This is a genomic window from Palleniella muris, from assembly GCF_004792655.1.
Classification (GTDB): Bacteria; Bacteroidota; Bacteroidia; order Bacteroidales; family Bacteroidaceae; genus Prevotella; species Prevotella muris_A.
In genome coordinates, this window is record NZ_SRZC01000028.1 from 1 (window position 1) to 42,891 (window position 42,891).

Here is a 42,891-nt window from a genome sequence, read left to right on the forward strand (position 1 = left end):
GCCTGCGCCGATGGTACTGCACTGCAATGCGGGAGAGTAGGAGGCCGCCTTCTTTAACAGAAAGGTTCCCCCGCTGACTGAAAGGTCGGCGGGGGAATTCTTTTATGCGTTACCAAACAAATAGAATCCGTGACTATAAAGGAATACATAAGCAGAGTTGGCAAGTCCCGTGGCTTCGGAATACAATCGCCTTGGGCTTACAGGTTCGTGACCGAAGTTATCGGGGAGTGCTGTCCTTATTATGCTTATGAAGAGATAGACAGGAGATGCCATACAAAGCGCGAGAGGAAGTTCCAGAAGCTCCTTTTGCGTATAAGCAACTTTGTATATCCCGCTTCCATGGAACTTATAGATGTGTATAATGTCGAGAAAGAGCTCTCATCTGCGGTAGAGAAAGCCACATGTAAGGGTGTAATCATCATTGAGGGGATAAACAAAGACAAATGTACAAAAGAGTTTTGGACAAAGGTCAAGGAGGATGACCGTATAGGTGTTACATTCGATTGTTATTACTTCGGAATATGCTTTCTGGACAAGGAAATGTATAAACAACATTACAAACTGAACTTTTTTTGATAAAAAGTGTAACAATGTTTGCAGGATTCGAATAATAATAGTATTTTTGCGCGCGAATACGGCGAACCGTATAAAACAACATTATCAAACCTAACAAAGATATAGGATATGTATTGGACACTTGAACTCGCGTCAAAACTTGAAGACGCACCATGGCCGGCAACAAAGGATGAGCTCCTTGACTATGCCACACGTACAGGATTGCCTTTAGAGGTCATCGAGAACCTTGAAGAAATAGAAGACGAAGGTGATGTCTATGACACCATCGAAGACCTTTGGCCTGACTATCCACAGAAGGATGACTTCCTTTGGGACGAAGAGGAGTATTAAATGGATTTTCTTTGTGAATATTATTGCATATAGTTATTTGATGATTCACATTGTATGAATATGGATTGTCACAATGCTATATGCAATAATCCTTTTAAATAAACTCATTATTACACATGAAAAGAATCAAGTATGCATTATTTCTATGCTTGACATTATTGGCAGTCTCATGTTCGGATAGTGATGACGACACGTCTGTTGAGTTAAATCCCGGCACAGACGGAGCCTATACCGGCTTCTTCGATGATAGCTATAGGTTGTCGCCATACGAGGAAAAAGATAATCTTAGAGCTGTGAGAGAGCATTTCAAGTTTACGTGTTCAATGTCTTCAGAGGAAGATAATGAAACATTTGAAGTTACTGATGTCTTATCTCGTGCTCGGTACGACCTTGTATTGAATGGGTCATCAGCAACCCTGACAATAACGAAGGCACGAATTGTGGAACACAAATATTGTTATGTTGTAGGAATAACCTACACTTACGAGCCAGGAACTTATGAGTTTGATTTTAATGGACAGCATTTTGTCGCAAATGTCTTGAGTGATGTAATAATGCTCAATGGCAGAAGGTGTGTAGACTTGAAAAATTACCAACAGACTACCAGTATTGTAAAAGAAACAGGTGTTGGTTGGGTAAATGGAAATGAAAGCACATACTCAATAAATGACTACACGTTGAATGTCAGCGACACCCAAGACGGAGGCAAAATACTATCTAACGGTACAACCATATTCCAACTTACAAAACTGTCCGGCGGCTACGAGTTTCGCCAGATAGAGCCGGAAAGCAAACCCCTTGTTACGTTAGCCAGACAATAATGTTATTATGACAGAGAAATTATACAGATAATAAAAACAACATCATTAATGAAGAAAACAGCAGTATTTCTTATGCTTGCGACAGCGGCGGTTCTGCCGGGATGCAAGTCACAGGAGACAGCCGAGGACATCAAAACCTCAGAGGAGATGACCGCAAACGTGCAGAACAATCCGCTGATGAAGAAGAGCGGAAACAAACACGGCATAGAATCGTTTGACAAAATCACAGTCAACGACTACCGTGATGCCGCAAACGTCGGTATGCGCAAGGAGAAAGAGCGCATCAATGCCATAGTTGCCAACACAGCAGCACCGACTTTCGAGAACACAATCAATGCCATGGATAAGGCAGGTGCGGAGCTTGACCGCGCCCTTATGACGTTCAGTCCGCTCTCCAGCAGCAACTCCACAGCCGAATTGCGTGACCTCCAAAAGGAACTTTCACCGTTGCTCTCCGCACACAGCGATGACATCTACATGAACCGCCAACTCTTCGATAAGGTGAAGAAAGTCTATGACGAGATGGACTCCACCGTCTTGACCCACGAGCAGATGAAGGCAACAGAGAAAATCTACAAGGCGTTCCTCCGCAGCGGTGCCAACCTTTCAGATGCCGACCAGCAGAAACTGCGCGAGCTGAACCAGAAAATCTCCGCCCTGCAGATACAGTTCTCACAGAACCTTCTTGCAGAGACCAACAACACATACGTCACCGTTGACCGCCTTTCCGACCTCGAAGGGCTGCCGGAATCCAACATCCAGCGTGCCGCACAGATGGCGGAGGAACAGGGCGCAAAGGGCAAATGGATGTTCAACATGCAGCGTGCCTCCTGCAATCCGGTTCTGCAGTACTGCAAGAACCGTGAACTGCGCCGTAAGGTCTATGAGGCATATTGCAATCGTGGCAACCAAGCTAACGACCGCAACAACAAGGAAATCTCCGCCGAACTTGTGCGTCTCCGCCTTGAACGCGCCCATCTCATGGGCTTCAAGACCAGCGCAGCGCAGATTCTCGACACACGTATGGCAAAGACTCCCGAGGCAGTCTACAATCTTCTTGACCAGATTTGGACTCCTGCCGTGAAGAAAGCCAATGAGGAAATCGAGGACATCCGCACCGAGATGAAGAAGGATGGACTCACTTGTGAGCCTGAAGGTTGGGATTACATGTACTACAGCGAGCGTGCGAGAAAGGCGAAATTCAATTTCGATGAGGAAAAACTCTCCGAATATCTTGAGATAAACAACGTGCTGAAAGGCGTGTTCTACACAGCCAACAAGCTCTATGGTGTGACCTTCAAGGACGTTACGGCAGAGCTGCCCGTCTACGAGAAGACCGCCAACGCATGGGAAGTCTACGACCGCGACTCAACTCTCCTTGCCGTTTTCTACAGCGACTACTATCCACGCGACGGCAAAGGAGCAGGCGCATGGTGCACATCGTTCCGCGGACAGCAGTATGACGGCGACAAGCGCGTGGAGCCTATCGTGGTCAATGTGTGCAGCATGACACCTCCATCGGCAGACCGCCCTGCGCTCCAGTCCATAGACAACGTGGAGACAATGTTCCATGAGTTCGGCCATGCCCTCCATTCCTTCATGCGCGATGTCCACTATAACGCCGTGAGCGGTGTGGAGCGCGATTTCGTCGAGCTTCCTTCCCAGATCAACGAGCACTGGGCGTTCGCACCGGAAGTGCTTGCCGTCTATGCCAAGCACTACAAAACAGGCGAGCCGATGCCTAAGGAACTCCTTGACAAGTACAGCTCCTGCAGCAAGTACGGTCAGGGCTTCGCCACAGTGGAGTATCTCGCTGCATCCTATGTTGACATGGATCTCCACGTTCTTGAGGATGTCCCTGCCGACCTCGATGTTATGGCGTTCGAGGCACAGAAGCTCTCCGAGCGCGGCATACCTCGTCAGATTCGCCCACGCTACAGTGTGACAAACTTCAAGCACACCATGGGTGGCGGCTACACAGCCGGCTACTACAGCTACATTTGGGCGGAAGTCCTTGACTGTGACGCCTTCGACGCTTTCGTTGAGACCGGCGACATCTTCAATCAGGATGTGGCAGCCCGTTTCCGCAAGTACATCCTCACTCCGGGCGGCATTGACGACGGCATGACCATGTACCGCAACTTCCGCGGTGCCGACCCGAAGATTGACGGTCTGCTGCGCAAGCGCGGATTGAAATAAAAGCCATGAAAAAGTGGCTGTTGCAAATTAATCTATGGATAACAGTTGGAGAATGTTTCTGTGTAAAGATACAGTTATTCCATACAACTCCCACATATTTTAATATGCAGCAGCTGCTTTTTCTTGTATGAAAATTAATCTCAGACGAATGAAATGAAAATATCTGTCTGCATGGCAACCTATAATGGTGCCAAGTACCTAAGGGAGCAGGTTGACTCCATACTGAATCAGGATTTGACAAAGTATCCTGATGCGGAACTGGAGCTGTTAGTTTCCGATGACCTTTCCACTGACGATACGGTTAAAATCCTTGAGTCATACAATGACAGCAGGATAAAAATCTATCATCACACGGATAAGGACAAGCACAGGCATAAGTATGCGCGACCGTTTTTCCTCAGTACGGCGAACTTCGGGCATGCCATGTCAAAAGCCACAGGAGACTATATCTTTCTGTCCGACCAGGATGATGTCTGGCTGCCGTTGAAGGTCTCCAAAACGCTTGACTTGCTTCAAGAAAATAAGGGGGGGGGGTAGCGGCGACCGCCTTCGATGTAGTCACTGACAGTATGAAGATATTCGGCTCTATGGAATATCAGAAAGAACCGCGGTGGCGGCTTAAGCGTAAGTATCAGCTCTATGGCTTTTGTTGCGGTTTCACACGACGGGAACTTGAACTTTTCCTGCCTATGCCGGACATTCCGCATCATGACAATTTCATAATGTTAGTGGCATCCTTCCGTCAGAATTTTTCCTTTACTTCCGAGCATCTTGCATTGCATCGTTATACAGGCGTGCATAATGTCTCTTCTAAGGAGGATGACTCTCCGTTTCTCGTCCGCAACTACTATCGGGCGAAAATGGTAATCATAGCTTACATGCGCTATTTGAAAGGACTTATAAAAGACACATTGCGATGAAGGAAACAGAGAAGAGAACACGACCGGCAGTATCGGTACTCGTTCCGGTCTATGGAGTAGAAAAGTATATAGAGCGATGCGCTCGCTCGTTGTTCTGCCAGACAATGGCAGATGTGGAGTTTGTTTTTGTCAACGATTGCACTCCGGACAAGAGCGTCGAAGTGCTGAGAGAGGTCATGCGTGAGTACCCTGATGTCAATGCGCGCATTGTCGAACACGCGACGAACAAAGGACTGTCTTGTGCACGCCGGACAGCAATGGACAATGCCACCGGTGAATATTGGATACACTGTGACAGTGATGACTGGGTGGAACCTGATTACTGCGAGAAGCTCTATAATACCGCTGTGACAGAAAATGCCGACATTGCCTGCTGCAATGTCATAATGGAATGGGGGGGGTACGGTGGCAAAGCCACGTATGACTATGAATATGAGACAATTAAAGATACGCTTTCGCCGAAACATGTCGGTGGCATAAATGGTGCAGTATGGAACAAATTGGTGCGTGCTTCCATATACAAAGACAATGGAATAGTGCCATGGCAGGGAATATCAGCCTGGGAAGATGTGTTTCTCACGACACGGCTCCGTGTGATGGCGCATAAGATAGTTATTGTCAAGGATGCACTCTACCACTACAACAACATCAATAACACTTCCATGACGAAGACATTCTCCTTGTCAGCGTACAAAGAAAGAATTGCCGGAACAAGAATGCTGGAGGCATTCTTCAAGGAGAAAGGTATAGAGAGAACGGAGGAACTGATAAAGTACATGAAAGTGAAGTCCAGATTAGGGCTTATGTTCAGTGCTACGGAAGATGCCGTGCGGACATGGAAGACTGCTTTCCCCGAAAGCACAAACTACATCTGGAGCACTCCTAATGTCCGCTTTCCCGAGAAAGTCCTTGGCTGGCTTCTGTCCGTGTTGCCTGTGCCGTTAGGTGTGTGCCTGTTAAGAATTGCGCATAAAGTCTCCGGTCGCCATTTTTGTGACGGGAAATGAGTATGTCAACAAGGTTATTCGTATTTGTTTTTTCCCAATTTGCATATAGCTGAGAGATAACTGCTTTTTGGCAGATTTGTTTCACAATGCTTTTGCAACATTTATCAAAAGGGATAGAAATGTAATCCATTATTATACGAAAAAGTCCGCAAATATACAAACTTTGCGGACTTTTTACTATATTTGCAGCATTATTTATTAAGGCAGATTAAAATTTAAGGTTATGAGAAAGGTATGTATAATAAGACGAGGAATGGCGAAATCCATGATTTCGGGGTTCTCTTCGTTAGGCAATATAAGTGGAACGAGAGTATCGTTCCATGGCTATATGCGTGGCAACAATCTCAATGACCTGCGGAAAGATTGGGAGATTGTTGGTGCTGATATGCGTAAATCCATGCGTAACCTCCTAATTGTAAAATAATATGGCAGAGGAATTTACAGACAACAATGCTGCTGACAATAAGCCTGCTTCCGTACTTCAGCTTGAGGAGGTGCTGGAATCAATTCCTGAGTAGCAACGTACTCAGATAAAGGCGGCTTTCTATGCCTTGGAACAAAAGGTCTATAGCGGTCCGCTTCCTGCTCCGGAAGATTTCGCACAATATGAAAAGACTCTGCCGGGTGCAACAGATTGTATATTAAGGATGACTGAACGCCAGATAGAGTACAGGATAAAGCAAGAGGACAAGATTATTGACGGAAAGTTGAAAATGGCTGCTCGCGGGCAATATTTATGAGCTGCATTGGTAGTGTTTTTCGGTCTTATAGCGTTGTTCTTAGGTTACAAAGGGCATGATTGGTTGGCTGGAATTGTTTTTGCCACAACGGTAATAAGTGTTGGGGGTGTGTTCGTATTGAACAAGAAGCCTAATGGTGATGCACCAAAGCAGGATAGTCAGGATATAGTATAATAATGATTTTCAAGACAATATGATTGTGAAAGTCCGCTATCTACAAAAGGTAGTGGACTTTTTGTTTGCCATTATGTGAGTGCGGGATATGCCTTTTGCCGGTGCTGTTAAAGCCGTTCCTTGCCTCTTTGTGATGTATGGGTAATCAATAATGGGGAAACTGTTTTGCATAAGGTAACCTTTCACACCATAAAAGGTAACCTTTTACCATGTCAATCGTTACCTTTCGTATGGCAAAAGGTAACGATTTGCAGGACGCCTTTTTATCTTTTCTGTTGTTTGTGGTTATTGTGTTGATAGTCAATGAATTGTGCAGGTTTGTTTGCCTTTGTGCTGGAGATAACCCTGCCGTGACACTTTCCTGAGTCGTTTTTCTGTTCTCTCAAGGTAAGGAAAATGCGGTCAAGATGCGATTATACGAACAAAAATGTGGGCAAGAAGACAATAATCAATATAATACTTCGTTATAATGTTGTGGTGTATCGTCTGAAAATAGCAATGATTCTTGTGGCAATGGCTTTCCCGGTGGGAGCCAGAGCGCAGTATGACGTGCTTTTCAGCCACTATTTCGACATGGAGACGAGTTTCAACCCTGCCGCAGCTGGCAAGGAGACGAAACTGAACATCACGGGAGCCTACGCCATGGACATGGCAGGCTTCGAGCATAATCCGCAGACAGCCTATGTCGCTGCCGACATGCCGTTCCTCATCGGGAGGAGCAAGCACGGTGTCGGGGTGCAATTTCTGAACGACAAGCTTGGCTTGTTCAACCACATGCGCATCTCAGCCCAGTATGCCTACAAGCACAAACTCTTTGGCGGCGAACTGAGCATCGGCGTGCAGGGAGGGCTGCTTTCCGAGAAATTCTCGCGTGACGGGCTTGACCTCGAGGAGAGTGCCGACCCCGCTTTCCCGACAAGTGATGTCAATGGCTCAGGTGTGGATGTGTCCGCCGGATTGTACTACACGCTGAAGAGTTTCTACGTCGGTGTCTCGGCGCTGCATCTGACAGCACCCACGGTGCATCTTGGGGAGGCCAACGAACTGAAGATAGACCGCTCCTACTATGCCACGGCAGGCTATACGTTCCAATTGCGCAACCCGCTGCTGTGCCTGAAAACCTCCGCCATAGGCAGGACTGACGGCGTCATGTACCGCGCGGATGTCACGGCGCGCCTGGTCTACACCAGTGAGAAGCGCAGCTTCTATGGCGGTCTGTCCTACAGTCCGACAAACTCCGTGACGGCACTCCTCGGCATGCAGCTGCGCGGCGTGAATGTCGGCTACAGCTATGAGTATTACACGAATGGCATAAACCCCGGCAACGGCTCCCACGAACTGTTCGTCGGCTACCGTATGAACCTCAATCTCGGCAAGAAAGGCAAGAACCTGCACAAGGCTGTCCGCATACTTTGATGCGGCAAATGAACAAGGAACAAAAACAATCGATTATGAAAAGACTATATATATTAATGTGTTGTGCCATGGCGGTGATGCTCTCCGCCTGTATGGGCAGCAAGAAGATGTCATCCGCAGGGCAAGGCGGAGAAGTCATTGGTGTCGGCGGAGGGCGTCCGTTCTCTGAGCCGGTGCCTTACGGCATGACGCTCGTTAAGCGGGGATTCCTTAAGATGGGTCTTGAGAAGCAGGACAGTCTGTGGGGAAAGAAGATGCCGGTGAAGGAAATCAGTGTTGACGGTTTCTGGATGGATGAGACGGAGGTGAGCAATTCCAAGTACAAGCAGTTTGTGCAGTGGGTGCGCGACTCCATTCTGCGCACACGCCTTGCCGACCCTGCATACGGAGGTGACGAGAGCTATATGATTACCGAGGACAAGGAGGGCAATGCCGTTACGCCGCATCTTAACTGGAAGAAGCAGCTGCCGAGGAAGCCTAACGAGGATGAGCAGCGTGCCATAGAGTCCCTGTACACATACAACCCGGTGACAGGGGAGAAGATGCTTGACGCAAGCCAGATGAACTACCGCTATGAGATTTACGACTATACGGCTGCCGCATTGCGCCGTAACCGTCTTAATCCGGCAGAGCGCAATCTGAACACCGACATCACTGTCAATCCGGACGAGGTTGTCATGATTTCCAAGGATACGGCCTACATCGATGATGAAGGACGCATTGTCCGCGAGACCATCAACCGTCAGCTGACTGGACCGTGGGATTTCCTCAACACATATATTGTGAATATCTACCCGGACACCACCTGTTGGGTCAACGATTTCAAGAATGCGGACAACGAAATCTATCTCCGCAACTATTTCTCCAACCCTACTTACAACGATTATCCTGTCGTCGGAGTGACATGGGAGCAGGCAAACGCCTTCTGTGCATGGCGCACGGAGTACCTGCTGAAGGGGCTCGGCCCTCAGGCACGCTATGTCCAGCGCTACCGTCTGCCGACAGAGGCGGAGTGGGAGTATGCCGCACGTGGCAAGGACGGTACAGAGTTCCCTTGGAACGAAGTGGACACAAAGAGCGAAAGCGGATGCTTCTATGCCAATTTCAAGCCTGAAAAGGGCAATTATGTTGAGGACGGAAACCTCATAACCTCACGTGTCGGCAGCTATGGCGCCAACAGTCACGGACTGTTCGACATGGCGGGCAATGTTGCGGAATGGACTTCTACGGTCTATACCGAGGCGGGTGTGACGGCCATGAACGACCTTAACCCGCAGCTTGAGTACAATGCGGCGAAGGAAGACCCATACCGCCTGAAGAAAAAGTCCGTCCGCGGCGGCTCATGGAAAGACCCGGAGTCGTTCATACGCTCGGCATGGCGCTCTTGGGAGTACCAGAACCAGCCGCGCTCGTATGTCGGTTTCCGTTGCGTACGCTCACTTGCAAGCAGCAGCAATGCCACGAAAAAGCAGCAGAAGAGATATAAGAGATAATGTGCGGAGGTATCCGTAATCAGAGAACAGACATATCATAACAGAAACCTGCGCCACGGTTTGCATGGCATTCCGTGACGGATAGAATAGAAAAAGGACAATGGCAAAATACAGTAAATTCAATTTCGTATATCTGCTGCAGAAGTGGATGGACAGCGTAGCCGGACAGACATTCATGAACTATGCTTACTCTTGGGGCGCCTCTATCGTCATCCTTGGAACCCTGTTCAAGCTCACCCACCTGCCTGGAGCCAACCTCATGCTGTTCATCGGTATGGGTACGGAGGTGTTTGTGTTCTTCATCGCAGCCTTCGACCGTCCGTTTGACAAGACAGCGGAAGGTCGTGACCTTGCCACAGACTCACAGCTTGCGGCGGAACGTGCCGAGGAGGAGAATGCCGGCGAAGAAGAAAGCTCAGTTGAAGCAGCACCTTCCGTGGCAGGCGGCACTATCATCTTCGGCGGTGGAACTGTCGGCGGAACAGTGGCGGGACAGCCATTGGCAGCCGAAACTCCTGCAAATGCACAGCCTGCGGGCACAGCCCCGGTCATTGTGGGTGGCGGAGTGGTCGGTGCACCTGCACCTGCTGTAACCCGGGAGACAGCCGAGGCTATGGAGGAAGCTACGACAACTTATGTCGATCGCCTGAACGAACTCAATGGACTGCTGCTGAAAGTGGGTGCGCAGAGTGAGCGTCTCACCACCGACTCTGAGGAGATGGAGAACCTTAACCGCACACTGACAGGCATCGCGCGTGTCTATGAGATGCAGTTGAAGTCGGCTTCACAGCAGATTACCACACAGGATGAAATCAACGACCAGACACGCCGACTCGCTCAGCAGATAGCCGATCTTAACGCTATCTATGCGAGAATGATTGAGGCAATGTCTGTGAATATGAATGTACAAGCTAAGTAACGACAATGGCTATAAAGAAGAATTACACCTCTCCTCGCCAGAAGATGATTAACCTCATGTACGTCGTCCTCATGGCAATGTTGGCGATGAACATCTCCAATGAGGTGCTTGAGGGGTTCAGCCTTGTCGATGAGAGCCTTAACCGTACCACAGAGAATGCGCAGAAGCAGAACCTCGCCATCTATAAGGACTTTGAGGAGCAGATGAAGGCTAACCCTCAGAAGGTCAGGGAGTGGTTTGCCAAGGCGCATTGGGTAAAGCAGATGAGTGACTCTTTGTACAATATGGCGCAGGAACTTAAGGTGGCTATTGTCAAAGAGGCGGACGGTGACGACGGCGATGTGGACAACATTGAGCGCGTGGATGACCTTGAGGCTGCCAACCAGGTGATGCTTTCGCCGGGAAGCGGCAAGGGACCGGCGTTGCGGAAAGCAATCGACGCTTACCGTGAGCGCATCCTCACACTCATAGCCGATGATAACCAGCGCAGGATTATCAGTGGGAACTTTGCCACAAAGATTACCGGAAAGTCCAATCCTTATAACAAGTCATGGGAGGAATACACCTTCGAGGGCATGCCTGTCGCTGCTGCCGTAACCATGCTCAGCAAGCTGCAGAACGACATCCGCTATGCGGAGGGTGAAGTGCTCCATACGCTTGTCAGCAATATCGATGTCAAGGACATCCGCGTCAACAAGCTCTCGGCATTCGTAATCCCTAACGCTCAGACCGTTGTCCGTGGCGACAAGTTCTCTGCAAAGATAGTCATGGCGGCGGTGGACACCACGCAGCAGCCGCGCATCTTTATCGGTGGGCGCGAGATGAACCTGCCGAACAACACCTATGAGTTCATTGCCGGAAAGACCGGCGATTTCACTCTCTCAGGCTATCTCACAATGCTCAATGGCAACGGTGAGACCGTACGCCGTGATTTTGAGCAGAAATACACTGTCGTAGACCCATCGGCGACAGTCAGTGCCGACCTCATGAACGTGCTCTATGCCGGCTATTCCAACCCTATAAGCATATCAGTTCCGGGCGTACCCCTCAACAAAGTCACTGCAACCATGACAGGCGGCACGCTCCAGCCTACAGGACCAGGCAAGTACATCGCACGCCCGGCAAGTGTGGGCAAGGATGTCACAATCACGGTGTCTTCCATGCAGACAGGCAAACCGCAGCAGATGGGGCAGTACACGTTCCATGTCCGCAAGCTGCCTGACCCTACTGCTTACATTCCTCTTGGCACAGACCGCTTCCGCGGAGGAGGATTGCCAAAGGCTACGCTCATGAATGCCGGCGGAATCCGTGCCGCGATAGACGACGGACTGCTTGACATTGAGTTCAAGGTCACAAGTTTTGAGGCTGTCTTCTTCGACAATATGGGCAACGCAGTGCCTATGGTAAGTTCCGGTGCGTCATTCTCCGCACGGCAGATTGACACGTTCCGCAAGCTCTCACGCAACAAGCGGTTCTACATCTCACGCATAACAGCGGTAGGACCTGACGGCATCTCGCGCAAGCTCCCTGCCTCTATGGAGGTGATTATCAAGTAAAGGAATGGAGAGTGTGACACGTTTCCTGCAATGGGAAAGCAATGCAGACCTCTTTGAATAATACAAACAGAACCTTCCCCGAAAGCGAATGATGACGGGGCTATCAATATTCTGAATATGAATAAGTCACTTATATTTATGGCAATGCTGCTGTTTGCCGTTACGGCAGGCGCACAGCCGCAGGCACGACGCAACCAGCAGAAGCAACAGGCGGCGTCAAACGCCAACAATCTCACCACTCGTGCGCAGATTTCTTTCCCGACATCAGTGGCGATGGACGAGGATGTTGTCTGGCGCAGGGACATCTATCGGGAACTGAACCTGATGGAGAGTGCCAATGCAGGACTGTACTATCCTGTAGAGCCGGTGGGCAGTCAGATGAACCTGTTCACATACATCTTTAAACTTGTGCTCTCCGGTCGTGTCCCTGCCTATGAGTATCGCATTGACGGCAATGAGGTGTTCAATGACGCTGCAAGGGTGAAGCCATTGTCTATCCTTGACAATTACCATATATATTATACGCGCGATGACAACGGACGCCTGCACATAGAGAACGCCGACATTCCTTCACGTGAGGTGAAATCCTACTATATCAAGGAAGCAGCGTATTACGACCAGGCGAACTCTTCGTTCCGAAAGAAAGTGCTTGCACTCTGCCCTATAATGTCACGCGAGGATGATTTCGGCGATGGAACCGCCAAATATCCGCTGTTCTGGGTGAAGTATGACGACCTCGCTCCTCACCTTTCCAAGCAGGTTGTCATGACAAGCGACCTCAACAATGCGGCGACAATGTCTGCCGACGACTACTTTACGCAGAACATGTATCAAGGACAGATTTACAAGACCAACAACATGCTTGGCAGAACCTTGGCACAATACTGCCCCAATGACTCTGCAATGAAGAAGGAACAGATGAAGATTGAGGCGGAACTGAAGGCTTTTGAGACAAATGTCTATGGCGATCCGGCACGGAAAGACTCTCTTGACAGTATCGCAAAGGCTAACCTTGACAAGAAGGCTTCCAAGAAATTGCGTCGCTCCAATAACCGCCGTGGTGGCAAAAAAACATCGGTTTCATCGGCAAAACCTTCAACAAAGCGCAGCTCTGCATCATCTTCCGGCTCGGCAAGAGTGTCGGTAAGGCGTGAGCGTCATTAAAGATAAGGAATGGATGTCATTAAACAATTGAAAACATAATAACATTTAGTGGAAATGAAAAAGTTTATAGCTATAGCCATTGTGATGCTTGCTTTCGTGGCAAACTCACAGGCAAAGGTTAAGTTCGGTCTTCGTGGTGGTATGAACATCACCCACATGTCCCTGGACAATAGTGTGCTTGACGCATCCAACCGTAACGGCTTCTATGTCGGACCGACAGTGAAAATCGGTCTTCCTCTCGGCTTTGACATCGATGCTTCCGCTGTTTATGACCAGCGCAAAGGCAAGCTCACTGATGTGGATGACAATGAATCTTTCAGCATTACATCAAAGAGTATTGCCATACCCCTGAACGTCCGCAAAGGGTTCGGTTTCGGTGACAAGGCAAGTGTGTTCGTCTTTGCAGGTCCACAGTTTGCCTTCCGTGTCGGCGATGAGAAGATTCAGGACTGGACAATGAAATCAAGCCAATTCAGTGTGAACGTCGGTCTCGGTGCAATGCTCCTCAACCACCTTGAGGTAAAGGCAAACTACAATATCCCATGCGGCAAGACAGCCGAAGCCGGTATAGGCGATGCCGTAAGCAACATAAAGACTGGCGCATGGCAGATAGGCTTGGCTGTGTATTTCTAAAAATATCATAACACAATATAAAAAGCAGACTTCGGCATAAGAAGTCTGCTTTTTTTTATTTACTTTTGTACGCGTTACATCCCCGGACTGCATTGCCATAAGCTCTGCCGGACATAACTTTTAAGAAGATTACATAAAGAATCAGATTGTGAAATACGTCGACTGCATATTGCCATTGGGAGTGGAAGGGCTCCTGACCTATTCCGTTCCGGAGGGAATGGAGCAGCGTGTCTGCCCCTTTGTGCGACTCCTTGTCCCACTGGGCAAGTCAAAAACGTACACAGCCCTTGCCGTACGGATTCATGATGAAGAGCCAAAAGGCGTGGAAGTGAAGGCGGTCATCGATGCATTGGACGAAAAACCGGTGCTGCTTCCTTCACAGTACGATATATGGAAATGGATGGCAGAGTACTACATCTGTCCTGTTGGCGACATCTATCGTGCAGCAATGCCTGCCGGACTGAAGCAGGAGGACGGCTACAGGGCTAAGACAGAAACGTGGATTCGCTTCACAAAAAGCTACCAAGGAGCCAAGGAACAAGCCATAGCAAGGGAGATGGTGCGGCGTGCTGCCAAACAGTCGCAGGTGCTTTCTGTTTTTGCCGATTTAATCGGGGAAAACGAAGGCGTCACCAAGGAAGAACTCATGAACACGGCACATGCCACATCTGCCGTCGTAAAGGCTCTCATCGACCGTGGCATACTCGAGACTTACGAAGTGCCGGTGGGCAGGCTTGGCACAGGTGGCGGCTGCCACATGGAGCGCATCAAGCCACTGTCGGAAGCTCAGACGAAGGCTTATGACGAAGTAAATGCCGCAGGGGCGACTCCTGTACTGCTGCAAGGCGTCACAGGCTCGGGCAAGACAGAGATATACATCCACCTTATCAGGGACGCTGTAAAGGCAGGAAAACAGGTGCTTTACATACTTCCTGAGATAGCCCTTACTGTCCAGATAATGCAGAGACTGCAATGCGTTTTTGGCGATGAAATGGGCATTTATCACTCAAAATACAGTGATGCGGAGCGCGTGGAGATATGGCAGAAGCAACTCTCCGATAATCCATACAAGATTATCCTTGGTGCACGCAGTGCCGTGCTGTTGCCTTTCACTGACCTTGGGCTGATAATCATCGATGAGGAGCATGACCCTTCGTTCAAGCAGCAAGACCCTGCACCGCGCTATCATGCACGCAGTGTGGCGATGATGCTGGCGAAAAAGCATGGCGCGAAAGTCGTGCTTGGCACTGCAACACCCTCGATGGAGTCGTTCAATAATGCACTTTCCGGCAAATTCCGCCTTGTTCAGCTGACGGAAAGGTATCGTGGGCTGCAGCTGCCGAAGATAGAGATTGTCAACACGGCTGACATGCAACGCCGGAAAATGATGTACGGACCATTCTCGCCAAGGCTTGTCAATGCGATGAAATCGGCGATTTCCGACGGAAAACAGGTCATCCTGTTTCTTAACCGCCGAGGTTTCGCGCCCATTGTCGAATGCCGTGACTGTGGTTGGGTGCCTAAATGCGAGAACTGTGATGTCTCGCTGACGATGCACAAGACGACAGGGCAGCTGACATGCCATTACTGCGGATATACATATACGATACCCAAGAAATGTCCGTCGTGCTTCTGCACCGATGTCCGCGACCACGGTTACGGAACGGAGAAGGTCGAGGAGAAACTCATGGAACTGTTTCCTGAGGTCAAAGTGGCAAGGATGGACCTTGACACAACGCGCACAAAGAACGCCCATGCACGCATAATCGCCGATTTCTCCGCAGGAAAGACGAATGTGCTGATAGGCACCCAAATGGTCAGCAAAGGGCTTGACTTCGGCAATGTGAGCGTTGTCGGCATAGTGAATGCCGACTCTATCCTCAACACTCCCGACTTCCGCGCCTATGAACGCGGCTTCCAGATGCTCTCGCAGGTGTCGGGCAGGGCAGGCAGGAAAGAAGGGCAGGGGCTTGTCATACTGCAAACGAAGCAGCCCGATGTGCCGGTAATCGGACAGGTCGTAAGAAACGACTATCGGACATTCTACAAAACGCAGTGCGAAGAGCGTCAGATGTTCAAATATCCCCCATTTCATCGGCTCATCTATGTCTATCTCCGCCATGCCAAAGACCCCGTAGTCGAAACGGCAGGCATAGAGATGGCAGGCAGGATGAGACAGGTTTTCGGCTCGCGTGTGTTAGGACCCGACCGCCCGTCCGTAGCCCGTGTGAAATCGATGAACATACGGAAGATAGTCCTGAAACTGGAACCGGGGATAGATTTGCCAAGGGTGCGCCTGTGCCTGCGTCAGATACGCCAAATCATCATGCAGGACAAACGCTATGCAAGTCTGCAAGTCTATTATGATGTAGACCCTCAATAACGGTGCTTTTCCGATGAAATCGGGAAAAATTGCAGCATCATTGAGACCTGCATCCGTGGATATAGAACAATAAAGTACTAACAAATAAAAATGAAATCAAAATGAGAAAGACAATCCTTACTTTTGCTTGTGCAGCAATGTTCTGCGCATGCAACGCGAATTCAAACTCGGATAAAGGCGCAAAGCCTGCTTCTGTGGAGACTCAGGCGAACCAAAAGGCCAAGGCACAGGCTGACGATGCCACCCTCGCTCCTGACTTTACGCTGACCGACATTGACGGGAAACCATTGGCGTTGAGCTCTCTCAGAGGAAAGTATGTTGTCCTTGACTTCTGGGGAACATGGTGCGGATGGTGCATAAAGGGCATGCCGGAGATGAAGAACTATTACAAGAAGTATGCCGGCAAGTTTGAAATCCTTGGCGTAGACTGCGGTGACACCGAGGAAAAATGGAAGGCTGCTGTCAAAGAGCTTGACCTCCCATGGAAGCATGTCTATAATCCTAAGGGCACGGACATCATGAAGAACTATGGCATCCAGGGCTTCCCGACAAAGATTGTCATTGACCCACAGGGCAAGATAGTGAAGACTGTCGTCGGCGAAGATCCTGCTTTCTACACCTATCTTGACGAGCTGTTCAAGTAACGCCATTCCCCTGCATCCTGAAAGGCTACCTTTTGCACTGCGAAAGGTAGCCTTTTCCTTGGTAAAAGGTTACGATTTGCACTGTAAAAGGCAACCTTTTGTTATGTCTGCTGTAATGTGTTGGAAAACAAGGCGATAACATTTTTTTACATAAATATAAAGTTGTCTTATGCTGATTAATGCCGATGTTGCCATTAATGGTTTCTTATGTGGGTTCTTAGACCTCGTCAAACAAATTCTTCAGATTGAAACTCCATTTGTTTGGGAAAATGCCCGGCATCCAAATGAAGGATGCCGGGCATGATTGTCTCTAACTGATAGGATCAAGTATAGTCATTAGTTTAACCAGCGTGGGTCACCAATTTTCATATTCTTGATTTTCTCGTCCTTGATTGTGAAATCGTTGTTGTCAGGGTCTGCGAATATGTCTGTATCAGCCTTTCCAAGGTTATCGAATCCCGGGATGGCGTTAGCTGTCTTAGGGAACTCTGTGCCATTGATGGTTTCCGCCTGCTCATGCCAGAAGCAACCGTCCTGCTCGTATGTCACATAAGAATTAATGACCTCGAAGCCAGTCTTGTTGCGTCCGCCTCGAGTGTCCTTTGTATTCATGTGCCCAAACAGACAGTTCTCTATGACCACAGGAGTGGATGTGCCCTTGCTTGTGCCGTTAGAGTCAAAGAAGTAACGTCCACCACCCAAGATGTTGCGGAAAGTACAGTTGACAAACTTGCATGACTCCATGTCAGTGTCCTTCACCTGAACGATGCAACGTGCGTTAGCAGCTTTCACATTATAGATTGTGGAATTCCGAATCAGGATATTGTTGACATATCCCTTTCCTCCTCCGGCATCAATATGGATCAAGCTGTAGCCACCGGCATGTGAAATGTCGTGTATCAGGCAGTTGTCTATTGTCAGGTTGCCAATAGTCTTGATGTCTGAACCTTGCAGACGGAACGGTGTGTTTCCGAATCCGAAGAGTTCACATCCCTTGAACGTGATGTCATTGATGTTGCATGCCTTTCCCTGATTAATGAGATAATTAGCACCACTCAGTTCGGTAATCTTCAGGTTCTCGAAATTAATGAAGTTGTGTGAGCCGTCGATATTCATGCTCTTTGGCACTACCAAAGTAGGAGTCTCGCCCGGCATGCCGAAGAATGTCACTGACATTCCTTCCGGAATCTTCACTCCTGCAACTTCATTTGTTTCGCTGAGAGTTGACAGCTCGACAGTGGAACCGCCTTGCAAGCCGATAGTTACAGAAGCGTTGTCAGAACCTGCCAATTCCTTGGCCTGCTCAAAGAGTTCCTCAAGCAGAGCATTGTCAATCTTTGTAACCATTGCCGGCAACTCATACTTCAGGTTTCCTGCCGGCATAGGTGCTGCGGTGCTGATGTTCAGTGTGCCGCGCTTCACATCTCCGTTCGTGATAGTGAAAATGTAAGAAGTTGAGCCCGTCAGCCCCGTAACAGTATATTCGCGTGCAGCCTTTATCTCGTCAGTGAGCGTTATGTTCCGGATAGTGTTCAAGATGGTTTCGCCCTCATCGTCAACTTGGTCTGTAGGAACCTGCACAAGAATATTCGTCACGTTGTCAGTGTTCCATGAGAGGCGTACCCATTCGTCGCTGATGTCTGTTGAAGTCGGGATATTGAACACCTGTTCTGCAAGAGTCTTGAAAGTCTGCCCCTCTTTGTAATACACCCATCTTGACTCTGTCTTATGGTCAGAGCGCGCCTTCACTCGGAGATAGTACTCGGTAGCACCCTGCAGTCCATGGACAGTGAGTTCTACTCCTGTATAGCCTGACTGTGGCTTTATGGATTCGTCCTCTCCGTACACCAAAGCATTAGCTCCTCCCATCGGCACATCGTCAGACAGTGGGTCTGTAGACAATTCAACTATATAGTGAGTAGCCTCAGGCACGTAGTTGAACGTAATCTCAGCATAAGTGTCGCCTGACGTTACAGAGATGTTGTCTTTCACACCAAAAAGGCGGGATAGGGAAGAGTCTGTAGTCCAGTCGTTGTCGTCGGTGCAACTGACTGCTGTGAGGGCAGCCAGTAGCATGAACGCTGCTTTTTTGAAAAATATGTTATTAATCTTCATATTCGTTGTTGTTTATTAATCGGAATAACCGTATGAATTATGTAACTTGCCGTTGGATGCAGATATGGTTGAAGCACCGATAGGCATGATGTATCTGTTCTTGACTGTGACACCGTCACCCATGTTGTCACCCATATATGGGTTGCCTTTGCCTACGAGACCTGAGCTGATAGATGGCAGGTTGGTGTACACCTGACTGTCATCGGTCTTATCAACAGAAGACTTTCCGAACCCGTCAACCTTATTGACAGTCTTTGTCTGTTCACCTGTAGTCTCGTTTGTCTTCACAGTGCAGTAGCCGAGAGCCAAGGCATCATTATCAGTGAGTCCTGTCTCGTAGAAAGTTACAGAGCTCATGTCAATCTGTGTCTGTGCAGCATCAGCCCATTTCCAATAGAGAGTTGCAGGATAGTCGCCGGCAACGAGTGCGTTGATGTATTTCTCCTTCATCTCCCAAATCTTCTCTGCGAGAATGCCCCAGCGTATGAGGTCGAACTTACGGTAGCCTTCTCCGGCAAATTCCCATGCGTTCTCGTCAACGATAGCGTTGAAGAAAGCCTCCTTGTTGGCAGGAATATTGTCAATGTATGCCTGTGCGTCAGCCTTGTTGGCATCTGCAAAAGCACGGGTGTGCACCCTTGCCAATGCCTGACGCGCTGTGAGGGTGCATCCTTCTATGATACCGTCAGGACCTGCAAGCTCGTTCATTGCCTCTGCATAGTAGAGCAGCACCTGAGAGTAGCGCATGATGACAGGGTTGATGCCGGTCATGTGCTTTGATGTTGTCTTGAGGTTCTGCTGCAGCCATTCGTCACTTTCTTTGCGTGGATCCCATTTCCCGACATATATACCAAACGGTGCGTTCTTGAGCATCATCTCCTTTGTGACACCTGCATCCTCTTTGATTTCAAAGTTTGCACATGTTATGTCGCGTCGTGTGTCATTCTTGTCATAAGAATAAAGCAATGGAGCTGTCACCTTCATCTTGCCGGATGAGTTGTTGAAGCCATATTTGGAGGTGATGCCATTCAGACGCACTCCAACGGTGTATCCAAGTTCTGATGCGAAGTTCAGTCCCATAGGAATCTCATACAGATTCTCATGGTAGTTCTTGTCAAGGACAAGCTGGTTGATGAGAAACCACTCATTCTCGAATGACGGGTTCAGGCTATGGTGGTTGTCTGAAATCACTGCATAGCAATGTTCTGCTGCCTTCTTATAGAGCGCATTGCGTGTAGCTGCGTCAGGACGCTGTGTCGGATAAGTCGGGTCTGAGTAGCCCTGTTTTGTCTCATATCCTTCCTTTGCCTGCTCGCGGATAGCATATCCGGCGCGTGTCAAAGCAAGCTGTGCCAAGAGGGCGTGAGCGAATCCCTTTGTAGGGCGTTCAGTGGTGTAGCCGGCCACTTCGTCAGCCCATGGCAGATACTCTATAGCCTCCTCAAGGTCTTCCATCATCTGGTCAAGGATGACATCACGATCCGTTTTCTCAAGATAAGCGTTGCTGAGGTCCGGACTGGATGGTTCAAGCTTCATCGGCACATCGCCCCAGAACTTTGTAAGGTCGCGATATGTCAATGCACGCAATGTCAATGCCTCACCAAGATAGCGTCTCATGGCCAATCGGTCACTGTTCTTCTCACTGTTTAACAGTTCACTGCTTCTGATTCCTGCTATTGCATCATTACAGTCCTCCACCGTGGCGTAGAGCTGCTTCCACGTATCGTTCAGTCGTGTCCAGTTTGGGCTGAGGTTATAGTTCATGTTTCCGCGCTCGCTGCCGGTGTTGAATGCGTTGTCTCCAAGGCCGTCCACAAGCTCCACGTCACTGTTCATGTTCCATACAATCGCCAAATCCTGTGAATAACTGCGGTCCTGCATAAGGTCGCCTACGATTCTGTTGATGCGCAGTTCTGTGAAGTATGTGGAGTTATACACATTATTTTGTCCCATCGATGACGGTGACTCCTGGTCAAGGAAGTCTGAACATGAAGCCATGGCAAACATGCCCGCCATTAGTGCGATGGATGATATTGTCTTCTTCATATTTTTTTCAGTGTTTTTAATGTTTTAGAAAGTTACGTTTATTCCGGCAACGAATGAGCGGCTCTTTGGATAGGCGGCATAGTCGATGCCCGGGCACATAGGATTCTTTTTTGAAGATGTGTCCACCTCCGGGTCATAACCATCGTAGCCTGTGAAGCACAACAAGTTATATCCTGTGAAGTAGATGCGGACATTGGACAGGAACACATGCTTAAGCCATTTCTTTGGCAGAGTGTATCCGATTGTTACGTTCTGCAGTCTAAGGAATGAAGCGTCCTCCACGGCATAATCGATAAGCTGCATGGCTGTCACTCCGGCAGGGTTGTACATGCTCTTGCCCTGGTTGAGTTCATTAAGGCGTGCCATGATGTTCTCCACACCTTCGTATGCTTCAATAGTACCTGTGGACGGTCTGCCAAGGTTCATGCCTGTGGATGGGTCAATCCATGTGTAACGGTTGTCAAGATTGAAATCGTCGACAAGGTTGTAGTTGCGTGCTGAGCCATGATAGAATGCGTTAGCCAGTTTTGTACCATTGACAATCTTGTTGCCGAGTGAGTAATTGAAGAACACATTGAAATCGAAGTTGCCGACACGCCCGTCAAATCCGAAGCCACCTGTTGTAGGAGCGATGGTGTTGCCGAGACGCTGCTTGATAGGGTCGCCGTTCTCATCAACCTCAACCTTTGGCACGCCAGGATAGAGATTGCCACCGAACAGAGTCTGGCTCTTGTCCTGAGCATGCCCGTCGACCAGCTGCCACTGTCCTTTTGCATTCAGCACAAGGTCGCCGCTCCCTGTTGCAGGGTCATAGACTGTAAAGTAACCGGTCTGCTTGAATCCCCATATTTCTCCAAGTCTTCCTCCCTTTTCGATGCGGAAATCCTCATACTTGGAGATTGTGCTTCCTGACCAGTTTGAGCTCTGCCATGGGTTGTCGAGATTAAGGTCCTCAATCTTATTCTTGTTGTAAGAGATGTTGAATGTGAAATTCAGGCCAAACTTCTTTTTGTCAATGGCAACAGCATTGAACGCAAGTTCGACACCCTTGTTGGATGTCTTGCCGAAATTCTGATACTGTGCGCTATATCCTGTGTTTGTAGGAATGCCTGACTGCATGAGCAGGTCTTTTGTTGTGTTCCAATAGAAGTCCAAAGTACCGTTGATACGCCCTTTGAAGAAGCCATAGTCGATACCAATGTTTCGTGTTATAGTCGTTTCCCATTTCAAGTCCGGGTTGTAGAGTGTTGACAGGTGCTCAAGCATAGGTGCACGGTTTTCGTCATAGAACGGTCCCTTGCCTGTAGAGCTTGACATCTTGTATGTAGGCTCGAGAAGATTGGCTGGAATACGGTTGTTGCCGGCTGTACCGAAACTTAGTCTCAGTTTGAGATTTGAGAGCCAGTTCTCTGCTCCGCGCATGAATTTCTCGTCTGTGATGCGCCATGCCAACGCCAATGAAGGGAAGACACCCCAGCGGTTGTCTTTGCTGAACTTTGAAGAACCGTCGGCACGCATTGTGAATGTGAGCAGATACTTGTCTGCCATTGTATAGTTGATACGTCCGAAATATGACAGCATGTTTTCCTTTGCCGGTATTGTTCCTGCGTTAGGAAGTGCTGTGCCATTGGAAGGGAAATTAAGCACTTCGTCAATGGTGAAGTTGAGTGGGAAGCCTATGGAAGTGCTTTCGCGCTGTGTCTGCTTTGAAGAGCTCCACTCTTGGCCAATCATCACATTGATATGGTCACGTCCGCCGAAGAGTTTTCTGTTGTCATAAGTAACAGTGTTGGCATTGCGCCAGTTCTGGTATTTCAAAGTTATGAAGCTTGCCTGTGGATAACCGTTCATACCAAGGTTTGAGTTCTGTGTAGCATCACTGCCCCATGCCTGGTCTGTGTTGTTGTACCTCCACTGGTATCCGAATTCTGTACGGAAAGTGATGTTCTTGAATGGTTTCCAGTTCAGTCCGGCATTATAGTTCTGCTGGAAACGCTCCTGATATTTGTATGTGGACTGTATGCGTTGCCATGGTGTGCGACGTGTCGCACCGGAGTTCTCCTCATCATCATCAAGGTTTGCTGACAACTGTTGTACAGGTTGCCATGCCACAGTGTTTGCCACCAATGAGTTTGCTGCATTGCTTTCGTTAGTGTCGGCACCACCGCTCAGACCGTCAAGTTTTGTGAATGCAAGACGGGCATTGAAGTCCATTGTCAGCCATTTGTTAAGATTGGCATTGATTTTAGCATTGATGTTATTCTTTGAGTATCCAGAGCCTGCCATGATGCTTTCCTCGTCATTGTGGTTGAAGCCTACGTTGAATTTTAGGTCTTTGCTGCCACCACTGACATTAACGTTATACTGTTTCTGGACACCTGTTCTGCCGAAAATCTGGTCTTGGAAATTATCGCCTTCAATGGATTTCCATATTTCAAGGTCATTATAGTTTCCATAGTCCTCACTGCCCAGTTCATGCTGATAAGCCACATAGTTGAACGGATCCATGACCTTCACTTCCTTGGTGATCTTCTTCCAGCCTACAGAGGCGTTGAAGTTCACCTGCATCTTGCCTTCAGAGCCACTCTTTGTTGTCACGATGATGACACCGTTTGCACCACGTGCACCATAGATAGCGGTGGAAGAGGCATCCTTCAGTACGTCAATAGTCTGAATCTCACTTGGGGCAATGTCGCTGATGCTCTCAACAGGAAAACCGTCCACAATATAAAGAGGTGAATTATCCTGAGAGAGTGAACCGCCACCGCGGACACGGATTTTCACATCCGCATCCGGAGAACCTTCAGTGGTGGTGATGTTCACACCGGCCATCTTGCCGGTAAGGGCCTCACTGACATTGGCAACAGGCACATTTTCAATCTGCTTGGCATTTACTGAAGCGACAGCACCGGTAAGGTCTTTCTTCCTTACTGTACCGTAACCGATGACAACGACATCCTCAAGGCCGGTAGCGTCATCCTCAAGGACTACATTGATGTTGTTCTTGCCGGCAACGTTGACAGTCTTTGTCTTCATACCGATGTATGAAATGACAAGCTGTTTTCCACCGGAAAGATTAATGGAGAAGTTGCCGTCAATGTCAGTGACGGTTCCTCCTTTACCCCCTTTTTCTTGGACTGTGGCACCGATAATAGGTTCGCCACCCGAGTCCTTCACATTACCTGTAACGGTCTGCGCCGATAGTGTTGTCACGATGCATGTGAACAAACTCATGAGCGCAATGCGAAATAGTTTTACAGTCATAGTTTTGTGAAATATTTTTTAGTTAAACATTGAAAAATCTTTAAGGACAATATTGAAGCTGTGGTTTGGTGCTCTGTTTCGCAACATGCGCTTCTTTGCCCAGTCAAATCGGATGTGACCCGCCATAATTAAGTGGCATTAAATTACGGATTAAAAAGATAATGCAAAACGAATGCGGTTGAGCTTGCTCAATACTGCAAAGATGCAAGATTGTCTTATGCGAAAACACTGTCAGTCAAGCAGTATTTGTCGTAATTTAAGCATTTCCATAAGTGTGACTGCCAAATAGTCGCTAAACCACAAAAAACTATAATGGAGAAGCCCTTGCGGCCCTCTCCATTATATATAAGCGTTTGCTCTATTCATTATTCTTCAAATCTTCGTTGGATTTTATCCTGCTTTTTCCAGTTATGGCAAAGTAGAAACAAGTTTAGCTCTGCCAATTTTGCTTAACGAAAACGTTGAAGATTACTTTACACGCTGGCCTGCGATGTTGAAGTCGCCAATCATGATCTGACCGTTCTTCACAACCTTCTTAGGAGCAACAGTTGCGTTCTCTGCACCCTGAACATTCTGGATGCCGGCACCTGTTGCAGAGTAGAGAACCACAGGAGCATTTCCAGTGTCCCCCTGAGCGTCAACAGCCTTGATTGTCTGGAATGGAGTTTCTGAGAAAATCATACCCTGAGGAGCAATCTTTGATCCCCATGCATTAACTTTGTAAACACAGTCAGCGAAAACAGGGAAGATGATTACGCCAAGACCATTCTTCTTTATTGCAGACTCAGCACCAAGAACAATCTGCTCAGGCCACTTAATAGGACCAGCCTCCTGGTCATAAACAATAACACCGTCACCTGCATCCACACCAGGAAGAGTATAGGTAAGAGGGTTTTTAGCTGCCGGAGCGCCATTCTTAACACCGTCACCCCACTCCATAGAGAGTGTGTAAGGAATACATGTACCTTCCTCAAACACTGTGTAATTCTTGTTGGAAGAGTACTTAGCCACGACTGCGAGATAACCGTCCTTCTTTGCTGTGATTGCCAGGAAAGCACCTGTTGCAGGAGCCTTGAATGTCTCCCAGCCATTTCCTCCGTCAGCATCTCTTGGATTGTCCTGCCCCTGAACGGCCTGCAGTGAAGCGTCCACAATCATGCCGTCAGCATCGATAGCATCATATCCGTTTGCCTCGCTGCCTGCAATCTTGAAATTTGTATCAGCACCATTTGCCATAACGGCACCGTCATTCTCGCAAATAACCACACCTGCTGCAACAGGCCATGCTGTAGAACCCTCATCAGCTGAGCCATTGGCTGTAGCCCATGCCTTACCATCAATCTGTGCAACTTGTGCGTTTACTGTCATTGCAGCTGCGAATGCCAATGTAGAAAGTAAAAACTTTTTCATAATTGTTTTTGTTTTTTTAATTGTTTGTAAATAGGTTAATAAAAAGGTTTAGTGGCAGCAGGCTTGCGGACTATAGGAAATCCGCAATGCCTGCCATGTTTCTTTTCAGGGTTATTTGCCTCCTGAGAAAGTATTTGTACTTGTGTATGTCTTACGGCCAACCTTCACGGTCGTCACGAATGAGAATGACAACTGTCCATTCTCAATCTTAGCGGAGAACTTGCCAATGTTCTTAGCGGCGTCTGTATTGAATACAAAGTAGTAGACATCATTCTCAACCATGTGAGCACCGCAGTTGGCTATGTCAGACAGCTCATTGGCGATAAGCCCATCAACAGTCTTTATGGTCACTGTCACCTGATCAGTCTTTTCCTCGACAGTAGTAATTTCTATAGAGCCGACACCGTCTTTCTCATCCTGCACCTCACCGGAAGAGTTCGTAAGCACCTGATGCCAACCGCCGGAATATGTCCCTGCTATGTCTGCTGCAGGATTAGACGGCATGGCAGCTCCCATATCAGGGTCGTCATCACATGCGGTGAAAGCGAATGCCACAAAGAGTGCCATCAAAGAATACATTATCTTTTTCATTGTCATAATATCTATGTTTTTGATTCATGAATTAATACCCAGGGTTCTGGTCTTCCTGGCTTAAAGCCGTGTTGGAGGAAATCTCTGTTTCCGGAATCGGACGATACCACTTAATCTCGCCTTCAAGGTTTGACATGTCAGCAACACTGTGGATAAATTGGTTGTAAGCCACATTGTAACGTACAAGTTGCTTTGTGCGGCGGAGGTCTATCCAACGTGTAAGTTCTGCATAAGTCTCACGTGCACGCTCATCAAGGATAAGGTTCAGCAGCGTGAAATTACTGGAGAACTTGACATCCACATCGTAATTAGCAAGATTATTGTTCAGGTTCGGAGCCTTTGCACGGTTACGTACTTCGTTGATTTTCTCCCAAGCCTTGCCCTCTTCGCCTGCCATATAGTACGCCTCAGCCGCTGTAAGGTAAACCTCGGAAGCATGGAGCAGAGGAATGTTGGTGTAAGAGTTTGTCTTACCCGCATTAGGAGTTGCAGGGTCATCATATTTCTTCACACATGGAGCGACCTCAAGAGTTGTTCCTTTGTTGTTTGTGGAAAGGTCCTGGTTTGTTATTGTCGGCTGTTTGAATGAGCCGTCAGCGGTGAACTCATATCTGAGAATCTGTCCGTTGAGCAGAAGGTTTGCATGAGGAACATTCGCGTCGTCAGCAGTCTTAACGAACTGAGCCTTGTGTGCTGTAAGGTATGCCTCGAACTCTGCTCTTGTAACATAAGTAGGGGCAAAGTACATCCAGACATGGAGGTTGTTCTTGTTTACCTCGTTATTGTAGTAAGCGTAGTAGCCGGCCTTAGACCAGTCAGCCACTGCCTTGTCAAAGTTGTAGACGGTGGTCATGAATGTGCCATCCCAACGCTCATCACCCTTCTCCCACATAGCGAGAGAACGTGTGTTCAGCGATTTGTTGGAAGTGGAAGTCTTCATGCCTGAGCCATAGTAGTGGCAATAATAATTGCAAAGTTCGTGCCCGCCTTCTGTCAGGTCACCCGGATATGTCGCGCGGTTGTACTGCACTGCAAAGAAAGTCTCAGGATTAGTAGCATCATTGGAAGGATTCCATTTCTGGGTAAAACTCTGTGTGAGGGTCATACCGTTGAGAGCATCCTCTGCCATCGCAGCTGCTTTGCTAAAATATTCTTTGCTTGTCACCGAGTAAGTACCGGCAGCCGCATCGGTAACAGTCGTGTTGATATCCCATCCGTGAGCAAGATATACTTTTGCAAGGAGTGCTCTTGCAGCTCTTTTGTTTACAGATCCATCTGTGGAGCTCTCAGGAACGCTTGAGGCGATAACCTCTGTCAGGTCTTTCTCAACATTTGTGTATATCTCCTCCAGCGGAGTTTTCGGGTATTCACGTGTGGAACTCTCGATGTAGGCACCTACATAAGGTACAGAACCGAAGTGCTGTGTCATATAATAGTAACCAAGAGCACGGAGGAACTTACCTTCCGCAACGTATGTGTCGTTCTTGCCGGCAGCATACTTGATAAGTCCGTTAGCGTTGTTGATGAGTTTTGTACAAGCGGTATAGTAGCTCTCCACACCACTGGTCTCTGATGAGAGTGAGAAGTTATGGAACACGGATGGAGACTGTCCACGGCATGGCTCGTAAAGGTCAGTGCCGTCGTCATTAATCTCGTGGGCAGTTGCCAGACTCCTCAGATATGTGAAAGCATTTGCATGGAATGCTTTGAGTCCCTCTGGAGTTTCGAAGTACTCTGATGCGTCAGGATATTCACCTGCCCCCTTGTTCTCCGGATCAAGGAAATCGGAACAGCTTGTGGCTGTGAGCATTGCAAACGCTGCTATGAAATATGTTATCTTTTTCATTATTGTTACAGTATTATTTGATTAGAACTTGAGACTTGCACCGAACTCCCATGTAACAGTACTTGGACCGTCGTTCTTCAGACCATTTCCGCCCCATTCTGGGTCAAAGCCCTTATAGTCAGACCATACGAATGGGTTGGTCACTGTGCAATAGAGGCGGAGGTGGTTGATACCAACTTTGTTGAGCCACTGCTTAGGGAATGTGTAGCCAAGGGTTATATGCTTGATCTTCACGAATGAAGCGTCTGTAACCTGCTGGCACTGTGCACCGTCACGGTTGAACGCATAAGTTGAAGAACCGTTAAGACCACCGTTAAGACCATCGTTAGGGAAAGGATATTCACCATATTGTGTCTGCTGCTGGTAAACCGGATTGATGTATGTGCCGTCAGGGTTTATGCCATCGCAGTCGATGAGCGTACCTGCCGGAATGTAATAATCCACATTAAGGTGCATCCATCCACGGTCCTTATAGTCAAGATAGCTGCTGTAGAAGCCGGAATTCATCTTGCCTCCCTGACGTGTGTAAAGAGAAGTTGAGAAGTCCCAACTCTTCCATGACACAGAAGTTGAAAGGCTGCCAATCCAGTCAGGGTCTGCGCTCCAAACCTTCTTGTCCGTATCGTTGAACTGTCCGTCACCATTGACATCATCAATGATTGGTTGTCCTTCGTAAAGTCCGTAGCACTTGTTGTAGTACTCGTACTCACGTACCTGCTGACCAATTTGGTCGGGCATTATGCTACGTGCAATTTCATTATCAGGGACTGTCATGTAACGATCAGAGACGATGCCTATCCAATCGTAGTTATATACGTTGTTGATTGACTTGCCGATGAAGAGCTGGTCGGAAGGAAGGTCTGTGCCGGAACCGTTAATCTCGCGCAATTTGTTCGTATTGTGAGAGAAGCTTGCTGTAATTTCCCAGTTCCAGTCCTTTGTGCGTACAGGGACTGCATTTAATGCAACTTCAATACCTCGGTTGCGTACCTTGCCGACATTAGTACTCATAGTGACGCCACCTGCCTCAAGTGGGAGCTTAACCTTATAGAGAAGGTCTTCAGAGTTTTTCTCATAGTAGTCAATGCTACCGTTGATGCGGTTGTTGAGGAAACCGAAATCAAGACCGAAGTTCCATTCGCGAGAACGCTCCCATGAGAGAGTCTTGTCAACAATACCGTTTGGATAACGTCCTGTCTCATATATTCCGCCGAATGGGTAATAAACAGGATTACTGAAACCAACCATATAGTCATAGTTGCCTATACCGCCATTGTTGCCGGTCTCACCATAAGACACACGGAGTTTCAAATTGGAGAGCCAGTCAACATTCTTTAGGAACTTTTCTTCAGAAGCACGCCACGCCACGGCAACAGAAGGGAATGAGCTCCAACGATGACCAAGAGCAAGCTTGGAAGAGCCGTCCCAGCGCATTGTGGCTGTCAGCATATATCTGTCCATCAATGTGTAGTTTGCACGGAAGGCATAAGAAATCATAGAGCTGTCGCCATAACCGGTTTTTGTTTCTGTAGGGTCAACAGTTCCGCTGTTCATGTTATGCCACAGTGAGCCGGCAAGTACACCAAGGGAACGTATCTGGTCGTTTTCTGATTCATTGCGCAACATAGAGAACAGTCCCATAAGGTTGATGCTGTGAATATCAGCGAATGTCTTGTTGTAGTTGACGATATTATCCCATGTCCAGCTGAAAGAGCGCTGTGTCTTACGCAGAGCATAGTTCATTGGATTACCGTCAGCATCTGTTGTGCCGAAGCTCTTGTCAAGAAGTGCGCCCTTGTCGTCAAGAACGATATCCTGAAATGTGCCATCACGATAGTATGTGTAGGAAGGCTGGTACACAGTCTTGATTGTCAAATCCTTGATAGGCTCCACCTGGAGATAGAAGCTGCCGAGCAGACGCCATGTCTGACGCTCACGTGCATAGGCGTCCATCAGGTACATCGGGTTGAACTGGTCAGAGAACTGGTTTCCTGTGGAAGTTGTCCCCATGGCATACTTGTCGCCCGGGCGATAGTTCTTCATAATCTGGCCATTTGCATTGTAGTAGTATCCGCTGTATCCTTCGTCAGGAATATTGCCGTTTGCATCATAGATGTATCCGTTTCTTGCATCAGGAGATTTGGAATAAGGCTGGCAGAACGGGTTTAGGCGGTAGGCGAGCTCAACGCCCTTGTCGTTGGCATATTCATTTTTGATGTAAGCCATGTTCGTGGAGAAACCGGCAGAGATATATTTGTTGATCTTCGCATCCAAAGAAGCCTTGACGGTAATCTGATCTTTCTGGTCACCTTCGTAGATTCCTTTTTCCTGATTATAGCCGAAACCCATGTGGTAGTGGATATCCTGACTGCCACCACTAACCGCAAGGTAGTGGTTCTGCTGTGAGCCGTCACGTGTGACCATATCAGCCCAGTCTGTAGACTGCCCATTGGCTATAATCTGCTTGAGCACAGAGTATGGGTTCTCGCCATTGTCATCTGTTGCCACAAGAGCCATCTGGTTATAGTTTCCCATAAAGTAACTTGGGTTTCCGTTCACCGCTGTTGCGTCAATAGGAGAAAGGAACTTCATGAAACGGAAGTTATAGAAATCCTGACCTGTCATGAAGTCCGGCATACGAGCAATCTTCGAAACACCATAGTATCCATCATAAGAGATAGAAGGCTTGGATACTTTTTTACCGATATTTGCACCGCTCTTTGTGGTAACGATAACCACACCTGCTGTAGCGCGTGAGCCGTAAATCGCTGTAGAAGAGGCATCCTTCTGAACATCAATACGCTCAATGTCCTGAGGGTTAAGGAACTGTATATCATCACAGATGACACCATCTACTACATAAATAGGCTTTGTGCTACTGTTATGAGATGACTTGCCACGTATTTCGATGTTGAAGTCACCACCTGCACGACCGGAAGTCTTGGTAATGTTCACACCCGGAACGCTTCCCTGCAGACCTTCCATTACGGATGCCGCACCCTTCGCATTGAGGTCTTCTGTGCCGATGGAGCTTACAGAACCAGTGAGGTCGGATTTCTTCATTGTACCGTAGCCTACAACAACGATTTCACCAAGAGTGGTATTGTCATCCTGAAGAACCACGTTGATGGTTGTCTTGCCTGCTGTCTTGACAACCTGGCTTTTCATACCTATATAAGATATGCTGAGGTTGCCGGCAGACTGTAGCTTGATGGTGAAGTTACCGTCAATGTCGGTAACGGTACCATTCTTTGTGCCAGTCTCCATGATGGTCGCGCCGAGTATCGGCTCACCACTGGAATCCTTCACATTACCTGTAATGGTCTGCGCTGAAAGCGTTGTCACGATGCACGTGAACAGAGCTATGAACGCAATGCGTAATAGTTTTACAGTCATAGTTTTGTGAAAATATTTTTAGTTAAACATAAAAAGTCATATTTGCTTCGTATATCAAAAAATGCCCATTTCATCGTGATACTCAACTCTATGGATATATTGGAAGACATGAACCTCTTTGCAAAAGGAATACGTGGGGTAATATCTTTTTAGGATAATAAATGTTCGCTTATAGGGTATTTTTTGTTGTATTTGATAACTTTTATCAAGAAAATCAATGGAAAAATTTTGATATGTCAATAAAAATATTTAATTTTGCCAAAAATTTTGACATATATTATCTATGATTACAAATAAGTTGGTACTTTTGTGAAAGATGCTTAACGACAGTATATACTATAAATAAATTGGCAAAGAACTCATCATCTTTCTGATTGCCAGACACATTCAGAGTGAGAGCTGTTGAAATAAACCTAACAGTAGATTGTTTCTTCACTGTTTGAGACCATCCATAAAGTGTTCACCTGTGCATTCCTCTTGCAAAGAGGTTCATGTCTTCCAAGATATTCATGGAGTTGAATATCACGATGAAATGGGTGGTTTTTGATACACAAAGCAGATACGACTTTTAATGTAACTAAAAATATATCTCACGAAGACTATGACGATAACATCATCAATTTAGTCCATACATTTAACAAATAACTAAATCAAAACAAAACCAAAACATGATTAAAGCAAAGAAACTCTTTTGCAGGGTATGCATGTTGGTAATGCTCTTCACTGCACTTCCGTCAGCCCTTTGGGCACAGGTGGAATGTACAGGTACTGTGACCGACTCGGCCAATGAGCCTGTCATCGGTGCCACTGTCGTGGAAAAAGGCAACACCAAGAATGCTGCCATCACAGACATCGATGGTAACTTTAAAATAAAGGTTGCCCAAGGTAAGAAAGTTGTTATTTCGTACATCGGTATGGTGTCCCAGGAGGTTGACGCAGGCACAGGTCTGCAAATCAAGCTACAGGACGACGCTGCCACAGTGGAAGAAGTGGTTGTGTTAGGCTATACCTCACGTGCACGTAAGGATCTTACCGGCTCTGTGGGTTCTATCTCCGGTGCCAAACTGCAGCAGGTGCCGGTGTCATCGGCAGCTGTAGCCCTTCAGGGAAAAATCTCCGGTGTGCAGGTTACGACAGTCGATGGTCAGCCGGGTGCTGATGTCAACATCCGTATCCGTGGTGGTTCTTCTGTGACACAGACCAACGAGCCTCTTTATATTGTTGACGGCTTCCAGGTGAGCAACATCAACGATATCCCTGCTACTGACATTGCCAGCATCGACGTGCTGAAGGACGCATCCCTTACAGCCATCTATGGTTCGAAGGGTGGTAACGGTGTTGTTGTCGTGACAACAAAAAGTGCCGGACAGGGCAAGGTCAGCGTCTCTTTCAATGCAAACATGAGCGTGAGCAAGTTGTCAAAGAAACTTGAATTGATGGATGCTTCTGAGTTTGTAAAGTATCAGTACCAGTGGCACTCTTGCAACGGTACACGTTCAAGCAACGGAAAGTTCTTCCGTGCAAACTTCGGCAACCCATACGACCTTGACATGTATTCAACATTGCCTTCTCATGATTGGCAGGATGAAGTTATGGGCGAGACTCCGCTGAACTATTCTGCCAATGTGAACATCAGCGGTGGTTCGGAGAAAGTCCGTTTCAATGCTTCTCTCACACAGAGTGAGGATAAGGGTATCATCATGGGTTCAGGCGTTCGCCGTACTAACATGAACATCAAGTCCTTAATCAAGGTGAACGACAAGCTTACCATCCAGATTAACCCTAAGTTCACATATCGTCGTGATATGGGCGCAGGTGGTAAGAATATCGGTACCGGCGGTATCATCGATGTGTTGAAGTATCGTCCTACAAACGGTCTCAGAGAGTTCGGTTATGTTGACCCTTCTTATGCAGACCCGCTTGAAGAGGAATTGTTCAAGTACACAAACCCAAAGAACGACATCATGCTGAACGAATTGCTGAAGCACTCATATACTTCAACAAATGCGTTCTCTGTCGAGTGGAAGCCAATCAAGAACCTGACTCTCCGCTCTGAAGGAACTATCAGTCTGAAATGGCTTGACAACAGCCGTTTCTGGGGTGCCCTGACTGACGAGGGCAGCAAGAATGACAATCTTCCTGTCGCTCAGATTACGAATGAGCGTAGCATGAACTACGTATGGACAAATACTGCCAATTACAGCCTTTCCCTCAATGACACACACAACATGTCGTTCCTCCTCGGTCAGGAAATCTATCACAGTGACAAGCGTGCGGATTTGGTCAAGGTTGTTCATTTCCCTGTGGCATTCACTTCCCGTGATGCGTGGAACCACATGTCCGACGGTACTCCAAAGCAGATTACGTCAACACTCTCCACTCCAAACAGAACAGCGTCTTTCTTCGGACAGGCAAACTACAACTACAAGCATCGTTACTTGCTGTCAGCCACTCTCCGTGCCGATGGCAGTACAAAGTTCGCTCCGGGCAACCAGTGGGGCTATTTCCCTTCTGTCTCCGGTGCATGGACAATTTCGGAAGAATCATGGTGGAAGGTTAAATGGATGAACCAACTGAAGATTCGTGCAGCATTCGGTCTTACCGGTAATAATGGTATAAATGACGACCTTTGGCGTCAGCTTTATGCTATCCAGTCAACTGGAGGTCCGGGCTTTGGTGAGATGACACAGTATGGCGACAAGTATTACGCCAATGCTTCCGGTAACAAGTTCTTCAACAGGGACATCAAGTGGGAGACTGTCGTGACTCGAAACCTTGCAGCAGACATCCAACTGTTTGACGGCAGAGTGACAATCACACCGGAGTTCTACTGGAACACTACAAAGGACATGCTCTATGATGCAGACATCGCATCTGTGCTTGGATACACAAGCCAGCAACAGAATATCGGTCAGGTGACCAACAAGGGTATCGAGCTTGCTGTCAGTGGTGACATCCTCAGAGGTTCTGACTATGTGCTGAGTGCCAACTTCAACTTCGGCATGAACAAGATGAAGGTTGACCGTCTGAATGGTTCCTTCACAGAAAAAGCAATCGCAGGCGGTCAGTGGGATTCCGGTCTCAACGACTACATGCTGAAGGAAGGCGGTGAAGTAGGTCTTATCTATGGTTTCGTTTATGACGGTCTTTATGGCTTTGACGAATTCTATTTCGACCCGACAAACAACTATCAGGCTGTGCCTTGGGGCTCTTCTGCCGCAGACAACGGAACATCCAAGAACCAGGCTCCACGCGAGGACGGCTATGTGACAATCATCAATGAAGTGTCAGGCACATCCAACTCAGGTATAGCAACATTGCCTGGCAAAGTCAAGTTCAAGGATTTGAACGGTGACGGTCGTATCACAGCTGAGGACCGCACCGTAATCGGTAGGACAACCCCACGCTTCCAGGGAGGCTTCGGCTTTAGCGGACAGTGGAAGAACTTCGATTTCGTTACAAACTTCACTTACATGCTTGACTTTGACATCAACAATGCTACTGCATATACGCTGTCATCATCAAAGGGCAACAAGAACAAGTTCTACAATGTATTGTCAAAGTTCTCTGACGGATGGCAGTACAATGACATCAGCGGTGAGCTTACAGGAACTCCCGGAGATATTCTCTACAAGCTGTATTATGTGGAAAATGGTAACGAGATTTACGAAAGAGCCAACATGGGACGCACATTGTGGAATCCGACAGACGTTATCAACAACCTTACTCACTCTTACTTCATTGAGGACGGTTCTTTCCTCCGTTGTAATGACCTTACCATTGGCTACACGCTCCCGGCTAATCTCACAAAGAAATGGGGTGTAACAAAGGCACGTTTCTATGTGTCTGCGACAAACCTCTTTATCATTACAGGCTATTCCGGATATGACCCTGAGGTTGACATCCAGTCAGGTCTTACACCATGTATCGATTACAACCGTTACCCACGTAATCGCAGCTTCGTATTCGGTACAAACATTACATTCTAATCAATAAGCACAGATATGAAACTAAAGAATATTTTCTTGGCAGGTGTCTCTGTTCTGGCATTGTCATCTTGCAATGACTTTCTGGATGTCGATGCGCCTTCTTCTGCGACAGAAGAGTTTGTCTTCTCCCAGAAGTCGGAGATTACCCGTGCCCTTAACGGAGTATATGCCCAAGCAATTGTAGGTGACCTTTATGGTAATGCTTACCAATCAAAGTTCATTTATAATAGTGATGTTGACATGCAGATAAGCTCCAACAGTGCTCATGAGGCAGGCTCGTTTGCACGTTTTGACTGCGACTATACTGCCGGTGACATCAACAAATTATGGAAGGCTGCCTATAACCTTATAGAGTATGCTAACAAATTCATCGCTTCTGCGGAGCAGAGCATTTTCTACAAGAATGGTGACTCTGACGTAGTGCAGCAGGTAGGTGAGGCAAAATGTCTCCGCGCCATGGCTTACCATGACCTTGTGGTGATGTTTGGAGATGTTCCTTTCTTCTTTGCTCCTGCTTCAGAGCATGGCTCGGAGTATGTTCCACCGGTGGCTGACCGCCTGGAAATCCAGAAGGCACTCATCAATGATTTGAAGGTTACTGCTCCGACTATGGCATCAAGCGGTTCCGTGACTGTGGAGCACTGCTCTAAGGAGTTCGCTTATGCACTTATCGCTCGTATAGCCTTGACTGCGGGAGGATATTCACTCTACCCGGACAAGAACGATGTCAACAGCTATGGCGAGATGAAGCGTCCTGACAATTATGAGGAGTTCTACGAGATTGCAAGGGATAATGCTTATGAAGTTATTTCCGCCGGCACTCACAAGCTCGTGCAGGATTATCAGGATGTGTTTGTCAACGAGTGCAACTATCAGGTGGTTAACAACGATGACGTGATTTTCGAACTGCCGTTTGCAAAGGAATCAACAGGCAACACCGGTTACATTCAGGGTCCTACATACTCTGCTTACGAAGGAAGCACTGTCGGTCCTTGGGGTGAGGCAAAAGGCAGTGGACGCCTTAACGCATTCTATCGCTTCCTGTTCCGCGACAAAGACCTGCGTCGTGAATTCGTGAACGGTTTGTGGTATTATTCTTATTTCCAGAACAGCGATGGCGCTTTTGTTGACTCTGTCTATGTCCGCAACGACTACACTGTCCACAACAACAAGTGGTCAAAGCTTTGGACTGCAGAAGGCAATGCATTGGGTTCAAAGACATCCGGCTCAACAGGCATCAACTTCCCTTATATGCGTTATGCTGACGTGCTGCTGATGTATGCTGAGGCTGCCAATGAATTGAACAATGGTCCTACAGACGAGGCTGTGAAATGTCTTGAAATGGTTCATAACCGCGCATTTGCTGACGGTGACCCAACATTCATCGCAGAGGCAAAGACAAGCAAAGAGGCATTCCAGAAAGCTGTGCTTGATGAGCGCAAATGGGAGTTTGCCGGTGAGAACTCACGCTGGCGTGACCTTGTCCGCACCAACACCTATAGCCGCGAACTCATTTACAGTTTCCTCCGCTATTATTCCGTAGGCATGCAGAATGCCGGCAGTGGCAGTGGCTATGAGGATGCTATCAACACATACGATGGCAAGCAGTACATTGACAACCTTCCTGAGCGTATCTACTACCACTCTTATAAAATCGAAGAAGCTAATGAAAGAGCATTCCGTGCATTTGCTCCACAACTTTATGGCTATCAGATTTCAGGAACATCTGTTCTCAAGAACTATCCAAACCAGAGTTTGAAGAGTTTGCGTATCTACAATGCTTACGAACGCGCATCACGTGAACCGACTAAGTCTCTTATCACAGTTGGTGGCTTCACAGCTCCGGCTTGGGAAAAGGCTGACTTCTATCAGTGGGGTGACACAAACAATGGTATTCCAAGAGATCAGTGCCTCTACTCATTCTATGGATTTATCCGTGGCGACATTAACGGCAATGTCTGGCTTGTCAAAAACGGCACACTGGTGGGACTTCCGTCCAATGTCGCTGACATAAAGGATTTGCCTGCAGTAAGATACATTCTGCCTTATCCGCAGGAGGCTATACAGCGTTCTGCCGGAGTATACAAGAATTATTACGGTTATAAATAATAATATAAAGATAACAGAACATGAAAAAAATATTCAGTTTCATGGCTTTGATGCTGGCGGGATTCTCTGCGTTGACATTCACATCCTGTAGCGATGATGACGATATCGCAGGTACAAGCGTTGACCGCGAATTCATGACCATGTTCATTACAGACAATACACGCGGAAAGGGTGACGACTATCCTTACAACTGTGGATTGGACGCAGCCTATCCGCATGGAAACACCATACACCTTTATTGGTATGGTGTGAAGGACTGTGCCGGCTACCAGATTCAGATGGCTTTGCAGTCAAAAGTGTCCAATGGTGCAGATGCCTGGAATGCCATCCAGGGTACTGACGACCTGCTGCTTAACGAAATCGTAGGACCGGAGCAGCTTGACATGGTGATAAAGGACCTTCAATACTCCACAGATTATCGTTTCGCCATCCGTGCACTGTCTCCTTTGGACGATAATGTGACTGACTTCTCTCATGCCTCAAAGTGGTATGGTCACGGCAACGGACGACAGTGGCAGGAGTGGATGGGAATTTCTACACGAGACCGCTATCCTACACCTTTCGTGGTTTATGCCAACCAGGCAGAGACAACCGAGACAACTCTCACTATCTACCTGAACACAAATCTTAAGGATGTTTCCACCGGTGATGCCGCTGAGGATGCAGAAAACGAGAAGAGCTACCGTGAGAACTTCAATATCGATGCGGAAGGCAACTTCATGTATAAGTACCTTACTGTCAAGCCTTCTCCAAGCAACCCGGACTCCAAGGTCAATCCGAAGTGGAACTATTACGAGATTACTGATGCTGACCGTGAGCGTGGTCATGTGGTTGTTGACGGCTTGTCGCCAAACTCTGTATATGTGATTGATGTCATCGACCCTACCGTGCCTGTTGCAATCGATGCTAAGTACAACACTTGCACCGCACGTTCTGACGGCAAGCCGGGCGAGCCTATCCTTCTCAAGCATGATGAGATGATAAGCACTTATCATACAGCTGATATGATGATTTCCCCGACTTCTACACACAAGCGTCTTGATGTTTATGGTGAAATGGCAGCAAAATATGATGCAGCTCCTATCTCTCCTGTGCTTGACGACTTCATCTCAAACACCAACTATGCGGAGGGACAGACATTCCTTCTTGAAGGTGGCAAGACATACTATATTGACGGAAACAACATCACATGTAAGGGATTCATCCTCCGCACCAACCCTGACGATGTGGCAAAAGGCCTGCGTGCACGTGTCATCTGCGGAATAGGCAAGAGCAGCCAGTACTACAACAACAACCCTAACGGCGAACAGTGGCAGGGCTCATACTCAATATTCACGTTCGGCCGTCAGCCGGAGGCAGGCGAAGGAGGAGAAATCTACATGAAGACGCTTGCATTCTATGACATTGACTTTGACAACCCAATGGCGTTCAACTATGGTGACAATGTTGCAGGAAAAGGCTCTGCTTGTGGCAACTACTTCTTCAATATGTACTCCAACGGCATGGCTGTGACACTTGAGAACCTTATCATCGAGAATTGCACCTTCAAGCGTCTCGTACGCGGATTCATCCGTGAGCAGGGTGTCAACTATAAGAAGTGGAATAACGTGCTGATTAAGGACAACCAGTTCTTTGACTGCGGATATTACAGCAACGGCGCAGGCGGATATTGCTGGATTGACGGTTCAGGCGCAAACACCTCCTCCAACCTTTACAAGAACATGAAGGTCATTGGCAACACATTCTATGACAGTCCGTTCCCTGCCTTCTTCAAGGAAGAGAAGAGTGTCACATGGGATGCCGGCATTGTCTGGAACATCACGTTCTCAAACAACACGTTGGTCAACTTCAACACTCGCGGCAATGGCTCTATCTTCAAGATGAGAAACCTGCCTAACGGCTCTGTGTTCAATGTCCAGAACAACCTGTTCGTCCTTACCAAGAAGCCTAATGACTTGCGTGTCCTCGAGTTCTATGGAGCAGACATCCGTGAGACCATGCCACTGGCAGACGGCACATCCGGCATTGTTACCTTGAACTTCGACAACAACTGGTCGACAAACGACAACCTGACCAATGGCCAGATATTCACAGGCAACCCTTGGACTGCCACAAGCAACAACTTCGGAAAGCTCGTCAAGGAGAACAAAGCAATCCTTAATGGCACGCTTGAGGTTAATGTCGCAAAAATCTCTTCTACGGATTTGATGAAGCAGCCATGCCCTCCTCATGTTGCCAAGACATCAAGCGACCAGAACATGCACCGTGCTGATGCATTGGACGGAACTGCGACTACAGACTACAATGTAAACCTGTTCTTCAAGAACAAGGACAACGAGATTTTCCTGAACAATGTGGGTGCTCCTTACTGGCGTCAGTAATTCTAATTAGTTAATAAGCAATATTAAAACAAGAAATATGAAATTGTTCAACAAAACATTCCTTGCCGGTGCTGCAATGCTGACTCTTGCTTTAGGATTCACCGCGTGTGAAGATGCCAATGAGTATAAGGATGCAGAGACTAACAACCCTGCATGGACAGGGAACAACCCTGAGGGCATCGCTCATCCGGAGTCTCTTGGCGGCAGCAAATGGCTGCGTGGCGAAGGAATCAAGGTTAATGCCTATGGTGAGGAAATCCAGGGATTTGTCGAGAGTCTGGAGTTCATTGCAGACAACTCTGTTGTAGTCAAGATGAGCCAAGGCAAGACTGAGGGCACAATGGGTGCCGACGAGACCAATACGGTTGATAATCCATACGAGTGTGAATATGTCAAAGAAACAGGCTCGTTGAAGATTAAGAAGGAATATGTGGATGACAAGGGCAACCATTCTAAGAAGGAAATCTTCAGTGGAGTTGTTGTATCAGGCACCAAGTATGGTGACATGATTACACTGGTTCACTACGGTGACACCCCTGTCCAAACGTATCTTGTCCGTCAATAAAACAAAACAGCATGGTGTCCCTAACCTTGTTCAGGGACACCATGCCTTACAACACTATAATTATTCATTACTTATATTTATTAATCCTTAAAAATTTATTCTTATGAAGAAAATTTTTACAACATTGTTCGCTCTTTTGGGTATGACAGTGGCTGCTAATGCGCAGTCTACCGTAGACGACATCAAGCCTATGGTTCACAGCCAGGTAATTGTTTTTGACAACTACACAGGCAATGGCACTGTTGCACGTGTCAAAGGCACTCTTTTCTCAAGCAACTATGCACTGGACGTTACAGGTGGCTCAATTGCCACAAACAAGGGAAAAATTGACCTTGCAACAATGACCTATGACAACAAGGGCACCGAAACTCCTCTTGAACACCGGGACAATATCACTGATGACGAGATAAAGGCATTGCAGGCAAAATACGGCAAGTATGGCACTCACATCAACTCTCTTCGTCTGAAGAACGCCCAGGACGTCATCGCCGTCAAGCCTACAGCAGGCTCCAAGATTTATGTGTTCGGAAATGGCAACAACAAGTCTGGCAAGGATAGCCGTATCCCTAAGTTCTCCAAGAGTGCAGACTTGTCAGACGCTCTCAACGCCGCTCCTGCAGCGGATTGGGGGCCGATGAACATGTATGTCTACAAGTTTGTTGTCCCTGCAGACTTCGATGGCAAGACGCCTCTTTACATCGGTACATACAATGGTGACGCATTCTATAGCTACATCATCGTTGAGGCTGACGAGCCAGCCGGAACTCCTTCTGTAGAGGTTGGAGACCTCCAGTATGATGATGCTAAGAAACTTTACTACAAGGAGATTGTATGTACACCGAACAACTACATCATCGACGGTGCAGACTTGGGTGAGACAGACGTTTACTACACGACTGACGGTTCTGACCCTACAGACGCAAGCACAAAGTACACAGAACCTATCAAGTGCTACAAGGACATGACTGTCAAGTTCCAGGCATACAACATGGGCATGATTTGCGAGGGTGCAAACAACGAAGGTACTGCAGAGTTCAAGTTCAATGCTCCTACACTGACTGTCGATGGCGCGACAGCAACTATCGCTACAGAGTACTACAATGCTACAAACTACTATACATTCGGCGACGCTAAGGCTGTAGCCGGCAACACATTCACTGCTACAGCTTCAGGCACATTCACCGCTTATACAGAAATCAAGAACGGTGAATACGCAACATGGAAATCCAACCCTGTTTCCAAGCCTATCTATGTCATAGACCCAATCAAGGAAAAGAAGGTTCTGACTATCACTGGAACTGCTGTTGAAGGAGAGCCGGATGCAACAACAGGCAATCCAACCTATGAGGCACAGGATGCGCAGCTGCTGATTAACGGCAATGACAGCGACCCATGCTTCTATCTCGTTCCTGATGCTAAGTTCAGCTGCATTATGGACGCTGCATACCAGATTGGCGAGCAGCAGGTTTATCTCCAGATGGACAAGCCAAACCTGACATTCAAGGTTGACGAGGGCGAGTCTGTACATGTGAAAGTTGTTGTTTCAAAGAATTCTTGCAAGAACATTACATCAGACAATGTCGACGAGAAAAAGACTTTCGTGAATGTTGACGGTACGACATACGGTAACGAAGACATCACTGCCGAGAACGGAAACGTCATCGAATTCGACATTGAAGCAGGTGTACACACATTCCAGAAGTACAGTGGAACCGGCAACATCAATGTTGCTACAATCGAATTCTCTGCTCCAGTTCCGACAGGCATCAAGAATGTTGAGAATGCTGAGGCTGCAAAGGTAGCTCCTAAGAAGGTTGTGAAGAACGGTCAGATTATGATTGGTGACTTCAACATCGCTGGTCAGCGCGTGAAATAATCCTTGATACATTTTTTCCGGAAAGGCGAATAAAATAGTACTATTCGCAATCTATATGAATGGAGAAGCCGTGATGGCTTCTCCATTTTTTGTTTTTGGGAGGTCATTGCCAAGCGATTACTTATAAAAATGATTAAATTGCAGCAGCGACTGATTGACTGACAGTATTTTTGTATTATCTTTGCATAAGATAAGCTGCACCTTAGCAGTTTTGAGCAAGCTCAACTGTGTCCGGTTTGCATTATCTTTGCATACAGTAATTTAACATCACCTATTATGGCAAACTACATCCGATTTGACTGGGCAATGAAGCGCATGCTGCGCAACA

Annotated in this window: 28 protein-coding genes and 1 pseudogene; 22 read left to right on the forward strand and 7 right to left on the reverse strand. The window is 47.6% G+C overall.

Features of this window, described 5'->3' with window-relative positions:
• The first annotated feature begins 129 nt into the window (after positions 1-129).
• The 17 genes and pseudogenes from E5358_RS13350 to E5358_RS13430 all read left to right on the forward strand — a co-directional run.
• Positions 130-576, forward strand: a complete 447-nt coding sequence (locus E5358_RS13350) for a hypothetical protein (protein ID WP_135940676.1) — start codon at positions 130-132, stop codon at positions 574-576.
• A 108-nt stretch (positions 577-684) separates the two neighbouring features.
• A complete protein-coding gene (locus tag E5358_RS13355) occupies positions 685-906 on the forward strand; it encodes a DUF2795 domain-containing protein (RefSeq protein ID WP_135940677.1) in 222 nt (73 codons plus the stop codon).
• 116 nt (positions 907-1,022) lie between these two features.
• Complete coding sequence (locus E5358_RS13360) at positions 1,023-1,727, forward strand: hypothetical protein (protein WP_135940678.1); 705 nt, start codon at positions 1,023-1,025, stop codon at positions 1,725-1,727.
• 48 nt (positions 1,728-1,775) lie between these two features.
• Complete coding sequence (locus tag E5358_RS13365) at positions 1,776-3,926, forward strand: M3 family metallopeptidase (RefSeq protein ID WP_135940679.1); 2,151 nt, start codon at positions 1,776-1,778, stop codon at positions 3,924-3,926.
• A 171-nt stretch (positions 3,927-4,097) separates the two neighbouring features.
• On the forward strand, positions 4,098-4,463 hold the full coding sequence (locus tag E5358_RS13370; RefSeq protein ID WP_135940680.1) for a glycosyltransferase: 366 nt from the start codon (positions 4,098-4,100) through the stop codon (positions 4,461-4,463).
• A 32-nt stretch (positions 4,464-4,495) separates the two neighbouring features.
• Positions 4,496-4,846 (forward strand): glycosyltransferase family protein, encoded by a 351-nt coding sequence (locus E5358_RS13375; protein WP_135940681.1) that lies wholly within the window; start codon positions 4,496-4,498, stop codon positions 4,844-4,846.
• Positions 4,843-5,853, forward strand: a complete 1,011-nt coding sequence (locus tag E5358_RS13380) for a glycosyltransferase family 2 protein (RefSeq protein WP_135940682.1) — start codon at positions 4,843-4,845, stop codon at positions 5,851-5,853. Before E5358_RS13375 ends, E5358_RS13380 begins: the two co-directional genes overlap by 4 nt.
• Positions 5,854-6,076: 223 nt before the next feature.
• Positions 6,077-6,277 carry a hypothetical protein gene (locus E5358_RS13385; RefSeq protein ID WP_135940683.1) on the forward strand — a complete coding sequence of 67 codons (201 nt, stop codon included), beginning with the start codon at positions 6,077-6,079 and terminating at the stop codon, positions 6,275-6,277.
• Between the two features lie 127 nt (positions 6,278-6,404).
• Complete coding sequence (locus E5358_RS13390; protein ID WP_168354680.1) at positions 6,405-6,593, forward strand: DUF2335 domain-containing protein; 189 nt, start codon at positions 6,405-6,407, stop codon at positions 6,591-6,593.
• Between the two features lie 672 nt (positions 6,594-7,265).
• Positions 7,266-8,183 carry a PorP/SprF family type IX secretion system membrane protein gene (locus tag E5358_RS13395; RefSeq protein ID WP_277821309.1) on the forward strand — a complete coding sequence of 306 codons (918 nt, stop codon included), beginning with the start codon at positions 7,266-7,268 and terminating at the stop codon, positions 8,181-8,183.
• Between the two features lie 68 nt (positions 8,184-8,251).
• Positions 8,252-9,676 (forward strand): T9SS ring complex lipoprotein PorK/GldK, encoded by a 1,425-nt coding sequence (porK, locus tag E5358_RS13400; protein WP_422121087.1) that lies wholly within the window; start codon positions 8,252-8,254, stop codon positions 9,674-9,676.
• A 100-nt stretch (positions 9,677-9,776) separates the two neighbouring features.
• Positions 9,777-10,595 (forward strand): type IX secretion system motor protein PorL/GldL, encoded by an 819-nt coding sequence (porL, locus tag E5358_RS13405; RefSeq protein WP_135940686.1) that lies wholly within the window; start codon positions 9,777-9,779, stop codon positions 10,593-10,595.
• 5 nt (positions 10,596-10,600) lie between these two features.
• Positions 10,601-12,151, forward strand: coding sequence for a type IX secretion system motor protein PorM/GldM (gene porM, locus E5358_RS13410; protein ID WP_135940687.1), 1,551 nt, complete (start codon positions 10,601-10,603; stop codon positions 12,149-12,151).
• Positions 12,152-12,268: 117 nt separating this feature from the next.
• Positions 12,269-13,315: a type IX secretion system ring subunit PorN/GldN gene (porN, locus tag E5358_RS13415; RefSeq protein WP_135940688.1), complete on the forward strand. Its 1,047-nt coding sequence runs from the start codon at positions 12,269-12,271 to the stop codon at positions 13,313-13,315.
• Positions 13,316-13,369: 54 nt separating this feature from the next.
• The gene (locus E5358_RS13420; protein WP_135940689.1) at positions 13,370-13,948 is read left to right on the forward strand and encodes a porin family protein; all 579 of its coding nucleotides are present in this window, start codon (positions 13,370-13,372) and stop codon (positions 13,946-13,948) included.
• Positions 13,949-14,096: 148 nt separating this feature from the next.
• Entirely contained in the window at positions 14,097-16,331 is a 2,235-nt protein-coding gene (gene priA / locus E5358_RS13425) for a replication restart helicase PriA (protein WP_135940690.1), read from the forward strand.
• Between the two features lie 203 nt (positions 16,332-16,534).
• Positions 16,535-16,975, forward strand: a pseudogene (locus tag E5358_RS13430) (TlpA family protein disulfide reductase); the annotation flags it as partial.
• Between the two features lie 336 nt (positions 16,976-17,311).
• On the opposite strand, the gene E5358_RS13435 reads toward E5358_RS13430, so the two are convergent.
• The 7 genes from E5358_RS13435 to E5358_RS13465 form a co-directional block, all read right to left on the reverse strand.
• Positions 17,312-19,090, reverse strand: coding sequence for a DUF5123 domain-containing protein (locus E5358_RS13435; RefSeq protein WP_135940692.1), 1,779 nt, complete (start codon positions 19,088-19,090; stop codon positions 17,312-17,314).
• A gap of 15 nt (positions 19,091-19,105) precedes the next feature.
• Positions 19,106-21,136 (reverse strand): RagB/SusD family nutrient uptake outer membrane protein, encoded by a 2,031-nt coding sequence (locus E5358_RS13440; protein ID WP_135940693.1) that lies wholly within the window; start codon positions 21,134-21,136, stop codon positions 19,106-19,108.
• A 24-nt stretch (positions 21,137-21,160) separates the two neighbouring features.
• Positions 21,161-24,400, reverse strand: a complete 3,240-nt coding sequence (locus E5358_RS13445; protein WP_135940694.1) for a SusC/RagA family TonB-linked outer membrane protein — start codon at positions 24,398-24,400, stop codon at positions 21,161-21,163.
• Between the two features lie 468 nt (positions 24,401-24,868).
• Complete coding sequence (locus E5358_RS13450; protein ID WP_135940695.1) at positions 24,869-25,810, reverse strand: hypothetical protein; 942 nt, start codon at positions 25,808-25,810, stop codon at positions 24,869-24,871.
• A gap of 111 nt (positions 25,811-25,921) precedes the next feature.
• Positions 25,922-26,401 carry a hypothetical protein gene (locus tag E5358_RS13455; RefSeq protein ID WP_135940696.1) on the reverse strand — a complete coding sequence of 160 codons (480 nt, stop codon included), beginning with the start codon at positions 26,399-26,401 and terminating at the stop codon, positions 25,922-25,924.
• A gap of 31 nt (positions 26,402-26,432) precedes the next feature.
• Complete coding sequence (locus tag E5358_RS13460) at positions 26,433-28,247, reverse strand: RagB/SusD family nutrient uptake outer membrane protein (RefSeq protein ID WP_135940697.1); 1,815 nt, start codon at positions 28,245-28,247, stop codon at positions 26,433-26,435.
• A gap of 21 nt (positions 28,248-28,268) precedes the next feature.
• On the reverse strand, positions 28,269-31,643 hold the full coding sequence (locus E5358_RS13465; protein WP_135940698.1) for a SusC/RagA family TonB-linked outer membrane protein: 3,375 nt from the start codon (positions 31,641-31,643) through the stop codon (positions 28,269-28,271).
• A 668-nt stretch (positions 31,644-32,311) separates the two neighbouring features.
• Here E5358_RS13465 and E5358_RS13470 point away from each other — a divergent pair.
• The 5 genes from E5358_RS13470 (at position 32,312) to E5358_RS13490 (ending at position 42,563) form a co-directional block, all read left to right on the forward strand.
• Positions 32,312-35,632, forward strand: coding sequence for a SusC/RagA family TonB-linked outer membrane protein (locus E5358_RS13470; protein ID WP_135940699.1), 3,321 nt, complete (start codon positions 32,312-32,314; stop codon positions 35,630-35,632).
• Positions 35,633-35,647: 15 nt separating this feature from the next.
• The gene (locus tag E5358_RS13475) at positions 35,648-37,741 is read left to right on the forward strand and encodes a RagB/SusD family nutrient uptake outer membrane protein (RefSeq protein WP_135940700.1); all 2,094 of its coding nucleotides are present in this window, start codon (positions 35,648-35,650) and stop codon (positions 37,739-37,741) included.
• A 20-nt stretch (positions 37,742-37,761) separates the two neighbouring features.
• Positions 37,762-40,122, forward strand: coding sequence for a hypothetical protein (locus E5358_RS13480; protein WP_135940701.1), 2,361 nt, complete (start codon positions 37,762-37,764; stop codon positions 40,120-40,122).
• Between the two features lie 37 nt (positions 40,123-40,159).
• Positions 40,160-40,687: a hypothetical protein gene (locus E5358_RS13485; protein ID WP_135940702.1), complete on the forward strand. Its 528-nt coding sequence runs from the start codon at positions 40,160-40,162 to the stop codon at positions 40,685-40,687.
• 103 nt (positions 40,688-40,790) lie between these two features.
• Positions 40,791-42,563, forward strand: coding sequence for an FN3 associated domain-containing protein (locus E5358_RS13490; protein WP_135940703.1), 1,773 nt, complete (start codon positions 40,791-40,793; stop codon positions 42,561-42,563).
• The last annotated feature ends 328 nt before the right edge of the window (positions 42,564-42,891 follow it).

Bases quoted from the DNA above. Each gene is read 5' to 3' on its own strand.
- E5358_RS13355 (WP_135940677.1), top strand. From the start codon at position 685: ATGTATTGGACACTTGAACTCGCGTCAAAACTTGAAGACGCACCATGG.
- E5358_RS13360 (WP_135940678.1), top strand. From the start codon at position 1,023: ATGAAAAGAATCAAGTATGCATTATTTCTATGCTTGACATTATTGGCA.
- E5358_RS13365 (WP_135940679.1), top strand. From the start codon at position 1,776: ATGAAGAAAACAGCAGTATTTCTTATGCTTGCGACAGCGGCGGTTCTG.
- E5358_RS13370 (WP_135940680.1), top strand. From the start codon at position 4,098: ATGGCAACCTATAATGGTGCCAAGTACCTAAGGGAGCAGGTTGACTCC.
- E5358_RS13375 (WP_135940681.1), top strand. From the start codon at position 4,496: ATGAAGATATTCGGCTCTATGGAATATCAGAAAGAACCGCGGTGGCGG.
- E5358_RS13380 (WP_135940682.1), top strand. From the start codon at position 4,843: ATGAAGGAAACAGAGAAGAGAACACGACCGGCAGTATCGGTACTCGTT.
- E5358_RS13385 (WP_135940683.1), top strand. From the start codon at position 6,077: ATGAGAAAGGTATGTATAATAAGACGAGGAATGGCGAAATCCATGATT.
- E5358_RS13395 (WP_277821309.1), top strand. From the start codon at position 7,266: ATGATTCTTGTGGCAATGGCTTTCCCGGTGGGAGCCAGAGCGCAGTAT.
- porK (WP_422121087.1), top strand. From the start codon at position 8,252: ATGGCGGTGATGCTCTCCGCCTGTATGGGCAGCAAGAAGATGTCATCC.
- porL (WP_135940686.1), top strand. From the start codon at position 9,777: ATGGCAAAATACAGTAAATTCAATTTCGTATATCTGCTGCAGAAGTGG.
- porM (WP_135940687.1), top strand. From the start codon at position 10,601: ATGGCTATAAAGAAGAATTACACCTCTCCTCGCCAGAAGATGATTAAC.
- porN (WP_135940688.1), top strand. From the start codon at position 12,269: ATGAATAAGTCACTTATATTTATGGCAATGCTGCTGTTTGCCGTTACG.
- E5358_RS13420 (WP_135940689.1), top strand. From the start codon at position 13,370: ATGAAAAAGTTTATAGCTATAGCCATTGTGATGCTTGCTTTCGTGGCA.
- E5358_RS13435 (WP_135940692.1), bottom strand. From the start codon at position 19,090: ATGAAGATTAATAACATATTTTTCAAAAAAGCAGCGTTCATGCTACTG.
- E5358_RS13440 (WP_135940693.1), bottom strand. From the start codon at position 21,136: ATGAAGAAGACAATATCATCCATCGCACTAATGGCGGGCATGTTTGCC.
- E5358_RS13445 (WP_135940694.1), bottom strand. From the start codon at position 24,400: ATGACTGTAAAACTATTTCGCATTGCGCTCATGAGTTTGTTCACATGC.
- E5358_RS13450 (WP_135940695.1), bottom strand. From the start codon at position 25,810: ATGAAAAAGTTTTTACTTTCTACATTGGCATTCGCAGCTGCAATGACA.
- E5358_RS13455 (WP_135940696.1), bottom strand. From the start codon at position 26,401: ATGAAAAAGATAATGTATTCTTTGATGGCACTCTTTGTGGCATTCGCT.
- E5358_RS13460 (WP_135940697.1), bottom strand. From the start codon at position 28,247: ATGAAAAAGATAACATATTTCATAGCAGCGTTTGCAATGCTCACAGCC.
- E5358_RS13465 (WP_135940698.1), bottom strand. From the start codon at position 31,643: ATGACTGTAAAACTATTACGCATTGCGTTCATAGCTCTGTTCACGTGC.
- E5358_RS13470 (WP_135940699.1), top strand. From the start codon at position 32,312: ATGATTAAAGCAAAGAAACTCTTTTGCAGGGTATGCATGTTGGTAATG.
- E5358_RS13475 (WP_135940700.1), top strand. From the start codon at position 35,648: ATGAAACTAAAGAATATTTTCTTGGCAGGTGTCTCTGTTCTGGCATTG.
- E5358_RS13480 (WP_135940701.1), top strand. From the start codon at position 37,762: ATGAAAAAAATATTCAGTTTCATGGCTTTGATGCTGGCGGGATTCTCT.
- E5358_RS13485 (WP_135940702.1), top strand. From the start codon at position 40,160: ATGAAATTGTTCAACAAAACATTCCTTGCCGGTGCTGCAATGCTGACT.
- E5358_RS13490 (WP_135940703.1), top strand. From the start codon at position 40,791: ATGAAGAAAATTTTTACAACATTGTTCGCTCTTTTGGGTATGACAGTG.